Genomic DNA, 57,671 nt, shown 5'->3' on the forward strand with positions numbered 1-57,671 from the left:
AATGATAGCAGGTTTTTTTATTGTTTTGTTTTTAGTAACTTAAGGTCAATCTAATTCAATTATAATGAAGTTTTTAATTAAAATGATACTTAGTGCCATTGCTGTACTAGTATTAGCTGAGATATTACCAGGCGTAAAGGTAGATAGTTATGTGAGTGCACTCATTGTTGCAGTGCTTTTGGCGGTTTTGAATGCTGTATTAAAACCGATATTGGTCATACTTACATTGCCAGTTACCATAGTTACTTTAGGGTTGTTTTTATTAGTTATAAATGCAGCAATCATATTAGTTGCTGATCATTTCGTGTCTGGTTTTGGGGTAAATGGTTGGTTGTGGGCGTTAATTTTTAGCGTTTTACTATCTATATTTCAATCTATATTATATTCTATTTTGAAGAAAGATAAAAGTTAACTGTTTTTCAAGGAGTTAAAACTTTGTTGGGTTATAAAAAAGTATTACTTTTGCAACCCGATTTTTAGTACAAAAAAGTAGAGATAATGAATATTTCAAAAGAGCAATTAGATGATTTAAATGCTGTAGTTACAGTAGATATTGCAAAAGAAGATTATAGCGATAAAGTAGATAGTATTCTGAAGGATTATCGTAAAAACGCCAATATACCTGGATTTAGAAAAGGTCACGTGCCTATGGGATTGGTAAAAAAGCAATATGGAAAAGCCGTTTTGGTAGATGAGGTAAATAAATTATTGCAAGAGGCTCTGAATAAATATTTGACTGAAGAAAAGTTAGACGTTCTTGGAAATCCACTTCCAAAGGAACAAGATAATTTTGATTGGGATGCAGATAATTATTCTTTTGAATTTGAATTAGGTCTTGCTCCAAAGTTTGATGTAAAACTAAATGGGAAAAAAGCAATTACTCATTACAAGATTGTAGCAAGTGATGAAATGATTGACAATCAAATCAAAACCATTCAGAAGCAATACGGAAAATTAGTAGCTAAAGATACTGCCGAAAAAGATGATTTGATCAATGGAACTTTTGTAAATGAGGAAAAAGAGATAGATAATCAAACTACAATCTCTTTAGATAAGATAAAAGGTAAAAGAAATTTAGATAAATTTATTGGTGCTAAAGTAGGAGATGTACTTACTTTAAAAACTAAAGGATTGTTTTCTGAAGATCGTGATCTACAAAGTGCTTTAAAAGTTAGCGAGGAAGAAGCTGATGGTTTAGAAATAGAGGTTACTTTTACCATCTCTGAAATAAACACTCAAGAATTAGCTGATTTAGATCAGGAGTTATTTGATAAGTTATACGGAAAAGATGCTGTGAAAACAGTTACCGAACTTAAAGAAAGAATAAAGCAAGATGCAGACCGTCAATTTGTACAGCAGTCTGATCAACAATTGCTGAATGATGTTACTGAAAGTGTTTTAGAAAATACCAAGTTTGATTTGCCAGCTGAGTTTTTACAAAAATGGATTCAGGCTACTGGAGAGCAGCCATTAACCGAAGATGAGGCAAAGGATGAGTATGAGAAAAGTGAAAAAGGATTGCGTTTTCAGTTGATAGAAGGTAAAATTATTAATGATAATAACCTTCAGGTTACCTTTGAAGAGTTAAAAGAGTTTGCTAAAGATTTGATCAAAGGGCAAATGGCACAATTTGGACAAACATCTCCAGAAGATAAGGAGTTGGAGGAAATTGCAGCAAGAATTTTATCTAATCAAGATGAGGTAAAAAGAATTTCTGAACAATTAATGAGTCAGAAATTACTTGGATACTACAAAGAGAATGTTAAATTAAAGGAAAAAGAAGTAAGTTTTGATGATTTTGTAAAAGAAGTTTACAAATAATCAACACAAACTAATAAGGAATTTATACTTATATTTAGGGCGTTAAACCAAGTCTTGGTTAACGCCTTTTTTTATAAAATAAAATTTCAGAAGAAGAACATATGAATTACGGAAAAGAATTCGAAAAATACGCTACTCAGCATCATGGTATTAATAGTAATTACTATGATAAAATCATTAGTAGTATGTATCCTGTTGGGATGACACCAAATATCATTGAAGAGCGTCAAATGAATGTAGCAATTTTTGATGTATTCTCACGTCTAATGATGGATCGTATTATCTTTTTGGGAACAGGTATTAATGATCAAGTAGCTAATATTATACAAGCACAGCTTTTGTTTTTGGAGAGTGTTGATTCTTCAAAAGATATCCAGATTTATATTAATTCACCAGGCGGTAGTGTATATGCTGGTTTAGGTATTTATGATACTATGCAGTTTATTAAGCCGGATGTGGCTACTATATGCACGGGTATGGCAGCATCTATGGGGGCGGTTTTATTGTGTGCAGGAGAAAAAGGGAAACGTTCTGGATTACCACATAGTAGGGTGATGATTCATCAACCTTTAGGAGGAGCTCAAGGACAAGCTAGTGATATAGAGATTACGGCTAGAGAAATTCTTATATTAAAAGAAGAGTTGTATAAAATTATAGCAAAACACTCTGGGCAATCATATGATAAAGTATATGAAGATAGTGATAGAGATTATTGGATGAAAGCGGATAAGGCTCTAGATTATGGAATGATTGATGAGATTTTGACAAGAGAATAGATTATAATTAAATAATAACAAGCAAATTATAAATTTGCACCCCTAGTATTGTCTGTTGTTAGATTGTAATGGACAAATTTATGAAATAGATAATTATGCCGAAAGAAGAATTAGAATGCTCGTTTTGTGGAAGAAAGAAATCGGAAACTAATTTGCTTATTGCAGGTTTAGATGCACATATTTGTGATCGTTGTATCGTTCAAGCTCACGGAATTGTGGTAGAAGAAGCAAGAGACGAGGAAACCGGAGAGTTAAGCTCTGAATTGATGCTTCGTAAGCCTATGGCAATAAAGAAGTTTCTCGATGAATATGTAATTGGTCAGGAATTTACCAAAAAAGTGATGTCTGTTGCAGTTTATAATCATTACAAAAGATTACTACAGCCTAGTACAGATGATGATATTGAAATTCAGAAGAGTAATATCATTATGGTAGGGCAAACCGGAACTGGAAAAACACTAATAGCTAAAACAATCGCTAAGATGCTTAATGTGCCTTTAGCTATTGTGGACGCAACAGTTCTTACTGAAGCTGGATACGTAGGAGAAGATGTAGAGAGTATTCTGACACGTTTGCTACAGGCAGCGGACTACAATTTAGAAAAGGCACAACGGGGTATTGTATTTATCGATGAAATTGATAAGATTGCAAGAAAGAGCGATAATCCAAGTATCACACGTGATGTTTCTGGAGAGGGAGTGCAGCAAGCCTTGCTTAAGTTGTTGGAAGGAACTGTAGTGAATGTTCCACCAAAAGGTGGCCGCAAGCACCCTGATCAAAAATTTATCGAGGTCAATACTGAGAATATTCTTTTTATCGCTGGAGGAGCTTTTGATGGTATCGAAAGTTCAATACAAAAAAGATTGAACATGCAGGCAATGGGCTTTAGCGCTTCTAAAACAGAGGATACGATAGAAAAAGATAATTTGTTACAGTATATTATTCCAAAAGATCTGAAGGATTTTGGTTTGATTCCGGAAATAATAGGTCGTCTTCCTGTATTATCGCATATGAATCCGCTGGATAATCATACGTTAAGAGCTATTTTAACAGAGCCTAAAAATGCTATTATCAAACAATATAAAAAGTTGTTTGAAATGGATAATATTGAGTTTACGATAACATCAGGAGCTTTAGATTATATAGTAGAAAGAGCTGTAGAGTATAAATTAGGAGCTAGAGGATTAAGATCTTTATGTGAAGCAATTTTAACAGATGCTATGTACGAATTGCCAGAAAGTGAAGAAAAAGAATTAAGAGTTACTAAGGACTATGCCGAGAAGAAATTGAATAAGTCTACAATAAATAAACTAAAAGCAGTTTCTTAAAAGGAAAGAAATACAGATAATGTAAAAAGCTCATTAGTTATATACTAATGAGCTTTTTATTTTTAGAGCTAATGCTAAAAAAGTAGTGATTTGTAAAAAATAGTTTTAATCTTCTTTTTCAGAATATAAAACTTCATCTCTTTTCTTAGAAATTATTTCTTCGGTGTTTTTGATCACCAAATCTGAACTATTTTTAAGATTTATATTAAATCCGTTTTGAGATATTAAAACTTCGTAAAATGCGGTTTTAGAAGTTTCACCATAACAAACTTTCTTGTTGTCGGTAAAAATATCATTTGCAGAAATATCTAATGTTTTAAGTTTAATTGTAGCAACTTCTACTGTCGAATTGTCCTTTTTAAAAGTGTTAATAGTTTTGTCATTTTCTTGTGCAGAAATTGAAACAAAACAAGAAATAAAAACAATGCTTAGTATAAACTTTTTCATATTTTGGGGCATTTGAAGTTGTAACTATCTGGTAACAAATTTAATATGAAAATTTCCTCAGAAAAAGAGAATTTAAAAGTTTTAGATAAATCGTTTTTTTTAATCGATGAAGTACTCATTTTCGACGAAAAAACAAAAATTATTACGTAAGTATTTTACGTTAAAACCGTATTTTTTAAATTAATTTTTAATAAAACTGGTAGAAAAAATCCAAATAATACCTAAAACAATTATAGGGTAAACGAGTTAATTTTATTTAAGACCAGTAACTCATCCATATACTTTCTGGAGTTAGAAAGACGAGGTATTTTGTGTTGTCCGCCTAATTTGTCATTCTTTTTGAGCCAGTCATAGAATAGATGAGGTCTTGCATTATTGATTTTTAAAATATTTAATGTAGTATCGTTATATCGCTTAGCTTCATAATCACTATTAATGTTCTGGAGATTTTGGTCTAATAAGTTTGCGAATAGTTCTAGATCGTCAGGTAATTTGTTGAATTCTATCATCCATTCATGAGCTCCCTTTTCCCTTCCTTGCATAAATATAGGAGCAACTGTATAATCTACTATTTCGCTATTAGTTTCTTTTGTAGTTTTTCTTAATGCTTCTTCCGCATTTTCAATAATTAGTTCTTCTCCAAATACATTGATATGGTGTTTGGTTCTTCCAGAAACCTTTATTCTGTATGGGTTGGTAGATGTGAATCTAACCGTATCACCAATTTTGTACCTCCACAGACCAGCATTGGTAGTGATAATAACCGCATAATTTACTCCTATTTCTACTTCGCTTAATGGAATAACCTTTTCATCATTTGTTCCATAAGTATTCATAGGAATGAATTCATAAAAAATCCCATAATCTAGCATCAATAATAATTCGGAAGATTCATTTCGATCTTGAATGGCGAAAAAACCTTCAGAAGCATTGTAAATCTCATAATATCTAAAGGAGTCACCAGGAAATATTTTTTGATATTGATCTCTATAGGGTTCAAAGCTGACACCACCATGAAAATATACTTCAATGTTATTCCAAATCTGGTAGATATGATCATTTCCTGTAGTTTCTAAAACTTGATTTAATAGTACTAGCATCCATGAAGGTACACCGGCAAGACTCGTTACATTTTCTTGTATAGTTTCGTTAACAATGGCAATCATTTTAGTTTCCCAATCACTCATTAAAGAAACTTCATTGCTCGGTGTGGAGCTATATTCTGCCCAAAATGGCATATTGTCAATTATAATGGCTGATAAATCACCAAATGAAGTACCATTTTCTTTATATAATTCTTTGCTTCCACCTAAACGAAGACTTTTTCCTGTAAATAATTTTGAGTTTTCGTTATTGTTCAGATACATGCAAAGTAGGTCCTTTCCGGCTGCATAATGACAATCTTCTAATGATTCTTGACTTACAGGGATAAACTTGCTTTTTGCGTTTGTAGTTCCGCTAGATTTAGCAAACCACTTTATGGGAGTAGGCCAGAATATATTATGTTGTCCTAATCGACTTCGCTCGATCATTTCTTCATAATCCTCGTAAGACCTTACAGGGATTCGTTCTCTGAAAGTTTCGTAATTATGGATAGAAGAAAAATCGTATTGTTTGCCAAATTCAGTATTTCTAGCAGTTTCCAATAAAACATGAAGTAGTTCTAGTTGTACTTCGTTTGGGTATTTCAGAAAAAGCTCCATCTGATGGAAACGCTTTTTAAGAAACCAGCTAGCGATAGAATTGACTATAGGGATTGGCATTTTTTGACGTATCTTTGAGCTTTAATTATTATAAAAATGATTGTGTAATTATTCTTCGTAAGAAACTAAAATAATAAAAATAATTACATTTTTTTTACTGATTTAACTTTATAACTAAACTTTTCATGCAATATCAAGGAGTTTTGACAAAGATGCAAACCGAGATTGGCGATCCAATACAGTATTATTTAGTGTTTGATTCTGATTTTATTCATGTGAATCAGTTGTTAGGTAAAACATTAAAAATAAGTTTTGTCGGATATCAGTGTTTAGCATGTGGTAAAAACAAAAAAATATACAGACAAGGATATTGTTATGATGATTTTTACAATCAGCCACAGGTGGGTGATTGGGTAATGCGTCCAGAATTGAGCAAAGCACACCTGGGAGTAGAGGATAGAGATCTCGAATTTGAAAAGAAAGTCCAGTTGCAACCACATATTGTGTATTTGGCTAATTCTAGTAATGTAAAAGTAGGAGTGACCAGAAAATCACAAGTACCAACCAGATGGATTGATCAAGGAGCACATGAAGCTATTGAAATTGTAGAAGTACCAAATAGATATCTGGCAGGTATTACAGAGGTTGCACTAAAAGAGCATGTAGCTGATAAAACTAATTGGAGAAAAATGCTTAAAAATGAGATTGAAGATGAGAATTTGGTAACCTATAGAGATCAATTAAAAGCATATATTCCTGATGAGGTAAAAGATTATTTTATTGAAAATAATACTGAAACTGAACTAAGCTTTCCTGTATTGGAATATCCAACGAAATTAAAGAGCTTAAATTTAGAAAAAACACCAGAATACACTGGTGTTCTTAAAGGTATCAAAGGTCAGTATTTGATCTTTGAAGATAGTACGGTTTTCAATGTTAGAAATAATGAAGGTTATGTCGTTCAATTAACAATGCTTAATTAGCAAATTCTTTTGCTAATAATTCTTTACCATATATTTCGCATTGTGTGATTGTCTCCTTTATATGGTCTAAAGTAGTTCTAGGGTTTATAAGACACATTCTTAATACTACTTGACCTACCAAAACAGTGGTCACTAATAATGCTTCTCTGGAATGCATTATTCTTTCAGAAATTTTTTGATTGATAAGATCAATTTCTTTTTCTGATAAGTCTCTGTCTATAGGGTTGAATCTAAAATTGATAACGGCCAACGTTGCAGGAGAAACAACTTCCCAGGTAGAACTTTTTCTTAATATAGTTTCTGTTTGTTCGGCAAGTTCTATGTTATATTGAATCGCTTTTTTAAAAGCGTTTAAACCAAAAGTCTTAAGGGACATATAGAATTTTAAGGCTCTAAAACGTCTGGTTAACTGAATTCCATGATCATAGAAGTTAATTTCTGATTGATTTCCTTCTACATCTCTTAGATATTCTGGTTGTTCTCTAAAAGTTCCACTTAACCAATTATGGTTTTTAACAAGTAAACAACCCATTTCATACGGCTGGAAAAACCATTTGTGAGGGTCAACCGTCAATGAGTCTGCTTTTTCAATGCCTTTGAGTAATTTTTTACCATTATTTGCAAGAATTGCAGCGCCACCATAAGCGCCATCAATATGAAACCACAGTTTCTCCTCTTTACAGATTTTTGCAATTTCGTTTAATGGATCTACAGTACCTGTATTGGTGGTTCCTGCCGAGGCTATAATACAAAAAGGATCTAGTCCCTGAAGACGATCTTTTGCAATGGCGTTTTTTAATTTATTAAGTGATATTTTAAATTCTAAGTCAGTGGGAATAATTCTAATTTGACTTTTCTTAAAACCAATTACTTTAATTGCTTTAATGTTAGAGGAGTGGGCTTGGTCAGATAAATAAATAACTGCCTTGGAGAAATCATCTCCGCATTTAATTCTTCTTGCAGTAACTAATGCAGTTAAATTAGCCATGGATCCTCCGCTGGTAAAGATGCCTCCACCTCTTTTCTTTCCAAAACCAAAAATTTCTAATAACCAGTTCATTGTTAATATTTCTAATTCTGCTGCACCTGGAGAAGCGGCCCATCCTCCGGAAAAAATATTAAAACCTGTAGCTATCGTATCTGCCATAGCACTGATATAATTGCTAGGCCCTGGAACAAATGAGAAGGATTTAGGATGTGTTACAATGGTGCTTTGAGGAATTACTTGATCCATTACAAAATTCAATACATCATGTGCATTGGTTGGGCTGCTAGGAATGTCTTCTGTAAGTAGTTCATCCATTTCTTCTCTGGAAGCAATGGCAACTGGTTTTTTGGAATCTTGAGTTTCAAAATGTGAAACAATATGGTCTATAATAGCATAACCATACTTTTTCATGTCTTCTTTAGATAACTGTAACTTTGCGTTCAGATCCTGTTCGTTCATAAGTGTCTTTTATAGAAATCTGATGCAAATGTATAGGGTTTTTAATGATTTGTATTAGTAAAATTCGGTAGAAAAAGAGTAATTACTATAGGATATTAGATGATGAGCAGTTTTATTCCTTGAACAAGCGAAATGCAGATTAATGCAATACCGATAATACGGAATAATTTAGTTTTTGAATCTCCCGGTTTATTCGCCATTCGATTTCCCCATTTACTATATAAATAAAGAGTGCTAATTTTGCCCATGTATATTCCAATAAAGAATAAAAATAAAGCTGCCAAAGATGTTTGAAGGGAAAGTTCAAAGAAATGTTTGTTGATTAAAGAAATGGCAACAATCCAATAGAGTACAACAGGAGGGTTTAGGAAAGCTAATGAAAATCCGGTAAGAAACTTAGATGTGCCAAATTGTATTCTTTTTGATTTTCTTTGATGATTTGAACTTTTCTTATACAATAAAAAGTAAACGCCTACAATTGAAAATGCTATAATGGTTATTATCTGTATCCACTGATTGTTTTCGAAAAAACCTGTAAGTTCCATGCTACAATGCAATGCAAAAAACGCCAATAAAACTTCACCTATTCCTGCGGCTAAAGCTATTCGAAAAGCTTTTTGAGTATCTTCCTTAATGGTAGTGTTGATAACAGCGATATTGACTGCTCCAAGTGGTAGTGCTCCAATGGTAGAAATTAAAATTCCGAGAATGAGATAAAATGTGATCATATCCCATTAGTAGAGATTTTTAAAATTCCCTTACAGTGTTGTCTGTTAATTTGTGTGAGAAAAAGAGTGTCAATTCTTAGTAAAAGAGATGGAGAAAATCTAAAAGCTTCTCGTAACTCCTATTCTCATTTTTTTAATAATGTCTTCAAAGTAAAGAATAGTTAAAATGATCTTTTCGGTATCTGCATAGGGAACCAGTTCTTCTATAGATGTTTGGAAAACGTTGACAGCTTCTTCTGCGGTTTCTGTACTTTTTTTAAGTGATTTTATATGACCAGAATCTTCTTTGATCCCTAAATCCGCTAATCTAACATCCGGTTCGTTCGTTAACGATAAAAAAGGAAGAACGGTTACGATTTCTTTTATTCTATCTTGATACAGCTTAATAAGCTCTCCTTTTTTTAGATTTTCAAGATCGCTTATGGTGTGAAATTTAGTGATTTGATGTTTTTTCTGAAAAAAAATGGCTTCATCTTTTTTCTGGCCATGTGTGTTTTGGATGAATAGAAAAAAGATGAAACCTATTAAAATATTTGATTTAAGCATAATGTAAATGATCGTATTTATTCAAGTATCAGATTTGGGGCGCTGATTAGGGTACAAAAAAGGTATAAATGGTATGTGATTTATTGCATTACCATATAATTGTTCATAGCTTTTTTTAATTGGAATTTTGGTGCGGTTTTACTATTTGGATCTTCAAATAACTTGTCAACGCTTACGAAGTCTTTAGTAAATCTATTGTATTTCAAAATATTTAATACACCAGTGTTCGGTTTATAGCTTACTTCTACACCTTCTCCGTGGATATTAAAGAAGCTATTGTCCATTTTGAAAGCTCTTTCTAATACAGCTAAGGAAGTATATGATTCATCAAACTTTACTACGTTTGAAAATCCTGATATTTTAGAGTTGTGTAAATATACTAATGCTGAATTTGTTGCTGATATTGCAGAAGCTGTATGGATATAGTTCGAATTATCAGAAAGATTCACAAATGTCGAATTAGTGATAGCTACATCAGATACCGCATTTGGCTTAAGAAAGCCTTGATCTTTGTTATAACCATCAATCTCTATTGCATAAGATCCTTTAGGGCTATTAATATACGGATGTCTAATTGCCATTAGATGATCTAAATCTCCTTTAAAACCTTCAGAAATTTGGAAGTCGTCATCTTCTGCTTTGTAAGAAAGTACATTGGTGATATTATTTTGCCCTCCAGAAAAACTGAAAGAATCCTGACCGGAGTAGCTTACCATGATGTGATCAACTATAGATGCTTGCCCTATACCATAAAGGGATAAGCCATTATTATTTTCCGATCCCATTGATTTGTTTCCTGGGAATTCTATTCTAACATATTTTAAAACTGTAGTTTGCTCTTCATGTTTATTTCCACCATACACAGCATATTGTGGGTTGATTTTACCTTGGATTACTGAATTTCCAGAAACAGAATTAACTTTACCAGATCCAGCAATAATAATACCACCCCAGTCTCCACTAGCTCTAGACTTGGAAGCTTTATTGGATGTAAATACAATTGGGTAAGCCTCAGAGCCTACTGCTATAAGTTTTGATCCCTTCGTAATAATAAGTTTACCAGGATTTTCGTGATCTCCTCTTATGACTGTTCCTTCTTGTATACTCAAAATAGCGTTCGCAGTAACATAGACATCACCAGATAAAAGGTATACAGAACTATTGCTTAAGTGTGTATCTTCTGTAATGATATTAGGTATTATTTCGTCTGCTTCTGGGTATTCTGTAGAATTTGGTGTAAAGTTAGCCCAACCTTTAATCCATTTACCATCATTGGTATTAAAATCTTGAGCTGTGGTATTAAAAAATAAGAAAGAACATAAAATAGATGTAATTAAAGCGCATCTTAGTTTCATAAAAGTTTTATTTTGGGGTTATCGATTTAGAAGAAAATTCTTTCTTCTTTATTAGCGAGACTAAATTAAAACACTTTTTGAAAAGTTGGTTACGTGTTTACCGTAATATTTGTACGTTCATCGTTATTTTTATGTATTTTATGAAAATATTAGGAGTAATTTTCTTACTTTTTTAAATTCAAATAATTGATAATCAGTTATTTGTGATTTTTTGTTTTTTTTTGAATAAAAATTTGAGGAAATAAGTTTTTTAAAAAATTATTTTTTGTAATAAATTTCATTTTTTTAAATAAATATCTGATTAGTAAGTATTTATTGGTGTTTTTGAAATTTATATAAAAATTGATTTTTTGGGGAATTTTGAAATGATTTATGGTTTGCAGGACAATAAAAAATCTCAAACAAATATTATTTGTCGATTATTTTGTGGTTTTTGTCGATGTTTTTTACGGTTAAATGTTTCCGTCTTTACCTAATCGCATTTTTTTGATCATTTCTTCGAAGTATAAAATTGACCAAATGATTTTATCTGTATCTGAATATGGCACTAACTCTTTAATAGTGTTAGTAGTATATTCAAATGCTCTATCGGCTATTTCATTATTTTTCTCTACGACTTTTAAATTATCGGAATCTTCTTTTATTCCTATGTCGCTTAAGCTTGTTCCTGGTCGGTTAGATAATGATAGGTAAGGTAGTACTACAAATATTTCTCTAGTTCGTTCTAAATACAATTCTATTAACTCTCCTTTGTTTAGGTCTTGTAGCTCATCGATTGTATGGAATCTAGTAATTAACTTACTGTTGTCAAATAAAACTCCTTTTCTTCTTGCTTGAGCGTTTAGAGAGCTTATTAATACTAGAAATACTGCTATTGTTAGGATTGTTTTTTTCATTTTTGTTGGTTTTAAATGCTGTAGTGTTATTGAACTACCATGTAATTATTTAATGAGTTTTTTAGTGAAAAATCAGGGTTTGTTTTGTCCAAGGGAGCACTAAAAATCTCTTCAGGTTGCTTAAATGATTTGGTAAATCTATTGTATTTCAATAAGTTAAAAGTGCTATTTTCAATATCATTATGTGTGATTACGCCCTCTTTGTGTACATTAAAAAAACTGTTATCTAATTTGAAAGCAGTTTCTATCATGCCAAGCGTAGAAAATGTGTTATCTAATTGTACGACATCTGAAAAACCTGATATGCTCGAATTGTTTATGTATAATTCGCCAAGATTATTTATGGATATTGCTGCTCTGGTGTGGGTGTAATTACTTTCATCTACAAGACTAATTAAAGTTGCTCCAGTTATGTCTATACTTGATAATATTTTGGTATTATCAAAACCTATTTTTTTGTTGTATCCGTCGACCTCGATTGCATAAGAACCATTATTGCTTGTTATGTATGGATGTTTAACAGCAACTATGTTAATAAGCTCTCCTCGATATCCTTGAGTAAAGTCAAAATCGTCATCATTAGCTTTGTAAGAGATTAGATTTTTGGAGGTAGAAGCTCCTCCATGCCATTCAAAAGAATCATCCGCAGAATAACTAACCATTATATTTTCAACTATAGATGTGTTGCCTAGGGCATATAGTGATAGCCCATTGGTGGATTTACCTGCATATTCTATTCTTACGTAACGTAAAATTGTTGTTTCTTCATCAATATTATTTCCTCCAAAAATAGTGTATAGTGGATTGAATTTTCCTTTTATGATTCCTTCTCCTTCAATAGTATTTGCTTTTCCAGAGCCTATGATTGTGATTCCACCCCAATCTCCACTTTTTCTGGAGTTGCTTGATTTGTTAGAAGTAAATACTATAGGGGCTGATTTGGTTCCATCGGCTATTAGTTTAGATCCTCTGGAGATAATAAGGTTTGTGGTTTGATCTGTATCAGCTTTAATTAAGGTTCCTTCCTCAATTGTTAAAGTGGCATCATTGGTTACATAAACATTTCCGGAAATAAAATAAATAATATCACTTCTTAAATAAGTGTCTCTATCTATAATATTAGGCAGTTGTTCTTCGTAATCAGCGTAGTTTGTTTTATTAGGAGAAAAATTTGTCCAATATTTCATCCATTTTACATTATTTGTATTGAAATTATTTTGAGAAAATCCGGAAACCGAAATTGCAATAAATAAAAATAAACTTAGTAAATCTCTTGTTTTCATAACGCTATCTTTTAAGTTCTACTTTCATTAAACTGTTAGTGATGATTTGTTTTTTATAAATCGTATTTTATAAATAAGTGATATCGTTTAGTTCGAATTTATCAGAGAAAGATTACAAGAAAAATGATTTATTAACACTTTTTAGGATATTTTCTGATGTAAGAGAAGTGGTTTTTATCTTTGTTTTTCAGTGAGTTATGTGTTTTAGGGTGTTTTGTTTAAAGAGAAGTGATATGGTTTTGAAAACTTAGGGTCGATATAAAATATGTTTCAAGTCTTAATTTTTGGATTAAGGATGAAATGTTCATTTGAGAAAGTTTGAATCAAAAAAAAGCAGCCTTTTTTAGGCTGCTTATGTAAAAATATTCCTTATTTCTTAAAAATTCCCATTGACTCCAATTCGAATTTTTTTAATCATTTCTTCGTAATAAAGTATAGACCATATTATTTTTTCAGTATCTGCATACGGAACAAACTCTGTAATCAGATTGCTTGTACTCTCAAAAGCTTCTGTTGTAGTTTCATGATGCTTCTTTAAAAGTTTAAGATTGTCAGAGTTTTCTTTGATTCCAATATCAGATAAACTTACGTTTGCTTCGTTTGACAATGCGATATAAGGTAATACAGTGATAACTTCGTTAACTCTTTCTATATAAAGTTTTACGAGTTCTCCTTTTTTCAGTCCTTCTAGCTGATCAATAGTGTGAAACTTTTTTATGAGTGTTCTTTGGTCAAATAAAATATTGCTTTTGGTCTGAGCAAAACTTAAGGTAGTTATAAACAAGGTGAAAAATAGGATGGAAATCGATTTCATTATAAGAGTATTAGTTAATTATGGTAAATTTAAAAATTTACTGCATAACTGTATAACTATCACGGGATTGTTTTAAAGTAAATTTAGGATTTTTTTTGTCCAAAGGATTTTCAAAAAGATCTGCTGCACTTTTAAACTGAGTCGTGAACATATTATATTTTAATAGTTTTTGAACATCTGTTGTTCCTGCTAGACGTGAAACAACATTCTGATCATGAACATTAAAGATACTGTTTTCTAAAGAAAAAGATTGTTGCAAGTTGCTATAAGATGTATAAGAATTATCAAATTTCACAACATTGGCAAAACCTGATATTCTAGAATCTGAAAAATTTAATTGCGCTAAATTTTTAGAAGAGATAGCGGCCGATGTATGCTGGTAATTACTGTTGTCTGATAGATTAATAAGTGTTGCTTCTTTTATTCTTACGATAGATAGCTGTTTAGCAGTGAGTCCGGATTTTTTATCATATCCGTCAATTTCAATTGCGTAAGAACCGCTTATGTCCGAAATATATGGATGTCTTATAGCAACAATGTTATACAATTCGCCTCTATATCCCAAAGTAAAATCATAATCATCATCTTTAGCTTTATAAGAAACCAAATTATTTATATCTAGTGTTCCTCCGAAGAATTCAAACGAATCATCAGCAGAATGACTGATCATGATGTTGTTTAATATTGATTTTTTACCAACAGCGTATAATGAAAGACCATTTAATTCTTTAGATTGGTTGATTTTTTTTCCTGCATATTCGATCCTGATGTAGGTCATGATCGCAGTCATTTCATCATCATCATTACCGCCATACAATGAATATTGAGGTAAAAAGTTTCCTTCTAATATACCCGATGGTGCAGGTGAATTTATCGTAGCCGAACCAGCAATAATGATTCCTCCCCAGTCTCCACTTTTTCTAGCTTTAGGGGGGTTGTCTGAAGTGAAAACGATTGGTTGACCTTTTAAACCTCTGGCGATCAATCTAGATCCACTAGTTACAACCAAACTGGTTGGAGTTTCTGTATCACATCGTAAAATAGTGCCTTCTTGTATGGTTAATGTTGCTCCATTGATCACATAAACATTTCCTGAAAGCAGATAAGTGAATTCATTAGAAAGGTAAGTATCCTCATCTATAATATTCGGAATATCACGATCAGCTTCAGGGTATGCTTCGTGATTAGGGTCAAAATTTGTCCATCCTTTCATCCAGCTCATCGAACTATCATTCATCGCATTTTGGGAATATGATAATGATGAAAGGAATAAAAGAAATACAATGGGGAAAATTGCTAGTTTCATAATTTATACGTGGGGATTGTTTTAATGTAAAATTATAACTATTAGTATTAGTTAGTTGAAATATAACTTTACTAAATAGTTAATCTAAGTGTTAAAAAAATATTGTTTAGTTTACAATGAATTGACTAAAAAAATAAAATGTAACGGTGACGGGTGTTATTGGTGAAGTTCTAATAAGACGTTTTTTTTAAAGGTTTATAAATGAAATATTCCAATTATAACCTTTACTTCTTTTTGTGTATCCCAGTACTAAAGTACTAAGAAATAAACGTAAAAAAAATTAATTATTGTATAAGCTACCATCTCTAATTAATTTTTGAACAAAACGAAATACAGTAATGTCTTGATTAAGAAAATCATAAAAAACCTTAACAACTATTAATTATTATAGATCTAATTTTTTGTGCCTGTTGTGTCTTTTTTCTTTTTTTTGCCTAAAAAACCTCCTAAAATATCTTTTGCAGCATCTTTTAATTTATCTTCTGGTTTATCCGAAGTGGAAGAAGTAGAATCTTTTTTCTTAGAACCGCCAAGCAAATCTGTTAGTACTTTGGAACCTTCTCCAATAATTTTGTCTTTTGCCTTGTCTTTTTGTTTGTCTATAATCTGTTGGGAAAGTTGTTTTACTGCTTGACCAGTATTAAGATTGATTTTTGGATTAGAAAAGTTTCCTGATATTCCAATCGGAAGTGCAACCTTCATTTCATTAGTTTCTTGGGCGCTTAATTGTGAGATCAGTCCACCAACTTCATTACCAAGGTATTTTGCAGGTACATCTAAAGATACATTATAATTCATATTCATGTCAAAACTATGACTTCCTCCAGCTGTAATTTTAATGCCTTCTATATCAAAATCGAAAGGTTTTACGTTTATTTTACCGTCGTCAAAATTTAGCGATGTCTTGATATCTTTTAGGTTTAGTTTGTTGAGGTCTAAAAAGTTTAATTGGTTATCTAAATTAGATAAGAGAGGTGTTTGAGAAGTATTTACTTTCGCATTTAGGATCTCAGCTAACGCATTTCCTTTTAACGAATTCAATACGGGTGTAAGATCGTTATTAAGATTTCCATTAAGTTTTATTTGCGTAGTCAATGCTCCTGTAAGTGCTTTGGCAATTGGAGCTAATCCTTGCAATAGTTCTAAGCTTGCAAAAGATTTAGCAATATTGATTTTGCTTAAATCCAAGTTCATTCCAAAATTTGGAGTATCTGTTTTAGTAGATACTTGCCCATTAAACGCAAGACCTCCGTCGAACAGATTGGATGTTACATTCTGTAAATAGGCTGTCTCGTCATTTATTTTTACACTTCCTTTAGTGTTTTTTAATTCAAGATTGTCATATAGTACCTTCTTCGCGTCAAAATTTAAGGTTGCATCTATAAATGAAGGTATTTTCAGGGCGTCTTCAGTCGGATTTTGTTTAGTTTCTTGTTCAGTTGTTTCTGCTTCCGCAACCATAAAATCATTTACTGCGAATACCTCTGAACTAACATCGAAATTTCCTTTCAGGTTTTGCTTTGAAAATAAAAACCCCATTAAATTTTGTATCGTACCTGCTGCAGCAAGATCAGACTTGCCGGTAGTAACATTCATTTTTTCTAATGTAATTTTTTCTGGTTGAAAGTTGACATTAGCGTTTGCTATTTTTATTTCACTGGGTAATTCAGCAGAAGCATAGGTGAATTTATCTAAACTAATAGTTCCAGAACTTTTAACATTTTGATATTGCTCCTTTTCTAAAGATTCCATATCAAAATTAGTATTTACATTAGCTTTTAGTATTCCGTTTAGTTGTTGTTCTAACTCCATTGGATACGCCTTGTCAAGGTTAGCAAGGTTTAGAGTTCCTTTTACAGCCATATCCACAATCATATTGGAAGTGATATTTTTTAGACTACCATTAGCAGCAAAAGTATCTTGGTCTATTCGGAAAGTAAGATTGTTTATGTTAACATACATGTCATCAGCTAAACCAGTGTCATTTTTTATTTGAGTGTCAATAGTGATATTTTGAACACTTTTTGGGAGATCTGGGTATTTGAAAGAAGCATTGTTGGAAGCAATTTTAATATCCATTTTAGGGATATAAGTATCATCGGATTTTCCTTTGATCATTCCATGGATTGAAAACTCTCCCGTTGTTAGTACACCATCTAAGTTCTTTGCGTATGCTTCAGGAATAACAGCAAGAAAGTTTTTAAAATCTGATGTTGGAGTGCTGAAACTAATATCAACATCTGTATACTTTTCAAAAAGTTGCACAAACCCTTTGAACTCAAGAGGTAGCTGATTTACCAAAGCCTTATTCTCTTTAAATGCAAATCGCTGGTTTTCCAGATCCAGTTCTAGTGCTGCTTCTAATTGTAGGGCGTTTTTGTTTAGATAATTCGTGTCATCTAAGCTAAAAGATACTTTAGAACTTGATTTAGTGTCTAAGATAATCTTGTCTCCCGAAAGAGATCCGTCACCGCTATGATTAATATCCGTCATGCGTAAAGCAATTTTGCTTACATCATTTTGATACAAAAGCTTACTGTTATTGATTTCATAATGATCTAATTCAAATGTAAAAGAGCTGCTTTCTTCTTCTTGAGTGGGTTCTGCTTTTTCTGAAGACTTTACAATATCGAAGTTTGAATTTTCTAAAGAATCTGTTTTAACGGCAATATTAGCCTCGTCTATAATAAATTTTTGCACACTTATTGGGTCCGATGCTCCTTTGAATAATTCTTTGATTGACATATCCAAAGATATTTTTTTGGCATATGCAAGTGTGTCTCCTTCAAAAGGAGCAAAGTTAATAATTGAAAGTTCTTCAATAATGACAGAAGCTTTAGGGAAACTTCTGATTAAACTAATATCAACATCGGCAAAATCAACTTTGGCATTAACATGTTCGTTGGCTAAGTAGCGAATTTTATCTTTGATGGTTCCTCCAAATAATAAAGGAATTGATATAATTGCTATTACTAGGACCAATATGATAATACCGAATATTTTGAGGACCTTTTTTACCATTGTTATTGCTTTTTACGTAAAGTAACGATTTAATCGTGTATAATGTTGCGGCTGTTGAGTTAACTATTTGTTAGATTTTAATATTCCAAGTTTAATTCCTCACCTGGTTTTAACTGAAATCTTTTTCGAAGACCAAACACAGTAAGGTATAAAAATGGGGTGTCTATAGTAGCTACAATGACTTTAAATAAGAAACCGCTCATAACAAAAGGGATAAAATTATCCCAAGAAAATACTCCATTAAGACACAACAAAGAAATAATAGTTACACTGTCTATAAGTTGAGAAAGGAAGGTAGAAAAATTATTTCTTATCCAAAGGTGTTTTCCTTTAGTCATTTGCTTCCAAAAATGAAAAATCCTGATGTCTATATATTGTGCAAAAAGATATGCTGTCATAGATGCAAATACAGAGATCAAACTTTTACCAAAAACTAAATTAAAAGTGTCATTATCTACCTGAATATTTGGGTCGGTTCCAGGATCAATGTAAGCATCTACGGAGGCAGCACCATAAATTATCAAAAGAGAAAAAACAGATGCAAAAATACCAGCAGTAACCATGAGATTGGCTTTTTTCTTTCCATAGATCTCACTCACAATATCAGTAATTAGAAAGGTTAATGGATATGGTATAAGTCCAACGCTTATGGTAAAGGTGTAAATTCCGAAAAAATCCCATTGAAAAAATTTCTGAAAAATGAGATTACAAACAACCAATGATGATATAAATAGCGCTCCAAGAATAAGGTAAATTCGGTAGGCTGTTGCTTTGTCTTTTGGATTTAAAGAAGTTGAATTCAAAATAAAAAATAGTTCATAATACTTCGCACAAAAATAAGGTGAAGTGGTTTTGTTTTCCTTAATTTGCTCTTAAAAATACGGAGTTCCGATTAGATTATAAAAAACCCAGCTTGAAAACACAGCATCGCATACATATTTCTTTAGGAAGTAATATAGGTAATAGGTTAGATCACCTTCAGAAAGCAGTGAATGCTATTTATCATGAATTAGGGGATGTAACTAAAATATCTAGTGTCTATCAAACACCAGCATGGGGTTTTAGTAGTGATGATTTTTATAATGCCTGTATCTTAATAACAACTTTTTATAGTACCTCGGAGGTTTTGAGTAAGCTTCTGGAAATAGAAACTTCATTGGGTAGAAATAGAAGTGATTCGGCAGGGTATGAAGCAAGAACTATTGATTTGGATATTATTTTTTCTTCTGAGGGAACAAGTGATACGCAAAGATTGCGAGTTCCGCATCCTTTTATGCAAGATCGTAAGTTTGTTTTAAAACCACTCGAAGAGATTGCAAAAGAAGCAATGCATCCTTTTATGAATGTAACAGTAGGTGAGTTGTTGGAGAACACCTCCGATGAATCTGTAGTCGAATTAGTAGAAGAACAAATTGTAAATCCAAAAGAAAAGTATTTGCTGTCTAATATTCAGTATCTTACTGTTGAAGGGAATATTGGAGCTGGAAAAACAAGTCTAGCTCATATGATCTCCAAAGAGTTTAATGCAAAATTAGTTTTAGAACGTTTTGCAGATAATCCATTTTTGCCAAAATTCTATGAGGATATGGAGCGTTATGCTTTTCCCCTGGAAATGTCCTTTTTAGCCGATAGGTATCAGCGTCTTCAGGATGATATTGGTCAATTAGATTTGTTTAAGGATTTTGTTGTGAGTGATTATGATGTGTTTAAGTCTTTGATTTTTGCTCAGGTCACATTACAGGAAGATGAGTATAAATTGTACAAAAAGGTTTTTGATATTATGTACAGGGATTTGCCAAAACCAGGACTGTATGTTTATTTGTATCAAAATACTGAACGTCTTTTAGAAAATATTAAAAAAAGAGGAAGGGATTATGAACAAAAAATTCCAGCAGAGTATTTAAATAAGATCAACCAGGGATATTTGCGGTTTATTAAAGCTCAGCCAGATTTAAATGTTAGGATCATAGATATTTCTGAAAAAGATTTTATTAAAAACCGATCAGATTATATTTGGGTTCTGGAATCTATTTTGCAGCATTAACTTTTTTGAAGGTCCTCGGCAATCTTTTGAACTTCATCTAATACACGCAGAAGATTACCACTCCATAATTTTTCTATTTGCTCTTCGGTATATCCTCTTTTTACTAATTCTAAAGTTACATTAAAGGTTTCGGAGGCATCGCTCCAACCTTCAATTCCACCACCACCATCAAAATCTGAACTGATACCCACATGATCAATTCCTATTTTTTCTACCATATAATCAATATGGTTTACAAAATCCTCAACATCCACAGCAGGTGGTAAGTCTTTCATTTTTTTAACTTTTGCTCGGCGGATTGCGGCCATTTTACCCAAAAAATCATAATACGTTTCTTTTTCTTCAGTACTTAGCTTCATTACCTCTTCTCGTTCCAACCACGTGACACCCATAGAATCTGCTATTTGTTTTCCTATCTCAACTTCTTTTACAACTCTCTTTTCAAACTTTTCTGTGTTTAGATAAGAAGTAAAAGCTACTGTTTGTACCACACCACCATTATCTTTTAGCCATTGTAATTGTTCATCGTCTAGATTTCTGCTGTGATCACATAAAGCTCTTGCCGAAGAATGAGAAGCAATAATTGGAGCTTTAGAAAGCTTAATCATTTGGCGCATCGACTCTTTTGAAGGGTGAGAAACATCGATCATCATTCCCCATTTATTCATTTCTTTGATTACTTCTTTTCCTAAGTCGCTAAGTCCATTATGTAACCAAATATCATTTGCTTCTCCTGTATTAGAATCACAAAGTTGACTATGACCATTATGAGATAGTGACATATAGCGAGCACCAAGATCATAGAATTTTTTTACATTGCTGATATCATTTCCGATAGGGTACCCATTTTCGATACCGATCATAGCAACTTTTTTACCGGATTTATGAATGTTTCGAACTTCAGAAGAATTTTTGGCTAGTGCTATCTGATCCGGAGCAATCGTATCTACTAAACGATGTATAGCGTCAAATTTCGACATAGCAATTTTATGAGCTTTTTTAAACCCATCAGCGTTCAATGAATCTTGACCCGTATACACGATAAACCAAGCAACATCTAAACCTCCCTTTTCCATTTTGGGTAAAGTTATTTGAGAATTAAGATCCTGCGTGTAGTTGATAGAGTCAGTAAAATTTTTAATATTAATATCACAGTGGGTGTCCAATGTTATTACATTCTTGTGGATTTCCTTTGCTTTGGTAACTATTTGGGATGCAGTCATAGGTTCCTCATTCTTGGATTCTGATTTAGTTGCCTTTTCATTGCAACTTAGTATTACAAGAAATAGAACAAGCGTGATCGTGATATTTTTCATTTTGTAATGGTTACATAGAGTTAGTTAGCATTAAACTTACAAAACAAATCCCATAATACAACACCTGCACTTACAGAAATGTTTAAAGAATGCTTAGTACCATACTGAGGTATTTCGATAACAGTATCACTTAGGCTTACAATATCTTGTTGTACTCCTTTTACTTCATTACCAAATATGATTGCATATGTTTTATTTGGTTTGGGATTAAATTCATTAAGCATTACTGCATTTTCTGCTTGCTCGATAGATAATATTTGTATCTGTTGCTGTTGTAGTTCTTGGACAAGTTCCAAGGTGCTTTCCTTGTATTCCCAATCTACAGTATCAGTAGCGCCCAAAGCAGTTTTTTGAATGTCTTTATGTGGAGGAGTGGCTGTGATCCCACACAGATATATTTTTTCAATTAGAAAAGCATCCGCAGTTCTGAAAACAGATCCAATATTATTAAGACTCCTGATATTATCTAAAATTATAATTAGAGGCGTTTTTCTTGCTTCTTTGAACTCTGAAACCGTTTTACGGTCTAATTCGCTATTTTTTAGTTTTCGGTTTTTTTCCATTGCAGCAAAAATAGGATTAATTAAGAATTTCCCTAGATGTACCTTTTTAGGGAAATATGATTGTGAATAAAAATGAATAACTCCTGTAGGCTTCTCTTCAAAAAAAAATGGAGATTACCTACTTTAGCCGTTACACAAAATCATATCCCTTTGGCAGCAAAAAAAGCAAAGAAAGAAAAAAAAGTAACTCCTTTAATGAAGCAGTATAATGCAATTAAGGCGAAATATCCTGATGCGTTATTACTATTTAGAGTAGGTGATTTTTATGAAACATTTGGAGGCGATGCTATAAAAACAGCGGCAATATTGAATATTGTATTGACAAAAAGAGGAAATGGAAGTGAACATGAAACAGCACTAGCAGGATTTCCTCACCATTCTTTGAATACGTATTTGCCTAAACTTGTAAAAGCCGGAGAAAGGGTAGCAATTTGTGATCAATTAGAGGATCCAAAGCAAACCAAAACTATAGTAAAAAGAGGAGTTACAGAACTTGTTACACCAGGTGTGGCTCTAAATGATGAGGTGTTGCAAAGTAAAACCAATAACTTTTTATGTGCTTTACACTATGGAAAAAAAGAATTGGGAATTGCCTTTTTAGACGTCTCCACTGGAGAATTTTTAACCGCGCAAGGTGATATAGCACAAATGGATAAATTACTACGTAATTTTAATCCAAGCGAAGTTTTAATTCCAAAACCAAAAAAACAATCTTTTCAAAGTGATTTTGGAAGTGATTTCCATACTTTTTTTCTTGAAGATTGGGTGTTTAAGACAGATTATGCCAATGAAACCTTGCAAACACATTTTGGAACGACATCTCTTAAAGGGTTTGGTGTAGATCATTTACAAGAAGGAGTTATTGCGGCGGGTGTGATTCTTCATTATCTAGGCGAAACACAACATCATAAACTACAACATATAACTTCTATTCAGAGAATTGCAGAGGATGAATATATCTGGATGGATCGTTTTACAATTCGTAATTTAGAATTGTACAATCCTAATGCTGTTAATGCGGTTACCCTTATCGATGTGATTGATAAGACTATTTCTCCAATGGGAGGGCGAACCTTAAAAAGATGGTTAGCACTGCCACTTAAGAATATTGCAAACATTCATAAACGTCATGAAGTTGTTCAGTATTTTTTGGATAATGGAGATTTACTTCAGAAAATTCAGCATCAGATTAAACAAATTGGTGATATAGAACGCTTAATTTCCAAAGTTGCTACGGGTAAAGTAAATCCTAGAGAAATAATTCAATTAAAAAATTCATTGGAAGCTATTGTTCCAATAAAAGCGCAGGCAACTAATAGTAAGAATGATGCTTTAAAAGTTATTGGTGATACGCTGCATGATTGCGAATTGCTAAGAAACAAGATCAAAGAAACTCTGAATGAAGAGGCTCCTGTAAATATATTAAAAGGGAATACCATAGCAGATGGTTATTTAGATGAATTAGATGAACTTAGATCCATTGCTTTTTCCGGAAAGGATTATCTAGATAAAATGCTAGAAAGAGAAACCGAGGCTACAGGTATTACCTCTCTTAAAATTGCATCTAATAACGTTTTTGGGTATTATATAGAAGTACGAAACACACATAAAGATAAAGTTCCAGAGAATTGGATTCGAAAACAGACATTGGTTAGTGCAGAACGATATATCACCGAAGAATTAAAGGAATATGAAGCTAAAATTCTAGGTGCTGAAGAAAAAATTCTATTGTTAGAGCAACAATTATTTGGTGACTTAATTGTATGGATGAATGAATACATCAAGCCCGTACAATTAAATGCCAGTTTGATAGGGCAATTAGATTGCTTGTGTTCCTATGCACAATTAGCAAATGAAAATTCTTATACTCGTCCAACAATAGATGATTCGCATGTTCTTGAGATTAAAAATGGTCGTCATCCTGTAATCGAAAAACAATTACCACCTGGAGAACAGTATATCGCTAATGATGTTTCTTTAAATAGGGAAGATCAACAAATGATTATGATTACTGGTCCTAATATGAGTGGTAAATCTGCTATTTTAAGACAAACTGCATTGATTGTTTTGTTAGCTCAAATGGGAAGTTTTGTTCCAGCAGATGAAGCTAAAATTGGAGTGGTGGATAAGATATTTACTAGAGTAGGAGCTAGTGATAATATTTCTATGGGAGAGTCTACGTTTATGGTGGAAATGAATGAAACAGCAAATATTCTGAATAATATATCAGATAGAAGTTTAGTGTTGTTAGACGAAATTGGACGCGGGACTAGTACGTATGATGGGATTTCTATTGCCTGGGCAATTAGCGAATTTCTTCATGAACATCCTGCAAAACCTAAAACATTATTTGCTACTCATTATCACGAGTTAAATGAAATGTGTGATACGTTCCATCGAATTAAAAATTATAATGTTGCTGTTAAGGAGTTGAAAGATAATGTTCTTTTTCTTAGAAAGCTGGTTCCGGGTGGGAGCGAACATAGTTTTGGAATCCATGTAGCAAAAATGGCAGGAATGCCACAGCAGGTATTACACAGGGCAAATAAAATGCTTAAAAAACTCGAAAAATCTCATAGTAGTGAAGAACTTACTGATAAGATAAAAGGGATTCAGGAAGAAGATGAATTGCAATTGAGTTTTTTCAATTTAGATGATCCATTATTAGAAGAAATTAAAGAGGAAATCGTAAATATTGATATAGATACCCTTACTCCAGTAGAAGCTTTGATGAAATTGAATGAGATTAAACGTATGTTAACCAGGAAGAAAGCTTCTCAGGTGTAAAGTTTTTTATTCTTTTTTTAAAAAAGGCTTTGGTATTATAAGAAATGTTTTAAATTTGCATCCGCAATAACGAATTGCGAAGTTCTTATAAAAACTGCGAAAGTAGCTCAGGGGTAGAGCATCACCTTGCCAAGGTGAGGGTCGCGGGTTCAAATCCCGTCTTTCGCTCTGAGAAAACATATATCACGCTCGGGTGGTGGAATTGGTAGACACGTTGGACTTAAAATCCAATGAACATTAGTTCGTACGGGTTCAAGTCCCGTCCCGAGTACTTAAGAAAGCCTCTTGATTAATTCAAGAGGTTTCTTTGTTTTTAGACGTTTTTTTATGTAATACTTTTACAACGTTTTCCATCGAAAATAAAACATGGAAAACTTTTCCTCTTCATTAATTATCACATTTGGGAGTTTTTCTTTTTTCAAGATTTTAAGTAGATTTTTCGTAATTAATAAAACTATTGTTTTGGTTATTTGTCTTATGACATTACTTTACGATTATTAATTATAACATATTATAATGATGATTTTAGATTGTAGTCTTAAGAACATTAATACTATTTACAAAGCTTCGTTGGTATGGGGGATATTTTTATTGGGTGGTCAACTGTACTCTCAGCACATCCCTAATGATAACCAAAAATTGCTTTTTATAGGCCAAGATCTTTCATCGGTAAAAAATTATAAAGATAACTGTGTAGGGTGTCATCAAGGGCATGGAGAGGTGTCTTATCTTTCTTTTTATACCTTAGAAGAATCATTTGTTTTTATAGATAATTCGAGATCGATATATTTTGGAGGAATAGGTATGGATAATAATGGGAATAGAAACTCGAATAATACAAATTGGGGAGCAGGACCTTTAAATTTGTGGACTGCTTCTGAGCGTTCGACCCTTGTTACAATAGGTTTGAGCATTGTCGAAGATGCTTTTTTTGGTTTGGATGGATTGCAAAAAATTAGCAGCGGAGAACATGATAGTAAGATCATTAAGATGGCTGATTTTTTTAATAAGTTTCCAGAAACCATTTTTTATCTTAGAATTGGTTACGAATTTGATGGAAATTGGAACGGGTATAATGCTGTAAAATATATAAATGCATATAAGCGTATAGTTGATTTATTAAATCAATCCCTTAATCAAGAGAATGTGGATTATGTTTGGCAATCTTGTACTTCTCCAATAGATGATATTTTAGACGGAGGGCAAGAAGATATTAGTGCTTATTATCCAGGTGATGATTATGTGGATTGGATCGGAATGTCTTGGTTTTTGAGACCAAATGAAAACCCAACTGTAGGTAGTTTTATTCCATCTAATCAACTAGCATTGGCAAACGAATTAGTGGATTTTGCAGAAAGTAAAGGGAAACCAGTTATGATTGCTGAATCCTCTCCTCAGGGATATAAAATAGTCGATAAAACCAATTGTAATATTAGCTCTATATATGATGGCCCGAGCGCTCAAAATTGTGTAGTTAGAGTTGCTAGCCAAATATATCAAGAGTGGTTCGAGCCGCTATTTAATTTTATTCAAGCGAATGATCAAGTGTTGGCTTTGTCTTATATAAATGCGGATTGGGATAATCAATTCTTATGGAGTTCTGCTAATGGATATGCATCTGGATACTGGGGTGATACACGTATAGAAGAAGATGCGAATTTAACCAGTTTGTGGAATACTTCAATTAGTGACCCTATGAATGGATTTTTACAAACCGAAGATCCAACCGATATATTAAATATATTATCTACAGATGAGGTTGTAAATACTACTACATTTTCTCTATACCCTAATCCTAGTTCTGATTATATATTTTTATCAGGAGTTTCCAAAAAATTTAAGTACGAATTATTTTCAGCTACCGGCAAAAGTATAATTACTGGAGAAGGTACGATGATAGATTTAACGAATTTTTCAGAAGGAATTTATATTCTTAAATCTAAGGGTTTAATAAAAAAAATTGTAAAGATTTAAAAGGTCAATTTCTCCAGATCGATTTTAATTGATTTTGGCAATTAGACAGATGTCACAAGTTATCACGATTTCAAATAATTCTTATGGATTTAAAACATCAGCTTAAAAAAAACAGACTTATTGTAATTATAAGTCTGATGATGATGATTTTTTTTGGTTGTACCAAAAATGAAAAGGAAGGAGATCGCAGGTATGCTAATAGATTGATAGAAGAAACTAGTCCTTATTTACTTCAGCATGCGTATAATCCTGTAGATTGGCGACCATGGAGTCCTAAAGAATTTGAAGAAGCTAAAACCCTGAATAAACTTGTTTTAGTAAGTGTTGGTTATTCAACTTGTCATTGGTGTCATGTAATGGAAGAAGAAACTTTTACGAATGATTCTGTGGCCAAATTGATGAATCAAAACTTTATTAATATTAAAGTTGATAGAGAAGAACGACCTGATGTAGATCAAGTATATATGACTGCTTTACAGTTGATGAGAGGTAGTGGAGGTTGGCCTTTAAATGTTGTGACCTTACCTAATGGGAAGCCAATCTATAGTGGTACTTATCATACAAAAAAGGAGTGGATAGAGGTGCTAAAGAAAATTATTCGACTCCATAAGGATGATCCCGAGAAATTATACAAATACGCAGATCAGGTTACAGCAGGAGTGCAAGAAATAAACAACTTTATCGAGCCAACAAAGAAAGACAATCCTTTAACTAGAGAGTTGTTGAAAAAAAGCGTCCAAAATGGTATGACCGATTGGGATTATGAATGGGGAGGAAACATGGAGGATAAAAAATTTGTTATTCCTAGTGAGATTGGTTTTCTATTGGATTACGCTATTCTCGAAAATGATCAGAAAACTCTAAAACATGTTGAAAATACTTTAGATAAAATGGCACTTGGTGGTTTGTATGATCATGTAAGAGGTGGTTTTTTTAGATACAGTACAGATAGATTTTGGAAAGTTCCGCATTTTGAAAAAATGTTATATACCAATGCTCAGTTAATAAGCTTATATGCTAAGGCTTATAAGTTTTTTAAAAAGCCTTTGTATAAAGAAGTCACTGTAAAGACTATTGACTTTTTGGTAAAGGAAATGAAAAGCTCAGAAGGAGGTTTTTATACAGCTATAGATGCCGACAGTGATGGAGAAGAAGGAAAGTATTATCTATGGGAAGAGTTGGAATTGAAAGAAAAGTTAAAAAGTGATTTTCCTTTGTTTTCTGAGTATTACAACTTGAAAGAAGAAAATATTTTGCATTCAAAACAATATCATTTGCTTAGGTCTGTAAGCGATTCACTATTTGCATCTAATCATAATTTGTCTCTTGAAGATTTTAAAAAGCAAAAAGGAAAATGGGAAGAGATTATTCTTGAGCTACAACAAGATAGAACGCGACCTAATTTGGATAACAAAATCATTGTTTCTTTAAACTCTTTATTGATAAAAGGATTAACGGATGCCTACCAATCATTTAAGGATGAAACATTTTTAAATGAAGCTATCAATATTTTTGAATTCTTGAAGAAAAATTGTTTAACAGATGGGTATTTAATGCATTCTTATGACAAAGGAAATAACAAAATAAAGGGATTTTTAGATGACTATGCGTTTTTAATGGAAGCTTCAATAGAGCTATTTAGCGTTACTCTACAAGTAAAGTATATTGATTTCGCATTAGGTTTATATACTAAAATTGACAAATCTTTTCAGGATGCGTCATCCGAAATGTTTGTTTATAATATTGAAGAACAACTTATTTCAAATATTGTTAAAGTAGATGATGGAGTGCTTCCTTCTCCAAACTCTGTGATTGCTCATAGTTTATTCCGAATTAGCCTTGTTAATCATAATAAGGAACTTCTTTCAAAATCAAGAAATATGTTGTCTCTTATATTGCCTAAACTTAATGAGAATGCAAATGGTTTTACCAATTGGAATAGATTGTTACTACACAACACCTATCCTTTTTATGAAATTGCAGTTGTAGGTAATAATGCTGAGAATATTCTAGGTAAATTACAAAATAGCTATGTGCCTAATGTTTACATAGTAGGAACAAGTAATGAAAGTACAATTCCAATTTTTCAGAATAGGTATCTAAAAGGTGAAACATTTATATATGTATGCCAAGAAGGTTTATGTAAACTTCCCGTGAAGAAAGTTGAAGATGCAATAGATCTTTTGTGATTTTTATAGCAGTATCTTTTTAATATTTATTATGCATTTTTGATTCATTTTTAATGCAGTTTATTAATTCTAGATTGTCCTATTTTTAAAGTACAAAACGGTAAAAAACCACTAGAAAATTATAAAAATCCTGTAATGCTTCAATAGTTATAGCATTCGCTTCATATATTTTATTTGCTAATATTCATTAATGCTATTTTTGGATTTATTGAATTTTAAGAAAAAAACAAAGAATTTGATAAAATTTGATATCAAATTTTTCTTTAATTCTATATTGTTTAAAATAACTAGGTTGGGATTTGTAATAGTTATGTATTGTTTTTAGATCAAGACGTTTTTATATATCTAAATGGTATTTATGTAAACGTTATTTAATTTCAGTGAAAGTCCATTTGTTTTTATTAACATAGAGTTTTGTATTCATTCACTTTCTCTCTAGAATAACTTCCATAGTAGTACAAACAATATTTTTAGTTAACAGAATTAATTTAATGAAACCATTGATCGTGCAATAAATATTCTAAATCAAAAAAGAATAATCTTCCCACCACATATTACTGGTTTCAATGAATTTGTTTTTTGTTTTAATCTGTTCAAAAGATGAAAAAAATACAACTAATATTGTTTTATGTTATAGTCCTTTGCAATACGGTAAATGCGAACGATTCTCAAATAAAAATAGAAGGAGAATTAAAAAAATGGCATAAAATATCACTCTCCTTTTTTGGTAAAGTTATTAGTGAAAATGATATTGAAAACCCTTTTTTGAATTATAGGCTAAATGTTACTTTTAGACATTTAGATTCAGATAAGGAGTTTGTTGTCCCTGGCTTTTACGCAGCAGATGGTAATTCTGCTGAAACTAGCGCCAGTAAAGGAAATGTGTGGAAAGTTAGATTTAGACCAGATGAGACAGGAATCTGGGCCTATAAGGTTTCTTTTAGAAAAGGCGATCAGATATCTATTAATGAAGACATACATGCTGGAGAAGGGGTTGATTTTGATGGAGCAGAAGGAGAATTTATTATTACGGATTTTGATAAAGAAGGGAATGATCCTAAAACTAAGGGAAGATTACAATATGTAAATGAACGTTATCTTCAATTTACTGATGCTAAAGAATTTTATTTAAAAGCAGGAACAGATAGTCCTGAAAACTTTTTAGGGTATTACGAATTTGATCAAACTCCTGCTTCCCATAAATACTTGTCACATAGAAAAGATTGGAAACAAGGAGATCCTTCTTGGCAAAATGAAAAAGGGAAAAATATTATAGGAGCACTGAATTATCTTGCCAGTGAGGGAATGAATTCCGTGTATTTTTTAACAATGAATGTACAGGGAGATGGAAATGATGTGTGGCCTTGGAATGATATTAATGAGCGTTATCGCTTTGATTGTAGTAAGTTGGACCAGTGGGAAATAGTTTTTGACCATATGGATGAACTTGGGTTGATGCTTCATATTGTCACTCAGGAAACGGAGAATGAACTATTGCTGGACATTGGAGAACTTGGGGTACAACGCAAATTATATTATCGAGAGTTAATTGCCCGATTTGCTCATCATTTAGCTATTACTTGGAATTTAGGGGAAGAAAATGGACCGGTACATTGGTCTCCAAAAGGTCAGAACGATGATGATAGAAGAGCTATGGCTACTTTTATTAAAAAAACGGATCCATATAAAAACTTTGTTGTACTTCATACACATTCCATTAAAAAAGAACAAGAACAGTATTTGAAACCGCTTCTTGGTTTTGAACATATAGACGGTCCATCACTGCAGATTCATGAGCCTAATGAAGTGCATGAGGTAACAAAGGATTGGATTTATAGAGCTAAATATTCGAGTAAAAAGTGGGTAGTTTGTCAGGATGAAATTGGTCCTGCAGATACAGGAGCCAAACCTGATAAAGATGATCCCAATCATGATAAAATTCGATCCAAAGTTTTGTGGGGTAATTTGATGGGTGGAGGAGCAGGAGTTGAATGGTATTTTGGATATAAATATGACCATAATGATCTCAATTGTGAAGATTGGAGATCAAGAAAATTATTGTGGGAACAAACTAAACATGCAATTGATTTTTTTCAAAATTATTTACCATTTTTCAATATGCAATCTGCGGATGATTTAACCGATAATTCCGAAGATTATGTGTTTGCAGAAAATGATAACATATATACTATTTATCTTCCAAAAGTTGCCAAGACAAAATTGAATCTTTATGGCAGTACTAAATCTTATAAAGTACAATGGTACAATCCTAGGACTGGGGGTGGTTTGCAATTTGGTACTGTAAATTTTATTAAAGGCGGAAGAGATGTCTTTATTGGATTGCCTCCTGATAATAAAGGGGATTGGGTGGCGCTGATAACAGCAAATCAGCAATCGGTCAAACTTAAAACTAAAGAAAAGAATGAAGTAATTGTTCTAGAGGCATTGAAAAATTTTGATGCTGAATATTCGAAAAATCAAACTAGATATTTTCGAGATGAGAAGAATAACGCTCTTATGATCAATATTCGAACATCGAACAAAAAAGATCAATATGCTAGTGCTATAACCACGTTTTTAGGAAAAAATAATGTGTATGAAGTGAGTTTTAGTTCAATTGCACAAAAGGGTCTTGAATCGAAGTATGTCATATCAGTCAATGGAACAATAAAAGATACATTGGTGAGTCCCAAAACCAATAAAGATTACATGTTGGTTCAGCATAATCTTGGGTATTGGAGCTTAAATAAAAATGATATTATTGAGGTTTCTTCTGCAATTGATAACGTAAAAAGTACGGTAACTGAAGATGGCGGGTTTAGCATGTCAGGTGGAGGTTGGAATAACATGATATTCAGACCCATAGATATGCCTTTAAAAGATGTATTAAAGGATATACAGCCTTTCTATGAAACCAATGGTTTTCTTTCTGTAGAAGCAGAGGCATTCCATTATCATACCTCCAACGGTACTAAAAGAAATTGGTTCATCAGATCAGAAGATAACTCAGAAGAATTTAATCATATAAATAGAAAGAATCGCTTTTTAGAAGCTAGTAAAAGAAGTTACATAGAAGCATTGCCAGATATGAGGGTAACACATGATGATCCTTTGTTGATAGGGGAAAATTTTTTTCCTGAAGCAGGAAAAGGAGGCGTTGTAGGGTATAAAGTAAATATTACAAACCCGGGAAGATATTATGTTTGGAATAGAGCTTTTTCTACGGGAACAGAGGATAATGGAGTGCACGTTGGTATAAATGGGCTATGGCCTGAGAGTGGAGCTAGAATGCAGTGGTGCGAAGGGAAAAATAAGTGGACATGGTCATCAGCACAAAGAGATCCAGAGAATCATTGCGGTGTGCCCAAAACAATATTTTTAGATATCAAAAAACCAGGAGAATATATTATTCTATTTTCAATGAGAGAAGATGGTTTTGAAATGGATAAATGGATAATCACAACAAACAATAATTTTATTCCGCAATAGGAAGATAGATCAGTAATGAAAGTCAAAACCTTTATAGTATTATTAGTTGTTTTTTATAGCATACAACTACAACAAAGCCTTTGGTCTCAGGATAGATATAGAGAATACGAATTTATAAATATAAAAGACGGAATCTCAAAAACGGCTGTATCCTCAATTATTCAAGATCACTATGGTTTTATTTGGATAGGAACGAATGGCGCGGGGCTTTATCGTTACGATGGAGTTGATTATATATCTTATAAGCATGAACCCAAAAAATCATTATCAATAAGTAGCAGTATGATCTACTGTTCTTATGTAGATAAAAAAAATCGATTGTGGATAGGAACAGAAAATGGATTAAATCTCTATGATCGCGAGTTAGATCAATTCACAAAGATTTGTTTGAGTGGTGATGTTAAAAAACAATGTAGTGAAGATGTAGCAATAAGTAGTTTAACTGCTGATAATGAGGGAAATTTATTCGTTGGGGCTTTTGAAAAAGGATTGTTTAGACTAGATATGGATACTTTTATGGCACATCATGTACCAAATGTAGGTTCTAGTGCAGAATCGGGGATTTTGAATGTCAATGCTTTAAAAACGGATCATCTTAATAATGTATATGCAGGAACCAATATTGGTCTTAAATATTATAACCCAATTTCAAAGACACTTGAACCGTATGAGTTTCATAATGAAGATCAATTGATTACTATCAAAGAATCAATTCAATCTTTATTGATTGATAAACAGAATAACATCTGGATTGGTTCGCAATCTTCGGGAGTATACAGATTAAATAGAGAAAAAAATAATATTGTTTTTTCGAATTTTCCTGTAACATCAAAACGTATACTATCCTTGCTTGAAACACCCGAAGGGTCCATTTTATGTGGTACAGAAAATGATGGCCTCATTCATTTAAATGTGAAGGGTGATATTATAAAAAATTATTCTTTTGATAAAACGAATAGTAATAGCATTCGTTCAAATTCGATTTGGTCCTTGTGTCTGGATAAAGATCAAAGGATTTGGATGGGGTATTATAACAGTGGTATAGGGATATCAGATCAATTATATGATAAGTTTAAAAACATAGAAAGTATTCCTAATAATACTAATTCTCTAGAAGTAAGCTCTGTAACTGGTATTACGCAGGATCAAGCAGGAAGGTTATGGATGAGTATGGATGGAGGAGGAATTGATATTTACAATTTTAAAGACAATAAATTTATTCATGTAAACGAAGAAAGTAAATTGTATTCTGGATTATTATCAAAGGATATACAAACCGTTTTTATAGATAGTAATCAAAATATTTGGGCAGGTAGTTGGAATAATGGTATTTATTTTCTGAAAAAAGGAGGAGATAAATTTGTCAATTTTAGTGTAGAAAATGCCGATGGAGAGCTTATTTCTAATAGTGTCTTAACTTTTGATGAAGATAATACCGGAAGAATATGGATTGGCACTTTTGGAGGTGGTATTGTTTCTTATGATCCCGAAACAAGTAAGATAACTCATCATAATACAAAGGAATTTACAGAGCACGGATTACATACGGTTTCAATACGCAAAATTTTTGTAGACTCTGAAAATAATGTATGGATAGGTTCTGTAAAAGGATTATTCAAAATTAATATATCAGGGAAAGAAAAATTTTCTATTACTTCGATGCGTGATCAAATGATGGGAGACTACTATGATCCGTTAATTTCGAATCATATCTTATCAATCTATGAAAGCTCAGATGGTCTGTTATGGATAGGGACAAAAGGAGCAGGTCTATGCAAATTTGACAAGACAGAAAACACCTTTTTTTGGTGTAATGAAGAACTTGGGTTAAAAGAAGAAAATGTAGCTGGAATTATTGAAAGTAATAATGGCAATTTGTGGATTAGTGGTAATGAGGGATTGCACAAAATAGATATCCAAAGTGGTGAAGTAACTAATTATAATATTAATGATGGTTTATTAGCCAATGATTTCAACTTTAATTCAATTCACAAGGATAAAGAAGGGAACTTATATTTTGGTGGTTATAAAGGAGTAGATTTCTTTAACCCTGAGGATATTGTTATTAATAATAACTTGCCTTCTCTTTACTTAACTGGATTTAAACTGTTTAATAAAAAAGTAGATCCGAATGAAGAAAACTCTCCTTTTGAAAAAGTGATTTCAGAAACAGATAGTATTTCTTTAACTCACGAACAATCCGTTTTTACAATAGAATTTACAGGTATCAATTACACCAGGCCCGAAAAGAATCAATATGCATATTATTTAGAAGGACTAGAGGAAGATTGGAATTATGTAGGTAATACCAGAGCGGCAACCTACACCAATTTAGATTACGGGAATTATACGTTTAAGTTAAAGGCTGCAAACAATGATGGTTTATGGAACGATGAATCACTAAATCTGAAAATTACGATTTTACCGCCTTGGTGGAAAACTAAATGGGCTATTTTAATATATCTTTTTATGTTCTTTTTGGCCATTTATATGTTGAATAAAATAACAAAAGAAAGAGTTAAAGAAAAACAATTAATAAAGTATGAGAGAGAGCAAAGGTTAAAGGAAGAAGAACTGCATAAGAAGAAACTGCAATTTTTTACAAATATCTCTCATGAATTTAGAACCCCGCTCACACTAATTATTAATCCACTTATTGATATTGTAAATAAAAAGAACGATCAGTTATCACAGGAAGTTAAAGAAAAACTTTTAGTCATTTATAAAAATACAAATAGACTGTCAAGGCTTATTGATGAGCTGATGGATTTTAGAAAACTGGAAATCAATAAGTTTAAAATACGAGTGCAGGAAGTAGATATTTATGATTTTGTAAAAGAAATGGTAAGTTACTTTGATGAAGAGGCGTTGCACAAAAAAATTAATCTTACTGTAGTATCCAATACAGAAAATCTTAGAGTTTGGGTTGATAAGAGTATTATAGAAAAGGTAATTTTTAATCTTCTTTCTAATGCTTTTAAAGTTACACCAGAAAATGGAGAAATTGAAGTCACTATAAAGGAAAATATTTCTACCAAAACAGATATAGAGAATATTCAAAATAGTTATGAAATAAAAGTTAGAGATACTGGACCTGGTTTAAAAAAAGAACAACTCTCTAAAATTTTCGAACGTTTTTATCAGGTAAATAATCTTAATAAATGGTATTACGGAGGAACGGGAATAGGACTTGAAGTAGTTAGAAGTTTTATAGAATTACATAAAGGACAGATAGCAGTAGAAAGTGAATTGAATGTTGGTACTGTATTTACCATAACCCTACCAATTGGGAAGTCACGTTTTAGTAAGAATGAAGTTTTTCAGGGCAATGAGAATCCAGAAGTTATCAAAGTACAAAATATAAATTCACAAGAGGAGGATAATAATTACTTAACTATCGAAGAAGATTCAAAGAAGAGTAGACTCCTTGTGGTTGAGGACAATACTGAATTAAGAGATTATTTAGAACAAGAGTTGCAAGTTGATTATAAGGTTTTTACTGCAAGAAATGGAAAAGAAGGTCTCAAAGTAGCAAAAAATGTAATCCCTGATATTGTAATAACCGATGTTATCATGCAGGAAATGGATGGTTTTACTTTTAGCTCTAAAATAAAAGAAAACATTCAAACCAGTCACATACCTATTCTAATGCTTACAGCTAAAACGATGAAGGACGATCAACTAAAAGGGATTGAGTCTGGTGCTGACATATATCTTTGTAAACCTTTTGAGTTAAGATTTCTAAAATCACAATTGGCTCGTTTGTTATCAAGTAGACAGATTTTATTTAATAAATATTTTGGAGCGATTACTGACACCGGAATTACCCAAAATCCTACTTCTTTGGACAAAGATTTTATAGAAAAAGTATTGAAATTTGTTAGTGAAAGTATCAGTGATCCTAATTTAAATGTTGAAACTTTAGCATATCAACTGGGGTTAAGTAGAAGTCAGTTTTATAGAAAAATAAAAGGTTTAACAGGTGAAAGTGCAACCCAATTTCTTAGAAAGATTAGGTTACAAAGAGCTAAAGAGATGTTAGAGAAAGAAGAATGTAATAATATTAGTGATGTTTGTTATAAAGTTGGATTTTCTTCACCTTCCTATTTTACCAAATGTTTTAAAAATCACTTTGGTGTTCTTCCAACAGAAATTGAACATGTAAATAATGATGGTTAGCAAACTATCATATGCAGATTTAATGATACCTAAAGAGTAAACTGTATAACTATACCGGTATAAATCTCTCTTAATCAACTGAAGTCCGCCTTTAAAACACATTAACTTTTGCGTTTCTTCATAATAAATTGACCTTGGGAATAGAACTATTGTAGCCTCGGATGCATCATATGTGTTGTCCGTATAGGTTACAGAGTGCATGCTACAAATATTATATCATCTCTCTTTTTTTTTACATTTTGTTAATAATATGGTTTTTAAATTGTTAAAAATTTGAAAGATTAATAAATGGCTAAAAAGAAATATTCCGGGTTAAAACTTCTTCTAGAGGTTCTCCTTATAGGAGTCATATTCTCTTTGCTAGTATTTATTTTAAACAGTGTTTTTTGAAAATTCGCAGGAAAATAAATCAATCTTTTAAAAGGGACTAAATCAAAAAAATGCTCAATCACAGTGAGCATAGAATCATTATCAAAATCATCTAACTAAATGAAAACAAAAATTTTAGAAGTAAAATTATTAACAACCAAAAACAAGATTTATGATTAAACTTAAACTCGCAATTATTGCATTAATTATAATTGGGGCACAGCATGTTTATTCACAAGGAGGTAGTGTAAATGGTACGGTAACAGATGGAGCCAACATACCACTACCTGGAGTTACCGTATTAATAAAAGGTACAACTAATGGTACAACCACAGATTTTGATGGAATGTATACTCTTAACAATGTAAGTGCTGATGATATGATCGTATTTTCCTATTTAGGGATGACTACCCAAGAAATAATCATTGGGAATCAAACCAAAATAGATATCGTATTAATAGAAGAATCAGAATCCTTAGATCAAGTCGTGGTAGTTGGGTATGGTTCCCAAAGTCGTAGAACGGTCACTGGAGCAATCTCTACTATAGGAATAGACGATCTTAATGAGATTCCACCTGTTACTAATGCTGAGTCCGCTTTACAAGGTCGTGCAGCTGGACTTACTATTGCCAATGCTGGTGTGCCTGGTAGTACACCATCTGTTTCTATTAGGGGGTTAGCCACTTTAGGTGATAACACACCTTTATTTGTTATTGATGGGGTTATAACCGGAAACTTATCAGGGTTGAATCCAAATGACATAGAAACTATATCTGTATTAAAAGATGCATCAACAACCGCTGTATACGGAGCACAAGGATCGAATGGGGTTATAGTAGTTACCACAAAACGAGGTAAAAAAGGAAGAGGTTCTTTAAGTTTTAATGCCTACACAGGTATTCAGACCATTAATAAGCGGTATGACCTGTTGGAAACCGTCGATTACCTTAATTATGTAGCAGAGTATGGTGTTTTTCCAAACCGTCCATTATCTACTTTCCAGACTAATACGGATTGGCAAGATCAAATATTTAGATCCGCATTTATGCAAGATTATCATGTAAGTTATTCTGGAGGAAATGAAACAGGTTCATATCTATTTTCTGGGGGATATCAAAAGCAAGAGGGGATCATTATAGAAACAGATTTTGAAAGATATTCTTTCAGAGGTAATGGATCAAAGAAGTTTGGTAAATTAGAAGTAGGGCAAAATATGTCCATAGCTTTTTCTAAACAAAGACCAGAGCGTCAAGGAGGAGGAAGAACTTTATTGGAACATGCTATTAAGTCTGCTCCCTATTTACAGGTATTTAACTCTAATAACTTAGGAGGATTTCAAGGCCCGTCATCATCTGCGGATGGTCAGGATGCAGAAAACCCAGTACGAGTTCAGACCCTTGGAGAATCAATAAATAAGACACTAGGTATTATAGGTAATATTTATGCAGAGTATGAGTTCCTGCCGGGATTATCATATAGATCACAGGTAAGTTTGGACTATTTTCAGTTTAACAATAGGTCTTTTATACCTTCATATGACGATGATAGTGTACCTGGTAGTACTACGCATGCCAGAACATTTGCAGAGATAGGAAGATTTACACAACAGGGACAGACGATAATGCTTACCAATAGTCTAAAGTATAAAAATACCATAGCTGATGTTCATCATATAGAGTTGTTAGGTCTAGTTGAGAATTTTATGCAGAAATCAGAAAATTTTGGAGCAGGAAGTAGAAACCTAGTTACTGATGAGGTAGATCAAATTGTGGATAATCAATTCTTAGTGGCAGGAAGTGGTTCTGGAGAGACTAATAAGTTAGGATACTTAGGACGAGTAAATTATAACTATGATGATAAGTACATTGTTTCAGCTTCTTATAGACGAGATGCGTCCTCTAGATTTGGAGCAAATAAAAGATGGGGAGATTTTTATTCAGCATCTGTTGGGTGGAATGTAGCTGAAGAGCGTTTTATGCAAGACACACCATTTAGTACTTTAAAATTTAGAGCTAGTTATGGAGAAACAGGAAGTGACAAAATAGGGGATTACAGATTTGCACCTGCTCTTGTTGGTGGCTTTCAATATCCTTTTGATGATACAGTAGGAGAAGGTGTTACTCAAGAAGGAAACGAGAATCCTGATCTTCAATGGGAGACTAAAAAAATACTAAATGTAGGATTAGATCTAGGAATATTTAATCAAAAAATAACAGCTGCTATTGAGTATTTTCAGAACAACAGTGAAGATCTGTTAATTGATATTCCTACACCTTTATCTAATGGGAATCAGAATGCCACACAAGCGGTAAACTTAGGAGAATCCGAAGCGAAAGGATTCGAAGTAACCTTAGGATATAATGACAATCAAGGAGATTTTAAGTGGTCCGCTAATTTTAATATTTCTACAAGTAAAAATAAAATGGTTTCGATTGCTGGACAGGATGAAATTCCGTTTTACTCTTTAGGAATTAGAGGAGGAGGAATCGGAGGAAATATTAGTAGAGTGACTGAGGGAGATCCTCTATTTTATTTCTTTGGATTAGAAAGCAATGGAATTTATCGTGATCAGGCAGAGGTAGATGCAGATGGATTCTCCGGAGTAGCACCAGGGGATGTGCGTTATATAGACCAAAATGGAGATGGAGAAATAAATGCAGATGATAGAGTGGATATAGGAAACCCTTATCCAGATGTAATAGCAGGACTAACATTAGATGCAAGTTATAAGAATTTTGATTTTGGAGTTTTGATCTCAGGATTTTACGGGAATGAGATTTTTAATACTAACCTTGTAGATCTTAATGGAGGTACACGAAGACCATTTAATGTGAGTAGAGACTATTTCGAAAATAGATGGACTCCTAGTAATCCTAATGGCTCTCAACCTAGAACAAATGGCGCAGAACAAAATTATGTTATTTCAGATCGTTATGTGGAGGATGGTAGTTTTACAAGAATACGAAATGTAACGTTGGGGTATACCTTGCCAAAGGATGTGTTTGACCAATATTTCTCAAGACTTAGGATCTATTTAAGTGGACAAAATATCTACACTTTTACAAAGTATTCAGGTTTAGATCCAGAATTAAGACTTGATGGAGATATCGGAATTGATAGAGGATCTTATCCACAACCAAAATCCTTTTTATTAGGAGTTCAAGTTTCATTTTAAAATGGTGATTATGAAAAAAATTAAATTAATTACAACATTTCTGTTAGGATTGATGGTTATCAATTCCTGTTCAGAAGAAGATCTTGGGCTGGTGAACCCAAATACATTATCACCAGATACGTTTTTCTCTACAGAAGAGCAAGTGCAATCTGCCGTAAATGCGGCTTATGCTAATCTACAAACCAATGCTTTATATGGAAGATTGATCTTTTACATGCTAGATAATATGTCCCAAGAAAATGCTGGTAACGGACAACAAGAAGCAGATAAAAGAACCTATGCAGAGTATACTTACAATTCTACCAATCAGTTTATTGCTGATTATTGGGATAGCTGTTACAGAGGAATCAACAAAGCAAACTTTGTTATTAATAATCAGGATAGAATTAATGAATTATCAGAAGCAATCTTAAGTGAAACGCAAAAAAATAAATTTATAGGAGAAGCTAGGTTTTTGAGAGCACATTATTACTGGTTATTAGTAACTAGATTTGGTGATATTCCGCTTCGAGTGGATGGTTCTAGTCCAGAAGGATTACCAAGAAGTCCTAGGGAACAGGTGATAGATTTGATTATTGATGATCTTAGGTTTGCATCTTCTAACCTTCTTCCCAAAAGTGAAGAACAAAAAGGTAGAGCAAATAGAGGAGCTGCTCAGGCATTCTTAGGGAAAGTATTATTATATGAAGGAGAGTATAGTAATGCATTAACGTCTTTTAGAGCTATGTCAGGTTATGGATTAGAGACCGAATACTTTGATAATTTTAGAGAAGAAACAGAGCATGGTATAGAATCTGTTTGGGAAGTGGAGTATAATATTAACTTAGGTACTGGTAATAAATGGGATTCTGCTGTTATTGGTCAGGGAGCAAACCATGCAAATTTTAGAGGACAAGATTATGGTGTATTGAACTGGTTTAATGTATACCCTTCTGATGATCTAAGAGCAGAATTTGAAGCAGGAGATAATAGATTTCAAGGAAGTTTTTATGTGGTAGGTGATACGTATAACAATGGAGCAAATACTTTAGTAGAATCAGACTTTGCAGAGAATGGAGGAAATATTAGACCTGCAGCATGGAGGAAATATCAAAATTATTACAAGCAAACTTCTGAGAACGAAGAATCTGGGATTAATATAAAAATTATTCGTTATTCAGATGTGTTATTAATGATGGCCGAATGTGAAAATGAGGTAGGAACTCAATCAGCAGCAGTAGGTCTGATTAATCAGGTTAGGGCTAGAGCAGGATTAGCAGGGTTGTCGACTTCACTTTCTAAGGATCAGGTATTTCAAGCAATTATACATGAAAGAAAGGTAGAGTTAGCTGGCGAACAAGTACGCTTTGATGATTTGTTAAGATGGAATCTTGCAGGTTCTGTGTTGCCTGGTTTATCGGAGAATAGATTTGATCCTTCAAAACATATTTTATGGCCAATTCCAGATAATGAAATATCTACCAATGCCAATATAGGACCTGGTGATCAAAACCCCGGATATTAATCAGCATCGAAAAATGAAAACTAAACTTAATTTAAACAGATTATGGGAATAGTTTGAGTTAGCGAAAAACAGTTTGCAATCATATTGCAAACTGTTTTTTAACAAATACATGGTATGCAGAAATGATGTTTTCCAACAAAATAATACTTCTATTAATAGTCTTTGCCCTTTTTGTGAGTTGTAGCGATAACGAATTCTTAAAGAAGACTTCACAGGCAAAAACCTTATTCACTTTGGTCTCTGAAGAAAAGACTTCGATAGATTTTAAAAATACAGTTAAACAAGACAGTATTTTTAATTGTATAAAATATACCTATGCTTTTAATGGAGGAGGAGTTGCTATTGGAGATATAAACAATGATCAATTGGACGATATTTATTTTACAGCAAACCAAACTTCTAATAAATTATATATTAACAAAGGAAATTTTGAATTTGAAGATGTCACCATATCAGCTGGTGTAGAAGATACGCAAGGTTGGACTACTGGGGTAGCAATGGTAGATATCAATAATGATGGATGGATGGATATTTATGTGTGTAAATCTGCATCCTTAGATCATAGAGAGCTTCGTAAAAATAAACTTTTTGTTAACCAGCAAGATGGAACCTTTAGAGAAGAAGCTCAATCTTGGGGATTAGATGATGATGGGTTTTCTATACAATCATATTTTTTTGATTATGATAGAGATGGTGATCTCGATATGTATTTGGTAAATCACAGATTTGATTTTAGAAATACATTAAGGATTGAAAAAAAAGAAAATCAAAACTTTTATCCTGAGACTTCAGATCATTTATACAGAAATGATGGGTCATACTTCACAGATGTTACTATTCCATCTAAAATCATTAACAAGGCTTGGGGTTTAAGTGCTTCAATTGGAGATTTTAATAATGATGGTTGGCAAGATATCTATGTGGCCAATGATTATATAGCACCAGATATGATGTATATCAATAACAAAAATGGAACATTTTCTAATCAGATTAATACACGCTTTAAACACATACCATACAACAGTATGGGGTCAGATTATGCTGATATAAATAATGATTTTTTACCTGATCTTGTGGTGTTAGAAATGTCTTCAGAAGATCATATACAAAGTAAGCAGAATATGCCAACGATGAATACAGAAGGGTTTACCAAAATAGTTAATGCTGGGTATCATTACCCTTATATGATTAATGTACTTCAATTAAATAACGGGAACGGTTCTTTTAGTGACATTGGTCAATTAGCTGGTATAGCTAAGACGGATTGGAGTTGGGCTCCATTATTGGCAGATTTTGATAATGATGGGTTTAAAGATCTTATAGTAACTAATGGGATAGAGCGTAATTTTAGTAATCAGGATTATATTAAAAAGGTAAAAGCAAACCTCGATCAGAAAATCGAGATGACCATAATGGAAGTAATTGATATGATACCATCATTCAAGATATCCAACTATTCTTTTAAAAACAATGGAGATTTAACCTTTACAAACAGCACAAAAAATTGGGGGTTAAATCAAAAAATAAACGCAAATGGAATCGCTTATGCAGATTTGGATAATGACGGAGATTTAGATTTGGTAGCAAATAATATGTCGGATAAAGCATCTATCTATAAAAATAATTCAACCGGCAATTATATAAGCTTACGATTAATCGGTAACTCACGAAATAAATTGGCCATTGGATCCAAGGTTAAAATATTTACGAGCGGTGAAATGCAATATCAAGAGTTGTATATGGTACGAGGTTATCAATCGTCTGTATCGAATATTTTAAATTTTGGAATTGGCGAACATAAACTGATTAATAAGATCGAAGTGGTCTGGGATGATGGTAAAGTGTCAGTTTTAAAGAATCTTAAGGCAAATCAAACTTTTACCATTTTTCATAAGGATGCTAATAATCAAAAACCTTCTAAAATAGAGGTCAATAGAAAATTAAAACCAATAGATCCAAAAAGATTAGGGATTGATTTTAAGCACTCGGAAATTGGTTTTAATGATTTTGAGAAACAAGTATTACTTCCTCAAAAATTATCTCAATTAGGTCCGGCGCTTACCGTTGGAGATGTGAATAATGATGGTTTAGACGATTTTTATGTGGGAGGTGCAAGAAATCAAGAAGGGATGTTGTATGTTCAAAATGATAAGTCAGAATTTGAAAAAAGACCCCAAAACGAATTTCTTAAGGATAAAGGTTTTGAGGATCAAGGGGCATTGTTTTTTGACGTAGATCAGGATGAGGATCTAGATCTTTATGTAGCTAGTGGAAGTTACGAATTTGAGGAAAATAGCACTCAATTTCAGGATAGGCTTTATCTAAATGATGGGGCTGGAGTTTTTAAGAAAAGTCAGCAATTACCAACCCTTTTATATAATACTAAAAGTATCGCAAGTGCTGATTTTGATAATGATGGTGATATGGATCTACTTGTAGGAGGACATGCGATTCCTGGAAAATATCCTTTACCATCTAAATCTATATTATATCAAAATAATGGAGGGATACTAACAGATGTGACCACAGATTTAGCTCCTGATTTAGTTCAAATTGGGATTGTAAATGATATATTGTTTTCTGACTTTGATAGTGATGATGATTTAGATATTATGTTAGTTGGAGAATGGATGCCAATCACTATTCTAGAAAATCGTGATGGGAAGTTTTATAAAATAGCGGTTGATGGATTAGAAAATACAACAGGTTGGTGGAATACAATTAAAGAAATGGATCTAGATAATGATGGGAATTTGGATTATTTGGTAGGTAATTTAGGAGATAACAATAAGTTCCATCCTTCTATTGAAAAGCCACTTCATATTTATGGGAATAATTTTGATAATGATGATGCTTACGATATGGTTTTGAGTATGAATTATAAAGGAACTTTAGTACCTCTAAGGGGTAAAGAATGCTCTACACAGCAAAATCCTTTTATTGGAGAAAAAATTACTACCTATAGGGATTTTGCACAATCTACGCTTCAAGATATTTATGGCGACACTTCACTTCAAAATTCTTATCACAAAATGGTATATGAGTTGGGTTCAGGGTATTTAATAAATAACGGAGATGCAACCTTTGATTTTAATAAATTCCCTTCTATTGCACAATTGGGGCCTACATTAGGGTTTGAAATTGATGATTTTAATGATGATGGTATCCTAGATGTTATTGGAGTGGGAGGAATCTATGAAGCTGAGGTAGAGACCATTCGATATGATTCCAATGTAGGATATATTTTAATTGGAAATGAAAATGGCACCCTAGAGTCCTATAAAGATGTGAACTTTTATATAGGAAAAAATTCAAAAAATATTCATCAGATAAAAACTCCTGGAGGTACACTGTTTTTGGTAGGGAATAACGATGATACTTTGTCAATTTTTAAAAAATAAATTCGAAAACTTCAAGAATTAATGAAGGTAAATATATTAACAAATCTGGTAGGTTTATTCTTTTTGACAACCATCTTTTGTGGATGTACAGCGAAAAAACCTTTAGAAGACTCCAAATTGTTTTCAAAATTAGATGCTGAAATTACAGGGATTTCTTTCAAGAATATCTTAACCGAAAATGACTCACTAAATTATTTCACCTATTCTTATTTGTATATGGGAGGAGGTATTGCCACTGGTGATATTAATAATGATGGTTTGGTTGATATTTATTTTACAGGAAATCAGGTATCGAATAAATTATACCTTAATAAGGGTAATCTTCAGTTTGAAGATATTACAGAAAATGCGGGAGTTCAAGGAGACAACCGATGGTATACAGGTGTAACGATGGGAGATGTAAATGGGGATGGTTTTTTAGATATTTACTGTTCTGTTGGAGGTAAGTTTTCACCAAAAGAGAATCAACTTTTTATAAATAACGGAGATAATACATTTACAGAGCAAGCTGCGCAGTACGGAGTAGCAGATGTTGGAAACAGTGTACAAGGAACTTTTTTTGATTATGACAAAGACGGTGACCTAGATTTATACATAGCAAATTATCCTCCTACTAAGTTCAATTCTCCCACATTTGTGTATGTAAATAAGATGAAAAGTGTTTTAGATCATGAGTCCGATCATCTTTATGAGTATGAGAATGGTAGTTTTAAAGATGTCACAAATAAGTCAGGACTCAGAAGTTTTGGGCTTTCGTTAAGTGCGACTATTGGTGATCTTAATAATGATTCTTGGCCTGATATTTATGTATCAAATGATTTTAATTCTCCGGATTACATGTACCTGAATAATCAAGATGGTACATTTAAAGAAGTATTAAAAAAAGCAACATCCCAAACTTCTTTTTATGGTATGGGTGTAGATATAGCGGATTTTAATAATGATGGTCATTTAGATATTTTTCAGGTAGATATGGATGCCCAGAGCAATAGGCGGAAAAAAGCAAATATGGCAAGCATGAATATAGCACTATTTTGGGATGTGGTAAAAGCTGGATTTCATTATCAATATATGCAAAATAGCCTTCAGCTTAATAGCGGTATTATCAAGGACAGTATTCCTTATTTTTCCAATGTTTCCAGAATAACAGGGACTTCGTCGACGGATTGGAGTTGGGGGCCGTTGTTTGCGGATTTTGATAATGATGGTAAGAAAGACCTTTTTATTTCTAACGGTACTAGACGTGAAATTAATAATAACGATTATTTTAATAGCCTGAATAATAGTAAGATTGAGAAGGACTCTTTATTAACATTGAGTCTCAAAATTCCATCAGAGAAAATAGATAATTTTATATATCACAACAAAGGAGATTTAAAATTCGAACAAGTAAATGATGTCTGGGGAATAGAAGACAAAGGTTTTTCTAATGGTGTTGTATATGTAGATTTAGATAATGATGGAGATTTAGAAATAATTACTAATAATATTGATGATACGGCTTCAGTTTTTGAGAATAAAAGTTCTTCAATTCATAACTATATCGCTATAAGTTTTGCTGGAAACTCTAACAATACGTTCGGAGTTGGAAATCGAGTTATTGTAGAGTCCAATGGACAACAACAGATACAAGAACTTACGTTAACTAGAGGGTTTCAATCTTCAGTTGCTCCAAAGATGCATTTTGGAGTGGAAAATGCCAAGAATATTGATAAGATAAAAGTGATATGGACAGATGGAACCACTCAGATATTACATGATGTAAAAGCTAATCAACATATCATTTTAAATCAATCAAAGGCTATTAAAGAGCAATTGTATTCTAATCAAAAACAAGGTTTGTTTAATACCATTTCTAACGATAGCATTTTTCCAAAATATAGGCATCAAGAAAATTATTTTGATGATTTCGAAAAACAAGTCTTATTACCTCATAAAATGTCAACTACTGGTCCAGTGTTAGCGGTAGGAGATATAAATAATGATGGATTAGAAGATTATTTTGTGGGAGGTGCTGCAGGATATTCTGGTGTGGTGTATATTCAAAACGAAGCTGGATTTCAACAATTGAAGATTCCGGCTTTAGAAAAGGATCTATCAAGCGAAGATACTGGAGCAATACTATTTGATGCCGATAGTGATGGAGATAATGATTTATATGTAGTTAGTGGTGGGTATGAGTTTTTACCAGGTTCGGACTTCCTTCAGGATAGATTGTATATCAATGATGGACATGGAGGCTTTATCAAAGATAGATCTACTTTACCACAATTTAAAACTAGTGGTTCCAAGGTATATCAAGCTGATTTCGATAAAGATGGAAAAAAAGATCTTTTTGTTCTGGGGCGACAAGTACCAGGTAAATATCCCAGCCCTGCGAATAGTTATTTATTAAAAAATAATACTCAAAATGGAAAGGTGAAATTTGATTTTTTCTTGGATATGCAAACAGAAGAATTTAAAGAACTAGGTATGGCTACTAGCGCTGTAATAACCGATTACAATAATGATAGTTGGTTAGATATCATAGTAGTTGGAGAATGGATGCCCATACGAGTATTCCATAATACAAAATCTGGATTTAAAGAAGTTTCTGAATCTTTAGGTTTAGGCAAGGATACCACAGGATGGTGGTGGGATATAGCGCAAGGTGATTTTGATAATGATGGTGATATGGATTATGTAGTGGGGAATAATGGCTTGAATTACAAATACAAAGCAAATGAAGAGGAAACATTTGATATATTTTTAAATGATTTTGATAATGATTCAAATCAGGATATTGTGCTCAGTTATTATAACGAAGGTGAGCAATATCCTGTAAGAGGTCGAGAGTGTTCTTCACAACAGATTCCAGGAATTAAGCAAAAATTTAAAGATTATGAAAGTTTTTCCAAGGCTACTCTAAGTGATATTTATACCGAAAAATCGTTATCAAAAGCATTGCATTATCAAGTAAAATCATTTGCAAGTATTTATATAGAAAATCAAGGAAATACTTTTAAGTTACATCAGCTTCCTAATGCTGCTCAGGTATCTAATATTAATAAAATTCTAATCGATGATTTTGATAAAGATAATCACTTAGATGCACTAATAGGAGGTAATTTATATGGTTCAGAGGTAGAAACACCAAGAAACGATGCAGGATTTGGGCTCTTTTTAAAGGGAGACGGTAAAGGTAATTTGAATCCAATAAATACTAAAGAAAGTGGATGGTTTATACCAGGTAATGTTAAGGATATGGGTAAAATTAGAGTCAAAGACAAATCATTTATAATCGTTGCAAAAAACAATGATGATTTCCAATTTGTTCAGATAGGACAAGAGTAGTATAAGAACTGACTTTTCCACATTAATTTAGGGTATCGCTTCAGATTTATAATTTTTTTAAAATATAGAGAATGAATATTAGATCTTTTTCAATTCTTATTTGTTTAGTAATTCAATGGGCAGTAGCACAGGATAATATGAAAACTATTAATCACAAGTATCTTCTTCAACAATATGCGGGTGAATGGATAAATGGCGATATGTTCACCTCTAAAAAACCAAGTAAAAATCCAAATATCAAGATTGTAGTGACTCCAAAACTAAAAGGACTTAGCTATAATGTAGAGGTTTTTAAAAAGGAAAACGATCAATGGTTTCTATTGCTGTCCGAGATTATAAGTTATGATCAAGATACCAATCAGATAGTAGCATTAGGTAGTAATTCAGAGGGAAAAAATTTTGTAGGGAGAGGAGGCTTTTTATCCTATAAAAAATTAATAATGAAGGATCATGATTTTAAAGGAAATTTTGTGCAAGAAGTAAGTTTTAGCTTTGAAGATGATGGAAGATTATTGCTAAAAGGAGATGCACCAGGTACTAAAGATGATTGGGAAGGAGTGTATTTTAAAAAAAAGAATAGAAATAAAAAATTTGGAATTCATCTGGTTTCTGTTGATGAAGAGATGCGTAATGATCCTATAAGGACTCTCGAAAAAATTGGACAAATGGGCTACAGTTATGTAGAGACTCACAGATATAAGGACCGTAAATTCTATGGTTTTACACCAGAAGAGTTCAAGGTGCTTTTAGCAAAAAATGGTCTTACGCTTGGAGGGTCAATGGTGTTTAAGGATCCAGATATAAATAACATGGATCAAACGATGAAATGGTGGGATGAATGTATAAAGGATCAGTTAGCTGCAGGAGTCGAATATATCACCACTACGAATATTAATATAAATATAATAAAGAAAGCAAGTGGGTTAGAGCAATATGCTAATTATTTTAATGCTATTGGAAAAAAGTGTAGAGAAAACGAAATATTGTTCTTATATCATAATCATACAGAAGAATTTCAAAAAATTAAAAATCAGAGGATTTATGATTATTTATTAGAAAATACAGATCCCGAACTAGTGTATTTTCAATCTGATCTTTATTGGATGTATAAAGCGGATGTCAATCCCGTAGCATATTTCAAAAAATTTCTTGGTCGATTTTTAAGCTGGCATGTAAAAGATATCAAAGAATTAGGTGCCAGCGGGAAAATAGATTTTGAACATATATTTAGCTATGCTAAAGTTGCAGGTCTTAGGTATAATACTGTAGAAGTAGAAGATTATGATTACCCTACATTAGTTAGCGCTAAAATGGCTGCAGATTATATGCGCAATAGTAATTTTGTGAAAGCAAATTATTGAGATAATAACACAATTTCTACCCTTTTTTATACATAAATAAGATCTATAACTTTCACTAACGGTCAAGCCGGAAAAAAACAGCAAAAAAGCTTCATTTGTACTAAAAATAATCACATATCTTATAGTATTGATAATTGCAAGAGATTAGTTTTGAGATAAATATAAGTAAAGTGTTAAGTTTTAGATGTTTTCTTATTTGTGTAGTAATTGGTTTATATGAACCCTGAAAACCACATCAAATTAGAGTCTAAGGTTTAATAAGTAACGATTTTAATATTATTATGATGAAAAAACTTACAATCTTATTTGCATCCATCTTTTGTATTTTCATATGGTCGTGTAGTGATGATGATACTATCGTGCAGCAAATAGAACCATCTTTTACAGTGCAACAATCAACCGATGATAGTAGTGTCTATTTTTTCGAAAATACAACCCCAGGAAAAGAGAATTTCTATAATTATTGGCAATTTACTTTAGACGGTCCAAAGTTTGCCGATGCAGTTGGTCCCGTAGAACATAAGTTTTCCGAAGAGGGTTTTAAAAGAGTAGTACTTACTGTTGTAAGTAGAAATGGTTCAGCTTTTACATCTCAAGATTTAACAGTTGCATTACCATTGCCCGATGATACAAGGTTCTTATTTAATCCTGAAAATTTATTGGCAAACGGATATTTGGCCGAAGGAGCCGATGATGATTTTACAAATTGGGGTAAGTTTAATGGTGAAGATAGAATTTCACAAGAATCTTCAGAAGTATTGGTAGGATTTAGATCTGCCAAAGTGGCAAATCCAGTAGATGGAAATCCATGGGAAACACAGTTCGTTTCGGATGCTGCTCCAACAGTTAATGGAGAAGAATATACGGTTTCAGTTTGGGTAAAAGGAGATCCAGGAGTGATTAGATTTTCTACGAATCCTGGAGTAGGAGGAGATCAATATGGACCAGATTATACTGTAACGACAGACTGGGCACAATATTCATGGACCTTTACTGCTAATTCCGATACCACCTTGATTGCACTGGATATGGGAACCACCGAAGCGGAGTTCTTTATTGATGCAATAGAATTAGTATCTGGGAGCGAACCATTGCCGTTACCATCAAACGATAGCGAATTATTAAATGGAGGTTTAGAAGAAGGAGCAGATAATGACTTTACTAATTGGGGTAAATTTAATGGAGAAGATAGATTACTTGAAGAAACAATAGAAGTCTTAGGAGGATCAAGAGGGTTAAAGGTAGTAAACCCAGTAAATGGTAATCCATGGGAAACGCAGTTTGTAAGTGATGCTTTTGATACCGTAAATGGAGATAGTTATACTATTTCGCTTTGGATTAAAGGAGAGAATGCTGCTGTTGTTAGATTTTCTACGAATCCTGGAGTAGGAGGAGATCAATATGGCCCAGATTATACCGCTACGTCAGAATGGACCAAATACTCTTGGATTTTTACAGCTAATTCCGACACCACATTAATTGCATTGGATATGGGTACCACAGAAGGGACATTCTATGTAGATGATATTAAAGTGGTAAAGGATTAGTCCTTTATTCAAAAATGAATATTTAGCATTTAATACCCCAAACAATTAATTTAATTTTTGATAAATGAAAAATTTAAAAATAACGAAACTTCTAGCACTTTTTGTACTACTTGTTATTGCTTCTTGTAGTATTGATGATGGAGAGGTAATATTTAATGGAGGATCACAAACCTTAGTTCAAGCAAGTTTTACCTATACTATTTCGGATACGAATCCGAATTTGATTTTACTTAATAACACGACTCAAGGGCAAGGTGCATTCACCAGTGAATGGGATTTTGGAAACGGAGAAGCTTATGTAATGGATGAACCAGGATTAGAAGAAGTTTCTTTTAGCCAACAAGGCCAATATGAGATAAGACTAATCGTTACGAATAGTGCTGGGTTCACGGTGGCTTCAGAAATTATACGAGTAGATGAAAATGGAGTATGTCCTAATAGTATTTGTGGATCTGTGGATCCTAGTAGTCTAAAAGGATCCGCTGTCGGTTTTTCAATTGGTACAGCAGTAAGAGATAGTAGGTTATCTGGGCAATATAATGAAGTGTTGCAAAGAGATTTTAATAATCTCACTTCAGAATTTCAAATGAAAATGGATGTGATGTATCCAGCTCAAGACAACTATAATTTTGGACCTGCAGATGCCATTGTAAATTATGGAGTAAATAACGGGATTGATATACATGGCCATGCATTAATATGGCATAATTCTACTCCCAACTGGGTGGAGAATTTTAGCGGTACTGATGCGGAGTTTGAAGCGATGATAGAGGATTATATTACTACAGTTTTGGAAAGATATAAAGGTAAAGTAAGATCCTGGGATGTTGTTAATGAAGCTATCGAAGATGGCAGTAATGAGCTTCGTAATAGTGTATTCAGACAGAGAATGGGAGATGATTATATTCAAAAATGCTATCAATTTGCCAGAAATGCAGATCCAGATGTACTCTTATTTTATAATGATTATAACATGGCTTCTGATAGCGGTAAAAGAGCGGCAATGTTTGACATTGTAGATACTCTTAATGCATTAGATCTTATCGATGGCATAGGTGCACAGTTGCATATCTCATATAATGGACCTTCGAGATCAGATATTCAGGCTGTTGTGAATGGTACAGTATCTAGAAATTTGTTGATGCATTTTGCAGAATTAGATATAAGAACGAACCCTGAAGGTGATAATAATGTCACTGCACTTAGTTCTGAAAGAGCAATTGCTCAAAGTGATAAATATAAAGAGCTTGCAGAGATTTATAATGCTATTCCTTTGGCAAATAAATTTGCATTAACTGTTTGGGGATTAAAGGATAATGAATCCTGGTTGCTTGATTTTTGGGGAGTACCAGATTTTCCTTTGCTCTATGACGCAAATTTTGATACTAAACCTGCTTATCAAGGGTTTTTAGAAGGTTTACAGTAAAAGAATAAATGATATATGCAAAAGAGTAAGTCAAAAACTAGGTATTCGATACTTGTAAAAAGAGTACTTAGTTTTTGTTTAAACATTGGTTTAATGATCACTGAAATTATTCTTTCTTAAAGCGTGGGTTTTAATTCTAATTTCACCCTGAAATTTTATAATTGAAGCTTTGGAAAGGAACAAAATCTGGTGTTTCCAAATACCATTTTTATAAGTGAAGGTCAAACTAATTCTGAACTTTGTGAACAAGAGATTTATGGATATTCTAATACAAATGTCGCCCTATTTAATCTTCTCTTTTTATTGAATTTTTTAAAAGGTTTAAAAATCCATTAATCAAGGAATTTTACTTAGCAATTTGCAACATTTTTAGTATTAGAAGATCTATTTGTTTTAGTTATAAAGGTATAATTACTTCTACTTTTATCACCTATTAGATATTGTTGTTTATGATTGTTCCGTATACATCATCTCAGAAACATAAAATAAAGGATTGACCTGAATTAATCTGAATAAAAGTCTATAATTAAACAACCATAATTATGTTAAAAAAAATAAATGTATTCCTATTGTCAGCCACTTTGATTTGGTTTTGCTCATGCAATGAAAAGAGACAAATGGGAATAACAAAATCAGAAACTATAAGTGTCGAAAAAAATCAGGAAGTATCTTTAAAAGATACTTTCAAAGAAGACTTTTTGATAGGAGCAGCATTAAATACAAGTCAAATTAAAGAAATAAATACAAGAGCGTTAAAGGTAATACAAAGAGAGTTTAGTGCTATTACACCAGAAAACGATATGAAATGGGAGCAAATTCATCCAGAACCGGATGCTTATTTCTTTGATGTTGCTGATGCCTACGTGGATTTAGGCCAAAAAGCTGGGATGCATATTGTTGGTCATACTTTGGTTTGGCATAGTCAATTGGCTCCTTGGGTGCATGAAGTAAAAGATAGTACAGATATGGCTGATTATATTGAAAAGCATATTAATACTATAGTAAGTAGATATAAAGGAAAGATTCATTCTTGGGATGTTGTAAATGAAGCATTAAATGAAGATGGAACTCTTAGAGAATCTATTTTTTACAATGTGATGGGAGGTGAAAATTATATTGAACTAGCATTTCGGCTAGCGGCCAAAGCAGATCCAGATGCTAAACTGATTTATAACGATTATAATTTATGGAAACCGGAAAAAAGAAAAGGTGTAATACGTATTGTCCAAAACTTACAAAAGAAAGGTATAAAAATAGATGCTGTAGGCATGCAAGCTCATTGGAGTATAGAAGGTCCATCTATTAAAGATATAGAAGACAGTATTATTGCATACGCAGCATTAGGTGTTGAGGTTATGTTCACCGAATTGGATGTTACGGCACTACCAAATCCTTGGGAACTAAATGGAGCAGCTGTAGAACAAAGCTATGAACGTTATGAAGGAGACCCTAAGTTTAATCCCTATCCAAATGGATTAACATCAGGAGCCAAAGAAAAAATAAATAGCCGATATGAGGATATATTCAAACTCTTTCTAAAGCACAAAGAAAAAATAAGTCGAGTAACTTTTTGGGGAGTTAATGATGGACAATCCTGGCTTAACAATTGGCCTATCAAAGGACGTACCAATTATCCTTTATTATTTGACCGCGAGTTTCAACCAAAATCTTCTTACGAACGCGTAATTGCATTAAAGCAATAATCTTTTAAAGATTTAAAATAACATGAATCTAAACACTCATAAACTATCTATCAAGGAAAAGATTGGCTATTCTCTAGGTGATTTAGCTGCTAATTTAGTATTCCAAACGCTAGTTACATATCTTGCTTATTTCTATACAGATATCTATGGATTAACACCTGAGGATACTGCAATTGTAACACTTACTGTTGGGTTGATAGCAGCATTTGTTTTTAACCCTATCATCGGAGCTATTGCAGATAGAACGCAGAGTAAAATGGGGAAATTCAGACCATGGATTTTATTTACAGCGATCCCTTTAGGTGTTTCTGCACTTCTGGCATTTAGTACACCGGACTTTGAGTATAAAGGAAAAGTTGTTTATGCCGTAATTACCTATAGTTTATTGTTGTTACTTTATGCTGCTAATAATTTACCCTATGCAGCTTTAAGTGGCGTAATTACAGGAGATATGAAAGAACGAAATAGTATGTCTGCATATCGTTTCGTTGCTGTAATGGGAGCCCAGTTTTTTGTGCAAGTATTTATGTACGATCTAATTCTAAAAGCCGGTAATGGAAATAAAGCTGAAGGAATGGAAACCGTAATGACTTATTTGGCAATTATAGGAACCATTATGTTGCTTATTACTTTTTTTACTACCAAAGAGAGAATTGTTCCTACTCCAGAACAAAAATCAACACTAAAAGAAGATATATCTGACCTAATAAAAAATCGTCCATGGATTATTATGCTTGCTCTTACAGTTTTAGTTTTTATAACTTTAGCTATGAAAGGAGGATCCTATGTGTATTATTTTGAAAATTATGTAAATGCAGAAAAGCTAGGTGCCTTTTTAACACCTTTCAAAAGTTTTTTACCAACCTTTGAGAATGAAACTTCTTTTGGACTCGGAGTTTTTAATGGTGGAGGTATATTATTTGGTTTAATTGGTATTATGCTTTCTAAAAGACTTGCGGATAAATATGGTAAGCGTAATGTTTTTGGAATATCCTTATTTATATCAACACTTTTTATACTTGCCTTTTACTTCTTTCCTCCGGAATCTGTTGGTTTAATCTTTGGGACTCAAATACTACATGGATTCTTTTATGGGATTAGTACTCCTATCTTATGGACTATGATTGCAGATGTAGCAGATTTTTCAGAATGGAAAACGAATAGACGGGCTACGGCCATCATTTTTTCGGCAATGATGGTTGGATTAAAAGGAGGGTTGAGTATAGGTAGCGCATTGGTTGCATCAATTCTTGGTGCTTATGACTATAACCCTGAACTGATAACGCAAAGCCCAACAGCAATTCACGGGACTAAAATGCTAGTTAGTATTTATCCTGCGATTCCTTTTTTAATTGGTATTGGGTTATTATTTTTTTATGAAATCAGTAAAAAAATGGAACTCCAAATAGAATCGGAACTTAAACAACGTAGAAACGAATCCTAATTATTTTAATAATGCCAGAAGAAAGTATAGATCATATAGATTTTAAGGATCTAAATAGAAAAGCAATTTCACAACCTCTAGTTTCGCATATGTATACTGCAGATCCCTCTGCACATGTGTTTAACAATAAAATTTATATTTACCCATCCCATGATATAGATGCTGGAGAAGCATTTGATGATCTAGGGAGTCATTTTGCAATGGAAGATTATCATGTGCTTTCAATGGATACGATAGATAGCACAGCAGAGGATCATGGAGTGGCATTGCATGTGGATGATGTTCCTTGGGCAAAATGCCAAATGTGGGCTCCCGATGCTAATGAAAAAGATGGGATGTATTATTTATATTTTCCGGCTAAAGATTATGATGATATTTTTAGAATCGGAGTAGCTACAAGTAAATCTCCTGTAGGCCCATTTATTGCGCAACCAAAACCAATTAAGGGGAGTTTTTCAATTGACCCCGCTGTTTTTAAAGATGATGATGGTAATTACTATATGTATTTTGGTGGAATTTGGGGAGGACAATTGCAACGTTGGCGTACTGGAAAGTTTAATCCAGATCAACCCGAAAGCCCCACGGCATTTCTACCAGAAGATAATGAGCCAGCACTCTTACCATTTGTAGCAAAATTAACAGATGATTTATTAGAATTTTCTGAAAAACCAAAGCCAATTGAAATTCTAGATGAAAATGGAAATTTGCTTTTGGCTGGAGATAATGATAGACGTTTTTTTGAAGCTGCTTGGTTGCACAAATATAATGAAAAGTACTACTTTTCATACTCTACAGGAGATACGCACTTTATTTGTTATGCTGTTGGAGATAATCCTTATGGACCTTTTACGTATGGTGGATGTATTCTTAATCCAGTAGTTGGGTGGACATCACATCATTCTATTTGCGAAGTTGAAGGTAAATGGTATTTGTTTTACCATGATTCGAGTTTATCAAACGGAGTAACACATCTACGTTCTGTGAAAGTTGCTGAAATAACTTATAGAGAAGATGGAAGTATCGAAACTTTAGATCCTTATCGATTATAAATTTTGTAAAGATATAAACACTACAGTCGTCATATAAAAATTCGATGTTTAACCAATTTTAAATGCTTAAGAAAACCTCTTGATTTTTTTCAAGAGGTTTCATTGTTTTTAGACTATTTTAAAAGGATTTAAGGTGTTGAAATGGTTTTATATAACAACGATTTACAAAAATGATGTATAATTTTATCTAAGATAATTTTAGCGGTAAATCAGTTAATCGTTTTCCTGTTAATCTACGAACTGCATTGGCTACTGCGGCGCCAATCGGTCCCATTGGAGGTTCACCTACAGGTAAAGGAATGTCAGCACCTTGAATAAAGTGTATATCAATTTCTTTAGGAGCATGTTTCATCAGAGCCATATC

At 32.7% G+C, this 57,671-nt stretch carries 36 protein-coding genes and 2 tRNA genes (1 of these 38 only partly in view); 23 read left to right on the forward strand and 15 right to left on the reverse strand.

Going from position 1 to position 57,671, the window contains the following annotated elements; translation table 11 throughout:
- Nucleotides 1-64 precede the first annotated feature (64 nt).
- The 4 genes from ABD077_RS07135 to clpX all read left to right on the forward strand — a co-directional run bounded on the left by ABD077_RS07135 (nucleotide 65) and on the right by clpX (nucleotide 3,925).
- On the forward strand, nucleotides 65-412 hold the full coding sequence (locus tag ABD077_RS07135) for a phage holin family protein (protein ID WP_343911650.1): 348 nt from the start codon (nucleotides 65-67) through the stop codon (nucleotides 410-412).
- 86 nt (nucleotides 413-498) lie between these two features.
- The gene (gene tig, locus ABD077_RS07140; protein ID WP_343911651.1) at nucleotides 499-1,821 is read left to right on the forward strand and encodes a trigger factor; all 1,323 of its coding nucleotides are present in this window, start codon (nucleotides 499-501) and stop codon (nucleotides 1,819-1,821) included.
- A gap of 101 nt (nucleotides 1,822-1,922) precedes the next feature.
- The gene (clpP, locus tag ABD077_RS07145; protein ID WP_343911652.1) at nucleotides 1,923-2,597 is read left to right on the forward strand and encodes an ATP-dependent Clp endopeptidase proteolytic subunit ClpP; all 675 of its coding nucleotides are present in this window, start codon (nucleotides 1,923-1,925) and stop codon (nucleotides 2,595-2,597) included.
- Between the two features lie 95 nt (nucleotides 2,598-2,692).
- Nucleotides 2,693-3,925, forward strand: coding sequence for an ATP-dependent Clp protease ATP-binding subunit ClpX (gene clpX / locus ABD077_RS07150; protein WP_343911653.1), 1,233 nt, complete (start codon nucleotides 2,693-2,695; stop codon nucleotides 3,923-3,925).
- Nucleotides 3,926-4,030: 105 nt separating this feature from the next.
- Here the strand turns inward: clpX and ABD077_RS07155 are convergent, their stop codons facing one another.
- Both ABD077_RS07155 and ABD077_RS07160 read right to left on the reverse strand, forming a co-directional pair.
- The gene (locus tag ABD077_RS07155; RefSeq protein WP_343911654.1) at nucleotides 4,031-4,372 is read right to left on the reverse strand and encodes a hypothetical protein; all 342 of its coding nucleotides are present in this window, start codon (nucleotides 4,370-4,372) and stop codon (nucleotides 4,031-4,033) included.
- Between the two features lie 230 nt (nucleotides 4,373-4,602).
- Nucleotides 4,603-6,135, reverse strand: a complete 1,533-nt coding sequence (locus tag ABD077_RS07160) for a GH3 auxin-responsive promoter family protein (RefSeq protein WP_343911655.1) — start codon at nucleotides 6,133-6,135, stop codon at nucleotides 4,603-4,605.
- Nucleotides 6,136-6,260: 125 nt separating this feature from the next.
- On the opposite strand from ABD077_RS07160, the gene ABD077_RS07165 reads away from it, so the two are divergent.
- On the forward strand, nucleotides 6,261-7,058 hold the full coding sequence (locus ABD077_RS07165; protein WP_299895061.1) for a DUF2797 domain-containing protein: 798 nt from the start codon (nucleotides 6,261-6,263) through the stop codon (nucleotides 7,056-7,058).
- Here the strand turns inward: ABD077_RS07165 and ABD077_RS07170 are convergent.
- The 10 genes from ABD077_RS07170 to ABD077_RS07215 all read right to left on the reverse strand — a co-directional run bounded on the left by ABD077_RS07170 (nucleotide 7,051) and on the right by ABD077_RS07215 (nucleotide 19,257).
- Complete coding sequence (locus tag ABD077_RS07170; RefSeq protein WP_343911656.1) at nucleotides 7,051-8,505, reverse strand: pyridoxal phosphate-dependent decarboxylase family protein; 1,455 nt, start codon at nucleotides 8,503-8,505, stop codon at nucleotides 7,051-7,053. The two genes, ABD077_RS07165 and ABD077_RS07170, sit on opposite strands and share 8 nt — an antisense overlap.
- A gap of 95 nt (nucleotides 8,506-8,600) precedes the next feature.
- On the reverse strand, nucleotides 8,601-9,233 hold the full coding sequence (locus ABD077_RS07175; protein WP_299895065.1) for a LysE family transporter: 633 nt from the start codon (nucleotides 9,231-9,233) through the stop codon (nucleotides 8,601-8,603).
- Between the two features lie 99 nt (nucleotides 9,234-9,332).
- Nucleotides 9,333-9,779 carry a hypothetical protein gene (locus ABD077_RS07180; RefSeq protein ID WP_299603391.1) on the reverse strand — a complete coding sequence of 149 codons (447 nt, stop codon included), beginning with the start codon at nucleotides 9,777-9,779 and terminating at the stop codon, nucleotides 9,333-9,335.
- 80 nt (nucleotides 9,780-9,859) lie between these two features.
- Nucleotides 9,860-11,134, reverse strand: a complete 1,275-nt coding sequence (locus tag ABD077_RS07185; RefSeq protein WP_343911657.1) for a hypothetical protein — start codon at nucleotides 11,132-11,134, stop codon at nucleotides 9,860-9,862.
- Nucleotides 11,135-11,586: 452 nt separating this feature from the next.
- A complete protein-coding gene (locus ABD077_RS07190) occupies nucleotides 11,587-12,030 on the reverse strand; it encodes a hypothetical protein (RefSeq protein WP_343911658.1) in 444 nt (147 codons plus the stop codon).
- Between the two features lie 26 nt (nucleotides 12,031-12,056).
- Nucleotides 12,057-13,313 (reverse strand): hypothetical protein, encoded by a 1,257-nt coding sequence (locus tag ABD077_RS07195; RefSeq protein ID WP_343911659.1) that lies wholly within the window; start codon nucleotides 13,311-13,313, stop codon nucleotides 12,057-12,059.
- A gap of 376 nt (nucleotides 13,314-13,689) precedes the next feature.
- The gene (locus ABD077_RS07200) at nucleotides 13,690-14,127 is read right to left on the reverse strand and encodes a hypothetical protein (RefSeq protein ID WP_343911660.1); all 438 of its coding nucleotides are present in this window, start codon (nucleotides 14,125-14,127) and stop codon (nucleotides 13,690-13,692) included.
- Between the two features lie 37 nt (nucleotides 14,128-14,164).
- Entirely contained in the window at nucleotides 14,165-15,433 is a 1,269-nt protein-coding gene (locus tag ABD077_RS07205) for a hypothetical protein (RefSeq protein WP_343911661.1), read from the reverse strand.
- A gap of 393 nt (nucleotides 15,434-15,826) precedes the next feature.
- Nucleotides 15,827-18,454, reverse strand: a complete 2,628-nt coding sequence (locus ABD077_RS07210) for an AsmA-like C-terminal region-containing protein (protein WP_343911662.1) — start codon at nucleotides 18,452-18,454, stop codon at nucleotides 15,827-15,829.
- Nucleotides 18,455-18,531: 77 nt separating this feature from the next.
- Nucleotides 18,532-19,257 carry a queuosine precursor transporter gene (locus tag ABD077_RS07215; protein ID WP_343911663.1) on the reverse strand — a complete coding sequence of 242 codons (726 nt, stop codon included), beginning with the start codon at nucleotides 19,255-19,257 and terminating at the stop codon, nucleotides 18,532-18,534.
- A gap of 110 nt (nucleotides 19,258-19,367) precedes the next feature.
- On the opposite strand from ABD077_RS07215, the gene folK reads away from it, so the two are divergent.
- Nucleotides 19,368-20,498 (forward strand): 2-amino-4-hydroxy-6-hydroxymethyldihydropteridine diphosphokinase, encoded by a 1,131-nt coding sequence (folK, locus tag ABD077_RS07220; protein WP_343911664.1) that lies wholly within the window; start codon nucleotides 19,368-19,370, stop codon nucleotides 20,496-20,498.
- On the opposite strand, the gene ABD077_RS07225 is transcribed toward folK, so the two are convergent.
- Together ABD077_RS07225 and ABD077_RS07230 are read right to left on the reverse strand one after the other, a co-directional pair.
- Nucleotides 20,495-21,814: a dipeptidase gene (locus tag ABD077_RS07225; protein WP_343911665.1), complete on the reverse strand. Its 1,320-nt coding sequence runs from the start codon at nucleotides 21,812-21,814 to the stop codon at nucleotides 20,495-20,497. The two genes, folK and ABD077_RS07225, sit on opposite strands and share 4 nt — an antisense overlap.
- A 20-nt stretch (nucleotides 21,815-21,834) precedes the next feature.
- Nucleotides 21,835-22,377, reverse strand: coding sequence for a TrmH family RNA methyltransferase (locus ABD077_RS07230; protein WP_343911666.1), 543 nt, complete (start codon nucleotides 22,375-22,377; stop codon nucleotides 21,835-21,837).
- 195 nt (nucleotides 22,378-22,572) lie between these two features.
- Here ABD077_RS07230 and mutS point away from each other — a divergent pair, with 195 nt between their 5' ends.
- The 17 genes from mutS to ABD077_RS07315 all read left to right on the forward strand — a co-directional run bounded on the left by mutS (nucleotide 22,573) and on the right by ABD077_RS07315 (nucleotide 57,307).
- Nucleotides 22,573-25,164, forward strand: coding sequence for a DNA mismatch repair protein MutS (gene mutS / locus ABD077_RS07235; protein WP_343911973.1), 2,592 nt, complete (start codon nucleotides 22,573-22,575; stop codon nucleotides 25,162-25,164).
- Nucleotides 25,165-25,260: 96 nt separating this feature from the next.
- A tRNA-Gly gene (locus ABD077_RS07240) sits at nucleotides 25,261-25,332 on the forward strand.
- 19 nt (nucleotides 25,333-25,351) lie between these two features.
- Nucleotides 25,352-25,435: transfer RNA gene (locus tag ABD077_RS07245), tRNA-Leu, on the forward strand.
- A 245-nt stretch (nucleotides 25,436-25,680) separates the two neighbouring features.
- Nucleotides 25,681-27,138 carry a glycoside hydrolase family 26 protein gene (locus tag ABD077_RS07250; protein WP_343911667.1) on the forward strand — a complete coding sequence of 486 codons (1,458 nt, stop codon included), beginning with the start codon at nucleotides 25,681-25,683 and terminating at the stop codon, nucleotides 27,136-27,138.
- 83 nt (nucleotides 27,139-27,221) lie between these two features.
- Nucleotides 27,222-29,327 carry a thioredoxin domain-containing protein gene (locus tag ABD077_RS07255; protein ID WP_343911668.1) on the forward strand — a complete coding sequence of 702 codons (2,106 nt, stop codon included), beginning with the start codon at nucleotides 27,222-27,224 and terminating at the stop codon, nucleotides 29,325-29,327.
- A 600-nt stretch (nucleotides 29,328-29,927) separates the two neighbouring features.
- Nucleotides 29,928-32,816: a DUF5060 domain-containing protein gene (locus ABD077_RS07260; RefSeq protein WP_343911669.1), complete on the forward strand. Its 2,889-nt coding sequence runs from the start codon at nucleotides 29,928-29,930 to the stop codon at nucleotides 32,814-32,816.
- A 15-nt stretch (nucleotides 32,817-32,831) separates the two neighbouring features.
- Entirely contained in the window at nucleotides 32,832-36,995 is a 4,164-nt protein-coding gene (locus ABD077_RS07265) for a two-component regulator propeller domain-containing protein (protein WP_343911670.1), read from the forward strand.
- 541 nt (nucleotides 36,996-37,536) lie between these two features.
- Nucleotides 37,537-40,539 carry a SusC/RagA family TonB-linked outer membrane protein gene (locus ABD077_RS07270; protein WP_343911671.1) on the forward strand — a complete coding sequence of 1,001 codons (3,003 nt, stop codon included), beginning with the start codon at nucleotides 37,537-37,539 and terminating at the stop codon, nucleotides 40,537-40,539.
- A 10-nt stretch (nucleotides 40,540-40,549) separates the two neighbouring features.
- Nucleotides 40,550-42,043: a RagB/SusD family nutrient uptake outer membrane protein gene (locus tag ABD077_RS07275; RefSeq protein WP_343911672.1), complete on the forward strand. Its 1,494-nt coding sequence runs from the start codon at nucleotides 40,550-40,552 to the stop codon at nucleotides 42,041-42,043.
- 122 nt (nucleotides 42,044-42,165) lie between these two features.
- A complete protein-coding gene (locus tag ABD077_RS07280; RefSeq protein WP_343911673.1) occupies nucleotides 42,166-45,444 on the forward strand; it encodes a VCBS repeat-containing protein in 3,279 nt (1,092 codons plus the stop codon).
- Between the two features lie 21 nt (nucleotides 45,445-45,465).
- Nucleotides 45,466-48,777: a VCBS repeat-containing protein gene (locus ABD077_RS07285; protein ID WP_343911674.1), complete on the forward strand. Its 3,312-nt coding sequence runs from the start codon at nucleotides 45,466-45,468 to the stop codon at nucleotides 48,775-48,777.
- A 71-nt stretch (nucleotides 48,778-48,848) separates the two neighbouring features.
- On the forward strand, nucleotides 48,849-50,138 hold the full coding sequence (locus ABD077_RS07290) for a sugar phosphate isomerase/epimerase family protein (RefSeq protein WP_343911675.1): 1,290 nt from the start codon (nucleotides 48,849-48,851) through the stop codon (nucleotides 50,136-50,138).
- Between the two features lie 284 nt (nucleotides 50,139-50,422).
- The gene (locus tag ABD077_RS07295) at nucleotides 50,423-51,685 is read left to right on the forward strand and encodes a carbohydrate binding domain-containing protein (protein ID WP_343911676.1); all 1,263 of its coding nucleotides are present in this window, start codon (nucleotides 50,423-50,425) and stop codon (nucleotides 51,683-51,685) included.
- Between the two features lie 64 nt (nucleotides 51,686-51,749).
- The gene (locus ABD077_RS07300; RefSeq protein WP_343911677.1) at nucleotides 51,750-53,111 is read left to right on the forward strand and encodes an endo-1,4-beta-xylanase; all 1,362 of its coding nucleotides are present in this window, start codon (nucleotides 51,750-51,752) and stop codon (nucleotides 53,109-53,111) included.
- Nucleotides 53,112-53,728: 617 nt separating this feature from the next.
- Complete coding sequence (locus ABD077_RS07305) at nucleotides 53,729-54,814, forward strand: endo-1,4-beta-xylanase (RefSeq protein ID WP_343911678.1); 1,086 nt, start codon at nucleotides 53,729-53,731, stop codon at nucleotides 54,812-54,814.
- A gap of 22 nt (nucleotides 54,815-54,836) precedes the next feature.
- Nucleotides 54,837-56,258 carry an MFS transporter gene (locus ABD077_RS07310; RefSeq protein ID WP_343911679.1) on the forward strand — a complete coding sequence of 474 codons (1,422 nt, stop codon included), beginning with the start codon at nucleotides 54,837-54,839 and terminating at the stop codon, nucleotides 56,256-56,258.
- 11 nt (nucleotides 56,259-56,269) lie between these two features.
- Nucleotides 56,270-57,307 carry a glycoside hydrolase family 43 protein gene (locus ABD077_RS07315; RefSeq protein WP_343911680.1) on the forward strand — a complete coding sequence of 346 codons (1,038 nt, stop codon included), beginning with the start codon at nucleotides 56,270-56,272 and terminating at the stop codon, nucleotides 57,305-57,307.
- A gap of 187 nt (nucleotides 57,308-57,494) precedes the next feature.
- Here the strand turns inward: ABD077_RS07315 and ABD077_RS07320 are convergent, their stop codons facing one another.
- Nucleotides 57,495-57,671 carry the 3' portion of a xanthine dehydrogenase family protein molybdopterin-binding subunit gene (locus ABD077_RS07320; RefSeq protein ID WP_343911681.1) on the reverse strand. The gene runs 1,992 nt beyond the window's last position, so the window shows 177 of its 2,169 coding nt (coding positions 1,993-2,169); its start codon lies off the right edge, out of view; its stop codon occupies nucleotides 57,495-57,497.

Origin of the sequence: Aquimarina litoralis (assembly GCF_039523995.1) — a bacterium.
GTDB classification, from domain to species: domain Bacteria; phylum Bacteroidota; class Bacteroidia; order Flavobacteriales; family Flavobacteriaceae; genus Aquimarina; species Aquimarina litoralis.

What these genes read in the sequence shown, in the direction of transcription:
- ABD077_RS07135 (WP_343911650.1), top strand. Translation starts at nt 65, where the DNA reads ATGAAGTTTTTAATTAAAATGATACTTAGTGCCATTGCTGTACTAGTA.
- tig (WP_343911651.1), top strand. Translation starts at nt 499, where the DNA reads ATGAATATTTCAAAAGAGCAATTAGATGATTTAAATGCTGTAGTTACA.
- clpP (WP_343911652.1), top strand. Translation starts at nt 1,923, where the DNA reads ATGAATTACGGAAAAGAATTCGAAAAATACGCTACTCAGCATCATGGT.
- clpX (WP_343911653.1), top strand. Translation starts at nt 2,693, where the DNA reads ATGCCGAAAGAAGAATTAGAATGCTCGTTTTGTGGAAGAAAGAAATCG.
- ABD077_RS07155 (WP_343911654.1), bottom strand. Translation starts at nt 4,372, where the DNA reads ATGAAAAAGTTTATACTAAGCATTGTTTTTATTTCTTGTTTTGTTTCA.
- ABD077_RS07160 (WP_343911655.1), bottom strand. Translation starts at nt 6,135, where the DNA reads ATGCCAATCCCTATAGTCAATTCTATCGCTAGCTGGTTTCTTAAAAAG.
- ABD077_RS07165 (WP_299895061.1), top strand. Translation starts at nt 6,261, where the DNA reads ATGCAATATCAAGGAGTTTTGACAAAGATGCAAACCGAGATTGGCGAT.
- ABD077_RS07170 (WP_343911656.1), bottom strand. Translation starts at nt 8,505, where the DNA reads ATGAACGAACAGGATCTGAACGCAAAGTTACAGTTATCTAAAGAAGAC.
- ABD077_RS07175 (WP_299895065.1), bottom strand. Translation starts at nt 9,233, where the DNA reads ATGATCACATTTTATCTCATTCTCGGAATTTTAATTTCTACCATTGGA.
- ABD077_RS07180 (WP_299603391.1), bottom strand. Translation starts at nt 9,779, where the DNA reads ATGCTTAAATCAAATATTTTAATAGGTTTCATCTTTTTTCTATTCATC.
- ABD077_RS07185 (WP_343911657.1), bottom strand. Translation starts at nt 11,134, where the DNA reads ATGAAACTAAGATGCGCTTTAATTACATCTATTTTATGTTCTTTCTTA.
- ABD077_RS07190 (WP_343911658.1), bottom strand. Translation starts at nt 12,030, where the DNA reads ATGAAAAAAACAATCCTAACAATAGCAGTATTTCTAGTATTAATAAGC.
- ABD077_RS07195 (WP_343911659.1), bottom strand. Translation starts at nt 13,313, where the DNA reads ATGAAAACAAGAGATTTACTAAGTTTATTTTTATTTATTGCAATTTCG.
- ABD077_RS07200 (WP_343911660.1), bottom strand. Translation starts at nt 14,127, where the DNA reads ATGAAATCGATTTCCATCCTATTTTTCACCTTGTTTATAACTACCTTA.
- ABD077_RS07205 (WP_343911661.1), bottom strand. Translation starts at nt 15,433, where the DNA reads ATGAAACTAGCAATTTTCCCCATTGTATTTCTTTTATTCCTTTCATCA.
- ABD077_RS07210 (WP_343911662.1), bottom strand. Translation starts at nt 18,454, where the DNA reads ATGGTAAAAAAGGTCCTCAAAATATTCGGTATTATCATATTGGTCCTA.
- ABD077_RS07225 (WP_343911665.1), bottom strand. Translation starts at nt 21,814, where the DNA reads ATGAAAAATATCACGATCACGCTTGTTCTATTTCTTGTAATACTAAGT.
- ABD077_RS07230 (WP_343911666.1), bottom strand. Translation starts at nt 22,377, where the DNA reads ATGGAAAAAAACCGAAAACTAAAAAATAGCGAATTAGACCGTAAAACG.
- mutS (WP_343911973.1), top strand. Translation starts at nt 22,573, where the DNA reads ATGAAGCAGTATAATGCAATTAAGGCGAAATATCCTGATGCGTTATTA.
- ABD077_RS07250 (WP_343911667.1), top strand. Translation starts at nt 25,681, where the DNA reads ATGATGATTTTAGATTGTAGTCTTAAGAACATTAATACTATTTACAAA.
- ABD077_RS07255 (WP_343911668.1), top strand. Translation starts at nt 27,222, where the DNA reads ATGGATTTAAAACATCAGCTTAAAAAAAACAGACTTATTGTAATTATA.
- ABD077_RS07260 (WP_343911669.1), top strand. Translation starts at nt 29,928, where the DNA reads ATGAAAAAAATACAACTAATATTGTTTTATGTTATAGTCCTTTGCAAT.
- ABD077_RS07265 (WP_343911670.1), top strand. Translation starts at nt 32,832, where the DNA reads ATGAAAGTCAAAACCTTTATAGTATTATTAGTTGTTTTTTATAGCATA.
- ABD077_RS07270 (WP_343911671.1), top strand. Translation starts at nt 37,537, where the DNA reads ATGATTAAACTTAAACTCGCAATTATTGCATTAATTATAATTGGGGCA.
- ABD077_RS07275 (WP_343911672.1), top strand. Translation starts at nt 40,550, where the DNA reads ATGAAAAAAATTAAATTAATTACAACATTTCTGTTAGGATTGATGGTT.
- ABD077_RS07280 (WP_343911673.1), top strand. Translation starts at nt 42,166, where the DNA reads ATGATGTTTTCCAACAAAATAATACTTCTATTAATAGTCTTTGCCCTT.
- ABD077_RS07285 (WP_343911674.1), top strand. Translation starts at nt 45,466, where the DNA reads ATGAAGGTAAATATATTAACAAATCTGGTAGGTTTATTCTTTTTGACA.
- ABD077_RS07290 (WP_343911675.1), top strand. Translation starts at nt 48,849, where the DNA reads ATGAATATTAGATCTTTTTCAATTCTTATTTGTTTAGTAATTCAATGG.
- ABD077_RS07295 (WP_343911676.1), top strand. Translation starts at nt 50,423, where the DNA reads ATGAAAAAACTTACAATCTTATTTGCATCCATCTTTTGTATTTTCATA.
- ABD077_RS07300 (WP_343911677.1), top strand. Translation starts at nt 51,750, where the DNA reads ATGAAAAATTTAAAAATAACGAAACTTCTAGCACTTTTTGTACTACTT.
- ABD077_RS07305 (WP_343911678.1), top strand. Translation starts at nt 53,729, where the DNA reads ATGGGAATAACAAAATCAGAAACTATAAGTGTCGAAAAAAATCAGGAA.
- ABD077_RS07310 (WP_343911679.1), top strand. Translation starts at nt 54,837, where the DNA reads ATGAATCTAAACACTCATAAACTATCTATCAAGGAAAAGATTGGCTAT.
- ABD077_RS07315 (WP_343911680.1), top strand. Translation starts at nt 56,270, where the DNA reads ATGCCAGAAGAAAGTATAGATCATATAGATTTTAAGGATCTAAATAGA.